Below are 57,338 nucleotides of genomic sequence, written 5' to 3'. Positions count from 1 at the left end.
ATGAATTCGGATACCGCATGCAATTCGGCGTGGGCGGCGACTTTTTCCTTGAGGAAGTACTCCACCGCCTTGACGTCATGATTGGTGGTGCGCTCGATATCCTTGATGCGCTGAGCCTCGTTGACCGAGAAGTCGGCCACCAGCCGGTCGAGGAACGCCTTGGCATCGCTTGAAAGGGCGGGGACTTCCTGAATGCCGGTATGTGACGCCAGGCACTCGAGCCAGCGCACTTCCACGGTCACTCGGGCACGAATCAGGCCGAATTCACTGAAATGCTCGCGTAGCGCCTCGGTCTTGTTGCCGTAACGTCCATCGACAGGGGAAAGGGCGGTAAGCGAAGAGAGCTTCATGAGGATTTTCCGATAAGTCGGACGTCATCGACACTGGCGTCCAAGAGGTCAATGGTCGAATCGAATCAAAGCAGTCGATCCAGGGATTTCTTCATCGCGCTGCGCTGAAACAGAAGCTTCCAGCGTCGGCCACCTTGCTGATGCCAGAGCAGGGCAAAGCGAATACCCGACAGCAGTATGGCGCGTACCCGTTCCGGCATCATGCGCTGTTGCAGTAACGCGGGATCGCCCTGCACCACGATGCGCTGACGGAAGGTGGAAATGGTGTTCTGGTAGAGTTCACCCAGGCTGGCAATGACGTTTTCGTGAGTCTCGCCGAAGTGCTCTGCCTGATCCTGAACACGGGCGAGTCGTTCGCCCAGGGTATCCAGCATGGCAGGCTGCTTGCGCAGCTTCTGCATCAGCATCATGAGCGAGAAGCCATAGCGCAGCACGCTGGGGTCGGTGCGCTCGCGGCCCACTACCGCATTGAGGATCTCGAGCCCCTGGCGAAGGTTGTTATGATGGCCGCCGTAAATGGCCTCGAAGCTTTCCGGGTTGGTTTCCACCGTGGCCTTGATCAGCGTTTGCCAGGCACGCTCATCACAATGGCCGGTGCGCGCCAGCTGATCGACCAGCGCTGCCGCCTGAAAGACACCGGCCAGGGCAATGGCCTGACGCGCCGTGGGATCGTCGGGGGCTGTCTGAAAGGGAACGACACTCATGCGGCACACGCCTCTTGCGGCCAAGCCGAACGAATCACACCGCCGCCTAGGCACACCTCTCCGTCGTAGAGCACCAACGACTGTCCTGGTGTCACGGCCCATTGAGGCTCATCGAATGTCACTTCGACGCTGCCGTCCTCGTGCACGCTTACGCTGCAAGCCTCATCCGCCTGGCGATAGCGGGTCTTGGCGGTCAGTCTGAGCATGCCACTGGACGGCGGCGTGCCGGCGATCCACTCCATCGCCTCGGTGTTCAACCTATCGGTGTAAAGCAAGGGATGATGCTTGCCCTGCACCGCGATCAGCACGTTGCGCTCGAGATTCTTGGCAGCCACGTACCAGGGTGCGTCGGGATAGTCGGCCAGGCCGCCGATACCCAACCCCTGGCGTTGGCCCAAGGTGTAATACATGAGTCCCAGGTGCTTGCCGATAACATCGCCATCCGGTGTCTCGATATGCCCGGGTTGGGCCGGTAGATACTGTTTGAGGAAATCACGAAAACGTCGCTCGCCGATGAAGCAGATGCCGGTGGAATCCTTCTTTCTGGCAGTGGCAAGCGCATGACGCTCGGCCAGCTCTCGCACCCGGGGCTTTTCCAGTTCGCCCACCGGAAACAGGGTGCGGGCGATCGCCGACTCCGGCACGGCATGCAAGAAGTAGCTCTGGTCCTTGTTTACATCGAGACCCTTGAGCAGCCGCGGCCGGCTGGCGCGTTCGCCGCGACGCACATAGTGGCCGGTGGCGATCTTGTCGGCCCCGAGCATTTCGGCGTATTCCAGGAACACCTTGAACTTGATTTCGCGGTTGCACAGGATATCGGGGTTGGGTGTCCGCCCGGCGCGGTACTCGGCGAGGAAGTGTTCGAAGACGTTGTCCCAGTACTCGGCGGCGAAGTTGGCGGTATGCAGCTTGATGCCGAGTTTGTCACAGACGGCTTGAGCATCCGCCAGGTCCGCCTTGGCGGTGCAGTATTCGGTGCCGTCGTCCTCGTCCCAGTTCTTCATGAACAGCCCTTCGACCTGGTAGCCCTGCTCGAGCAGCAGCAATGCGGACACGGAGGAGTCGACGCCGCCGGACATGCCGACGATGACCTTGCCGGCGTCAGCTCCCGTTGCCGCTGAGCTCGTGGTTTGAGATCCCGTGACTTGAGACATGAACGCTCTCGGATGGCTCTCTAATGAGATATGTGAAGAATTCGATTGCGCGAGAGTATACCTGAAATCGACCAGACCCTTCGAGGGTCACCGCTCGTGGATGATGTCGAGGGGATAAAGCCGCCCGCCGCGCAGATCCCGCAGACGTTGCATGACCAGCGGACTACGCAGACGACCGGCGCGATTTAGGTCGTCGATTTCATCCAGGGTCAACCAATGCGCGGCGACGACCCCCTTGTCCAGGGTGGTGCCGAGCCGGGCCAAGGGCAGGCCGACAAAGGCGTGGCTATGAAAGACCAGTCCGTCCTTGGCGGTGAAGATGTAAAGCCCGAGATAATCCGTGATGGCCACCTGCCAAGCCGCTTCCTCGCCGGTTTCACGAACCGCCGCTTCGGTCAGGCGCTCGCCGGGCTCGAGATGACCGGCGGGCTGATTGAACAGGCTGAAAGGCCCGCCACGATCTTCTTCGACCATCAGATAGCGCCCACTGCGTTCGATGACCGAGGCGACAGCGACTCGGGGTGACCAGCGTTTCATGAGCGTCTCCTTGCGGCTCGAGGTGATGAGGGGCGACGCTTCAAGGGGGCGTGCAATGTTTCACAGCGCCATTGGCCGGGGGCCAGACCCTCCAGTCGCCAGGCTCCGATGGCCACTCGAATCAGACGTAGGGTGGGATGATCGATGTGCGCTGTCATGCGCCGCACCTGACGATTGCGTCCCTCGTTTATGGTGATCTCCAGCCAGCTCACACGATCGCCGGCACGCTGGCGAATCGGCGGTTCTCGGGGGGTGACCGCGGGTGCAGTCAGGCGCCGGACCTGGGCCGGTCGCGTCATGCCGTCTTTCAGCATTACTCCCTTGCGCAGGGCGTTGATGGCTGTGTCATTGGGCTCGCCTTCGATCTGAACCCAATAGGTCTTGGGCTGTTTGTGCTTTGGGTCGCTGATGCGATGAATCAGCTGACCGTCGTCCGTGAGCAGCAATAACCCTTCGGATTCATAATCGAGCCGGCCCGCGGCATAGATGCCGGGTTTGTCGATCACTTCTTTCAATGTGGCTCGTCCCTGATCGTCGCTGAATTGGGAGAGCATCCGATAAGGCTTGTGCAGCAGATAGAGGGTACTCACTGGTCTTGGCGATCTCCGCCTAAAGATTGTCGACATCCGTAAGGGCAAAGCCTACTCCGGGTCCGTGGGGCGATGCTATACTGCCGGTTCTACTGATTACAGCACAGGGAGTCATCAATGGGATTCCAGAAAATCGTCGTTCCTGAAGGCGGCGAAAAGATTACCGTCAACGCCGACGATACCCTGAACGTGCCTAACGAGCCGATCATCCCGTTCATCGAAGGGGATGGGATTGGTGCCGACGTCACGCCGGCCATGAAGATCGCTATCGATGCGGCCGTCCAGAAAGCCTACAACGGTGAGCGCAAGATTCACTGGATGGAAGTCTATGCCGGCGAGAAGGCCACCCAAGTCTATGATGCGGACACTTGGCTTCCCGAGGAAACCCTGGAGGCGGTCAAGGAGTACGTGGTGTCCATCAAGGGCCCATTGACCACACCCGTGGGTGGCGGTATTCGCTCGCTGAACGTGGCGCTGCGTCAGAAACTCGATCTGTACGTCTGTCTGCGTCCGGTGCGCTGGTTCGAAGGTGTGCCCAGTCCGGTCAAGGGCCCCCAGGACGTGGATATGGTCATCTTTCGCGAGAACTCCGAAGATATCTATGCCGGTATCGAGTGGCAGGCGGGTTCCGCGGAAGCCGAGAAGGTGATCAAGTTTCTGCGCGAAGAGATGGGTGTCACCAACATTCGCTTCCCCGAGCAGTGCGGCATCGGCGTCAAGCCGGTTTCCGAGGAAGGGACCAAGCGTCTGGTGCGTCAGGCCTTGCAGTACACCGTTGACAACGATCGTGATTCGCTGACCTTCGTGCACAAGGGCAATATCATGAAGTTCACCGAGGGGGCCTTCAAGGATTGGGGCTACCAGGTGGCGAAGGAAGAGTTCGGTGCCGAGCCTCTAGATGGCGGCCCCTGGATGACCTTCAAAAACCCCAACAGCGGGAAAGAGGTCGTGGTCAAGGATGTCATCGCCGACGCGATGCTGCAGCAGATTCTGCTGCGCCCGGCGGAATACGACGTTATCGCCACGCTGAATCTCAACGGTGACTATCTTTCCGACGCCCTGGCGGCGGAAGTCGGTGGCATCGGCATCGCCCCGGGGGCCAACCTGTCCGATGCGGTGGCGATGTTCGAAGCGACTCACGGCACCGCGCCCAAGTATGCTGGCCAGGACAAGGTCAATCCCGGCTCGCTGATTCTCTCCGCCGAGATGATGTTGCGTCACATGGGCTGGGTCGAGGCTGCGGATCTGGTGCTCAAGGGTATGGAAAAGGCCATTGCCAAAGGCGAGGTCACCTATGACTTTCACCGTGTGATGGAGAAGGCCGTATTGCTCAAGTGCTCTGAATTTGGCCAGGCGGTTGCCGATAACATGTAATATTGACGCTGAAACGCGACCCCCGTTCGTACCGCGTTCGGGGGTTTTTTCGTTTTTCCCTTGCAAGGTCGCCCCTCGGGACGCATCTTTCAAGTGAACCCTGAGTGTTTCTCCACGTCTAATTGACAGCGTTGAGTGCACTTCGGCTTGTAATGATGGATTCAGCCTCTTATGTTCAATAAAGATGAGAGATTATCAATGACCGCCGAGGTAATGCCTTTCTGGGGAGGGATGACGCGTCCTCCCGGTACGCAAGAGGATACCGAGGGTGATGTTTCGGTCAGACCGGCGGACCCGGAACTGGAAGAACCACCGCGTTTCAAGGTGATCTTGCATAACGACGATTTCACGCCCATGGAGTTTGTCGTAGAGGTCTTGCAAACGTTCTTCTACATGAATAGCGAGAAGGCCGTACAGGTTATGCTGGCGGTGCATACTCAAGGCAAAGCGACTTGTGGCATCTTCACCCGCGATATTGCCGAGACCAAGAGTCATCTGGTCAACGATTACGCGCGAGAATGCCAACATCCATTGCTGTGCGATATCGACAGGGCCGACTGACGCCTGGCAACGCGACAGTCAGGGGTTGCCAAAAGCCCCGATGTGCCCGATTGTGAAAGTGCCGACGATGCCCGACGCGGCGAAAAGGGGACTGCCATGCTGAGCAAAGAACTTGAATTAACCCTTAATACGGCCTTCACGGTGGCGCGCTCCAAGCGTCATGAATTCATGACCGTTGAGCATCTGCTGTTGGCCCTATTGGATAACGCCTCCGCGGCGGATGTGCTGCGTGCCTGCGGAGCCAACCTGGATAAGTTGCGCTCGGACCTGCAGGACTTCATCAACTCCACCACGCCGCTGATTCCCGAGGGTCAGGAGGATCGTGAGACCCAGCCGACCCTGGGGTTCCAGCGTGTCCTCCAGCGCGCTGTCTTCCATGTGCAATCCTCCGGCAAGAGTGAAGTGACCGGCGCCAACGTGCTGGTGGCGATCTTCTCCGAGCAGGAGAGCCAGGCGGTCTACTTCCTCAAGCAGCAGAACGTGGCCCGCGTGGATGCCGTCAACTACATCGCGCATGGTATCTCCAAGGTGGCGGGGCATGGTCAGCCCTCCTCGCCCTCCCAGGATGCCGAGGAGGGTGAAGAAGGTATGAGCGAAGGCAATACGCACCCACTGACCGGCTATGCGACCAACCTCAACGAGCAAGCCCGTCTGGGCAAGATCGATCCCTTGATCGGACGCGATCACGAGCTCGAGCGCACGGTGCAGATCCTGGCGCGCCGGCGCAAGAACAACCCGTTGCTGGTAGGTGAGGCCGGGGTCGGCAAGACCGCCATCGCCGAGGGGCTGGCCAAGCGCATCGTCGAGGAGGATGTGCCGGATGTGATCAGCGACGCCGTGGTCTATTCCCTGGACATGGGTGCGCTGCTGGCCGGCACCAAGTATCGCGGCGACTTCGAGAAGCGCCTGAAGAGCCTGTTGGCGGAGCTCAAGAAGCAGCCCAACTCGATCCTGTTCATCGATGAGATCCACACGGTGATTGGTGCCGGTGCGGCCTCCGGAGGGGTGATGGACGCCTCGAACCTGCTCAAGCCGCTGCTCTCATCCGGTGAGTTGCGCTGTATTGGCTCGACCACCTTCCAGGAGTTCCGCGGCATCTTCGAAAAGGATCGGGCGCTGGCACGGCGTTTCCAGAAGGTCGATGTGGTGGAGCCTTCCGTCGAAGACACCATACGCATTCTCAAGGGGTTGCGTGGGCGCTTCGAGGAACACCATCAGCTCAAGTACACCGATTCCGCGCTGGATAGCGCTGTGCGTCTGGCGGATCGTTACATCAACGATCGCCACTTGCCGGACAAGGCTATCGACGTGATCGATGAGGCGGGTGCTCATCAGCGGTTATTGCCGATCGAGATGCGGGTACCCACCATCGATGTCGAGCAGGTCGAGGCGATCGTCGCATCGATTGCGCGCATTCCGCCGAAGAGCGTGTCCAGCTCCGATCGCAAGCTGCTGTCGAATCTGGAGCGGGATCTCAAGATGCTGGTGTTCGGTCAGGACGAAGCCATCCAGAGCCTGTCTGCAGCCATCAAGCTGTCTCGGGCCGGGCTCAAGTCTCCCGACAAACCGGTGGGTAGCTTCCTGTTCGCCGGGCCGACCGGGGTGGGTAAGACTGAGGTGGCGCGTCAGCTTGCACTGCTGATGGGCATTGAGCTGGTGCGTTTCGACATGTCCGAGTACATGGAGCGGCACACCGTTTCACGCTTGATCGGTGCGCCCCCGGGCTATGTCGGCTACGACCAGGGTGGTCTGTTGACCGAGGCGATCACCAAACAGCCGCACTGCGTGTTGTTGCTCGACGAGATCGAGAAGGCGCATCCCGAGGTCTTCAACCTGCTGCTGCAGGTCATGGATCATGGCCGCTTGACCGACAACAACGGGCGTGAGGCGGATTTCCGTCATGTCATCGTGATCATGACCTCGAATGCCGGGGCGGAACAGATTTCACGTCGTTCCATCGGCTTCCAGTCTCAGGATCACTCTAGCGATGGCATGGAGATCATCCGCAAGACCTTCACTCCGGAATTCCGTAACCGTCTGGATGGCATCATTCAGTTCCACGGCCTCGCACCCTCCATTGTGCGCAACGTCGTCGACAAGTTCCTGGTCGAGCTACAGGCGCAACTCGACGAGAAACGGGTTCAACTCGATGTCGACGAGCAGGCTCGGGCCTGGTTGGCGGAAAAGGGCTACGATCCAGAGATGGGCGCACGCCCCATGGCACGGGTGCTTCAGGAAAAACTGAAGAAGCCGCTGGCGGAGATGATCCTGTTCGGAGAACTGGCGGAAAACGGAGGGGTGGTTCACGTCACGGTGGATGGCGATGAGCTGCATCTGGCCACGGAGGCGGAACTGGCCTGATCCAGAATCCTTGCAAGAGCTAAGTGGCCTGTGCGGTATGAATCGCCGTACAGGTCACTCAAGCCGAGTGTTTCATCAACAAGTTCGTCAATGACAAGACGCTCTATCGACGATAGGGCGTTTTTCTATGGCGCTGCAATGAAATTGTGTCGAGAGTCGTGTTCGTAAAGATACGTTAACGCGAGCGGTAAACAATACGCCCTTTCGATAGATCGTAGGGTGTCAATTCCACCTTGACCTTGTCCCCTGTCAAGATGCGAATGTAGTTCTTGCGCATCTTGCCCGAAATATGAGCCGTTACTACGTGACCGTTCTCTAATTCGACGCGAAACATGGTGTTGGGCAGAGTGTCGACGACGACACCTTCCATTTCGATATGATCTTCTCTCGCCATCTAGGCTTTTCCTCAGGTGGTTGTCAGATAGTCTTGGTGATGCGATTCGCTAGAACAGCTCATAATCATGCCGTCTTTGCTGTTCAAGATAGCCTGATATTGTGCCGCATGCTGGGCGTCATGGCAAAAAACCGCTGATCATACGGGGATCGTCCGCCGCCAGTGACGTCCATTGAGAAATTCGAGGGGCTTGAAAGCACGTTTATAGTTCATCTTGGGTGCTTCACGTATCCAGTAGCCGAGATAGACGTGAGGCAGCCCGCGTGCCTGAGCCAATTTGACCTGGCTGAGTACGGCAAAGGTACCTAGCGAGCGCCGTTCATGGACGACACTCGGATCGAAAAAGGTGTAAATGGCGGAAAGGCCATGGCTAAGCAGATCGATGGCGGTAACGGCGAGCAACTTTTCCTCGAGACGAAACTCGAGCAAGCGGGCATAGGGGTGTTCGAGAGTGAGGAAGGTCCGGTATTGCTCATGGCTTGGCGGGTACATGTCTCCATCCGCATGGCGGGCACGAATATAGCGTGCATACAAGGCATAATGCTCGGCATCAAAGACCGCTGGGCGCTCAAGTATCTCAAGATCCGCATTGCGACGCATCAGCTTACGCTGAGTACGGCTGGGCACGAAATCATCCACGGGGATGCGCACCGAAATACAAGCGCTACAGCCCTCGCAGTGAGGCCGATACAGGTGTCGTCCGCTGCGTCGGAAACCCAGTAATCCCAACGCATCGTAGACCCCCTGGCCAGGCGATTCCTGGGGATCGAGAAACAGCGTGGTCGCCTCGCGACCGGGCAAGTAACTGCATTCATGCGGGACGGTCAGAAAGAAGCGCAGATCCCGCGTCGGCTGCGGTGGAGCGCTACTGCTCACGGTGATGTCCTCCTGTGATTCTCGACGAAGCGGCCAATTCCCAGGGGATTGCCGGTTGGGCCGTATACTGCTCAAGATAGTCGATGAATTCGTTGCGAGCGATGTCGCGGGCGCCCAGGCTGACCAAATGTGATGTATGCATCTGACAATCGATCAGGCCGCCCCCTTGTGCCTCGAGATGGCGTGCCAGATGCACCAGGGCGACCTTGGAGGCATCGCGTTCATGACTGAACATCGATTCACCGAAGAACATGCGACCCAGGGCAACACCATAAAGACCACCCGCTAGCCGACAGTTTTGCCAGACCTCGATGGAGTGAGCATGGCCCAAGCGGTGTAGACGACAATAGGCATCTATCATGTCCGAGCCGATCCAGGTGCCTTCGGCATCGGCTCTGACGGCGGCGCAGGCGTTGATGACCGCCTCGAAATCCTGATCGAAGGTGATCGTGAAGCCTGCATTGCGCAGACGTTTGGCCAGACTGCGGCGGATGCGGATTTCTTCGGGAAACAGGACCAAACGTGGGTCCGGGCTCCACCACAGAATGGGCTGATCCTGCGAATACCAGGGAAAGATGCCGCGGCGGTAGGCAGCTATCAGCCACTGCGGGGAGAGCTCGCCCCCTGCAGCGAGCAAGCCATTGGGCTCGTCGAGAGCACGACGCGGGTCCGGAAATCCAACGGAGTGAGGCGCAAGCCAAGGGAGCATGGGGGTTCATATTGCTGTACGTTTTGGCTAGTCTGCCGCGCTCGGGCAGTGATCTCAACGTCATTGCAAGACTAGCGTTATTTTACAGTCTGTTCTCCCCCTGTGCTGCATCGCCCAGTCTCGGTATGATATCGGCCTTGGAAAATTAATGTTCCTGCGCGTGAGAGGGGTGGTTCTTCCCCGTAAAGGCAATATCCCCAGAAAGGTGATAGCAGGCGTGCAGGTTGAAGAGGGGCATCATTTGAGTGTCAAGAAGAAACCCGTGAATCGTCGGCAGTCCACGGCACAGGCCAAGGAAAAAGCGCGTCGTTTCGGTCTGCGCCTGCAAGGCTCGACCCGGGAAGGCGTCGTCATTCTGCTATTGGCGGCCTGTGTGTTCCTGCTGCTGGCGCTGTTCAGTTACACGCCTGGGGACCCCGGCTGGTCACATAGTGGTCCTGAGCAGGCGGTTGCCAATTGGATGGGGCGTATCGGTGCCTGGTTGGCGGATGTTCTGTACTCGCTGTTTGGCGCCAGTGCCCTGTGGTGGCCGGGCATGCTGGGTTTTGCCGCCTGGCGACTGATGCGGCGTCGGGAAGTACGTCTGGAGTGGGATTCCACCGCGCTGGCGGTCAGGGCTGGCGGATTCATGCTGCTACTGCTGGCGACCACGACGCTGGGAGCGCTGCATTTCTACAATTCGGCGAGCGAGCTTCCCTACTCCGCCGGCGGCATCTTGGGAGAGGGGCTTCGTGATGCGCTGGTACCACTGGTCGGCCTGCGCGGGGCGACATTGTTGGCGCTAGCCTCTTTTCTATGTGGTTTTCCGCTTTTCAGTGGCTTGTCATGGCTGACGGTCATGGATGAGTTGGGAATGCGCGCGCAGCGCCTTTTGGGCTGGCTACGGAGCCAGTTCGGCGGTGCCCGGGAACAGCTGGCTCGCCACCGCGAACCGCGGCAAGAGCGCGCTGTCCGGCATTCCGCCTTGGACGACGAGGCGATGCAGGATCAGGATGAGATGCCGTCCTGGTGGAAACGGTGGTTTCGGCGTGGTCGTGACAAAGGGCAGGGGCCACGTTTGGATCATTGGCAGGCTGAACCGGCGCTGGCCGGTGGTAGACGCCTGGAGCCACGATTAGATACCGAACAAGAAGAGCCATCCTTTGCCGGGGGCGGCATGTCTCTGCGTGCCGAGCGTGACACCGGCACGTCCATTCCCTGGGATGTACCGGCGCAGACGCCCTCCGCCAAGCAGCCTGGGGCTGCCTATACCACCCAGGAAGCGCGGGTCCGGTCGGCTTTCAGTGCTACGCCCTCACAATCCGATACGCAAACCACGACGCCTCGAACAGAACAGGCCAGGCAACACAGCGACGATACGCCGGAGCCGAGAATTCCGGCCAGCCTGGCGCGGCCAATACAGGCTGACCGGTCTGAACCTTCAATATCATCCCCGTCATCATCAGCGACGCGGCAATCGTCGGCACTTGAGCAATCGACACGGGAGACCCCACCGGGGCGTGCCGATGAGCCGCGCGCGTTTGCGTCATCGGCGTCATCGCCTCACTCAGCGACTCGTCAAGGGTCGCCGGATATCGACTGGAACGAATGGGATGAGCAGGACGATGCGGCGGATGACGAGCCCCGCCTGACCTGGGGTGATGCAACCTCTGCCTCGGGGACGGCGTCAATGGCTGATAATGACACCCAGGCGACGGCCTCCTGGTCTGACGAGGATACCGGCGATACGCAGGCACAGGAAGCCGATCGTACAGTTGGGCAGGTCGCCACTGCCGAGCAGGCACGGCAAGCCACCGCCGATCCGCAAGGGCCAGCCCTGTGGACGGTGGAGCATCTACAGAATCAGCGTCCAACGATGGGAGATCCCTCCGCCGAGCCCGATGGTGATCTGCCGTCGATGCGTCTGCTGACACCGCCGGACCCGGCGAAACCCAACTACACACCGCAGCAACTTGCAGACATGGCGGAACTGCTGGAAACGCGGCTGCGGGAGTACGGCGTCAAGGCCGAGGTGGTGGAGACCTGGCCCGGGCCGGTCATTACGCGCTTCGAGATCAAACCGGCCGCCGGGGTCAAGGTCTCCAAGATCAGCAATCTGGCCAAGGATCTGGCCCGTTCGCTGATGGTCAAGAGCGTGCGGGTGGTCGAGGTGATTCCCGGTCGCCCCACGGTGGGCATCGAGATTCCCAACCCCAATCGGGCGATGATTCGCCTGCGCGAGGTCACTGATTCGGATGCCTTCCAGCAGCCCGGCTCGGCGTTGACCCTGGCTCTGGGTCACGACATCGGTGGTGGACCGGTAGTGGCCAACCTGGGCAAGATGCCGCACCTGCTGGTGGCCGGTACTACCGGCTCGGGCAAGTCCGTGGGTGTCAACGCCATGCTCATTTCAATGCTGCTCAAGGCGACGCCGGACGAGGTGCGCATGATCATGGTCGACCCCAAGATGCTCGAGTTGTCGGTTTACGACGGCATTCCGCATCTGCTCGCGCCGGTGGTCACCGACATGAAGGAGGCCGCCAACAGCCTGCGCTGGTGCGTGGCGGAGATGGAGCGCCGCTACAAGCTGATGGCGGCGATGGGCGTGCGCAACATCGCCGGCTTCAATGCCAAGCTCGATGAGGCCGAGCGGGCGGGGGCGCAGGTGGCCGACCCGCTATGGGAGCCTCAACCCTGGCAAATGCATGAGCAGCCGCCGATACTCGAGAAACTGCCCTATATCGTCGTGGTGATCGACGAGTTCGCCGACATGTTCATGATTGTCGGCAAGAAGGTCGAAGAGTTGATCGCACGGCTGGCGCAGAAGGCGCGGGCCGCGGGCATTCACCTCATTCTTGCCACCCAGCGTCCGTCCGTGGATGTGGTCACCGGGCTGATCAAGGCCAACATCCCGACCCGCATGGCGTTCCAGGTCTCCTCCAAGGTCGATTCGCGCACGATTCTCGACCAGGGCGGGGCCGAGGCGCTGCTGGGCCATGGCGACATGCTCTATCTGCCGGCGGGCTCCGGCATGCCAACGCGGGTACACGGCGCCTTCGTCGATGACGACGAAGTCCATCGGGTCGTCGAGGACTGGAAGCGTCGTGGTGAGCCGGAGTACATCGAGGAAATTCTCACCGGCGGCGTGAACGCCGATGCCCTGACCGGACTCGAGGCCGAGGGCGGTGGCGATGGCGAGGATGCGGAACAGGATGCCCTCTATGACGAGGCGGTGATGTTCGTTACCGAATCGCGGCGCGCGTCGATTTCCGCGGTACAGCGGCGCTTCAAGATCGGCTACAACCGTGCCGCACGGCTCGTCGAGTCGATGGAATCCGCCGGTGTCGTCTCTTCGATGGGCAGTAATGGGAGTCGGGAGGTATTGGCACCACCGCCGGTAGGCGATTGAATAAATGCCTGCGCGAGCGCAATCATGCAATCAATGAGAAAACAGTGATTTCGTGACAGTCATCGTCTCGATAGAGCGGTCAATGAAGCGATACGGCAATCAACAGCCATAGGTCAGATGTCGAACAAAGGAGCAGGCATGAAGGTGTCAAACAGACTGGCAGCAATGGGAATGGCACTGATGATGCCACTGGCCGCGAGTGCCGACGAGCAGGCTGCCTCGCGGTTGACGACGCTGCTCGAGCCGCTTGAAACCTATTCCGCTGAGTTCGAGCAGCAGATCCTCGATAGTTCCGGTTCCCGATTGCAGAGCGCCGAGGGCACCATGTGGCTATCGCGTCCCGGCAAGTTCCGCTGGGAAGTCGATGAGCCGTACCAGCAGGTGGTGGTCTCCGATGGCGAAGAGGTCTATCTGTACGACCCGGACCTGGCTCAGGTGACGGTTCAGCCGTTGGATACCCGGGTGACCCACACACCGGCACTGCTACTTTCGGGTAGCGCCGATGCCCTGGGTAAGGATTACGAGGTGGAACGTCAGCAGCAGGGGGCCACCGAGACCTTCACCTTGGTACCCAAGAGCCCCGATACGCTGTTCGAGCAACTCAAGCTCGTCTTCCATTCCGAACAATTGAGAGGATTGCGCATGAGTGACAGTACCGGACAGCAGACAACCATCAGCTTTCAGGACCCTCAGCACAATCAGTCCATCGACCCAGCCAAGTTCGAGTTCAAGATCCCCGAAAATGCGGATGTAATTCGCGAGTCGCGCTGAGGATCGCTTTTACAGCAGCCAATCGATGGGCAACAAAGCGAAGAACCTGACAGACAGGCGTTTCCACCAGGAGGTATTGGGTTCGGTGTCGTAGCGTTTGTTCTGACCGTCCTCCTGGTCAAGCCAATATAGATCGCTCCTCTCGTCAAGCCGGGCTCGGTAGGCGCGGGTGGGGATCTCCTGCTCGAAGGTGCGGTGCAAGGCCTGGGCGATGCCCGGGTCCTCGATCAGAAAACCCAGTTCGGTGTTGAAGGTCGCCGAGCGCGGATCGAAATTGAACGAACCGATGAACAGTGTCTCGCCATCCAGGCCGAAGGTCTTGGCATGCAGGCTGGAACTGGAGCTGCTCAAGGGGCCGGGGCTGGCGCTGGGAGGCGCGTTTTTTTCGCCGGCATGCATCTCGTACAGTGCAACCCCTGCGTCGAGTAGCGGCTTGCGCCATTTGGCATAGCCCGCGTGCACCATTGCGACGTCCGTGGCGGCCAGAGAGTTGGTGAGCACGTTGATGTTCACACCCTGGTCGGCCAGATCGGTCAGCAATCGTGTACCACGCTTGGTGGGCACGAAATAGGCGGACACGATATCAAGCGAGCGTTCGCTGCTCAGGATGATGTCGTATAGCTGATCGATCAGATGGCCTTGCTTGGGCGCCCTGCCGAGTCCCTTGGCGGGATCGTCGCTTAGGAGTCTTGTAGGAGCCCAGACGAGATCGAGCTCGCCGCTGAGCAGTTGAGTGACGGTGCGGTTTTCTTCGAGTGCCTTGATGTAGGTCTGGGCATTTTGCTGCTGCTTGATGCGTGCCGTTTTTGACGATAGCTCATCCAATACGCCGGGAGAGGCGGTGGGCAACAGTCGGTCTACCGGATAGGCCGAGCCGCTGGCCCAGTAACGATCGAAATCCTCGGATACCTCCTGTACCACCGGCCCCACGGCCAATACATCGAGATCGGAAAATAGCGTGCCATCGGTGGCGCCGAAATACTCATCGCCGATATTGCGTCCACCGACGATGGTGGCCTGGTTGTCTGCGGTGAAGGACTTGTTGTGCATGCGCCGATTGGTTCTGGAAAAGTCCGTGACGAAGCCAATCCATGGAAGGCTGCGATGCTTGAAGGGGTTGAACAGACGCACCTGTACATTGGGGTGCTCAGCCAGGGCCGCCAGAGTGGTATCCGCAAGGCCGTTGCCGAGATCGTCCAGCAGCAGGCGCACTCGAACCCCGCGCTGGGCGGCATCGTACAGCGCCTGCAATAGCAGTGTTCCCGTCAGGTCGTTTTCCCAGATGTAGTACTGCACGTCCAGGGAGCGCTCGGCGGCTTGGGCAAGCAGGGCCCTGGCGGCGAAGGCGCCGCGAGGATCGTCGAGCAGATAGAGGCCGCTGACGCCGTCATACTCTTCCGTACGTTCGCTGACCGACTGGCCGAGTTGCGTCTCCCTGGCCTCTTCGATGGGCAGGAAGGAGGATTGTGGTCGGTCCTCGAGTTCGGGTAATGACGTGCATCCGCTCAACAGCGATAGGCTGAGCAAGGATGCAGTGACGCCGAAGGCCGGCGTGTATGTCGAGGGCATGAGAATGTCCTTTTCTTTTTGAGTCCTGGCTGGATTTCAGCGCTGATCGGTTTAGCGATTCTTGTCGGCCTGCTCGTCCAATTGCGCGCGATAGTCCTGCATCTGCTTGAAGCGCTTCTCCTGGCCATGTTCGCTGGGTGCGAAGAAGCGTGTTTTCGGCAATTCGGTCGGCCAGCAATCGTGGGCGCTGCCTGCGGGGTAACCATCAGGCTCCCTGTGGGCGTAGCGATAGCCTTCACCATGCCCCAGGGAGGCCATCAGTTTGGTCGGGGCGTTGCGTAGATAGATGGGGACTTCCAGATCCGGATGTTCGGCGGCGAATTTCTTGGCACCCTGCCAGGCACGTTCGATGGCATTGCTCTTGGGCGCCACCGCCAGATGAATGGCGGCGTGGGCGATGGCCCGCTGGCCTTCATAGTCACCCAGGCGTAGATAGGCGTCCCAGGCGGCGATGACCAGAGGAAGGGCGCGCGGCTCGGCGTTGCCGACATCCTCGGAGGCGATGGCGGACAGTCGGCGGACGACATCCAGTGGATCGCCGCCACCCTGCATGAACTGCGCCATGTACAGCAGTGCCGCATCAGGCCGGGACGAACGGATCGATTTATGGATTGCCGAGAGCAGGTCGTAATAGTGATCGCCCTGTTTATCAAAGGCGCTGGCCTGATGGCCGATCACTTCCTGCAGTGCATCCTTGTTCAGTCGCTCATGCTCTCCCTCGGGATGGGTGAAATCACACGCGGTTTCCAGCAGGCCGAGGGCGCGCCGGGCATCGCCACCACTGGCGCGAACGAGCATCGTCAGCACCTCCTCCTCAGCCTGAATATGGCGCTTGCCTAGCCCGCGCTCCTCGTCCACGAGAGCATGGCGCAGCACCTTGAGCAACTCGCTCTCGTCGAGTCTCTTCAGCACATAGACGCGTGCTCGCGACAATAGCGCCGAGTTGACCTCGAAAGAGGGATTCTCCGTCGTCGCACCGATCAGTGTCAGCAAACCGGATTCCACATGGGGCAGCAAGGCGTCCTGTTGACTCTTGTTGAGGCGATGAATCTCATCGAGAAACAGCACGGTAGGGCGCTGTTGGCTCTGGGCGGCCCGTGCACGCTCAACGGCGGCGCGAATCTCCTTGACTCCCGCCATGACGGCCGACATATGCTCGAGTTGAGCGCCAGAGGCTTCGGCCAGTATCTCCGCCAAGGTGGTCTTGCCCACGCCCGGCGGACCCCATAAGATCATCGAGCGCAGTACGCCACTTTCTGCCATGCGCCGCAAGGGTTTATCGGGGCCGACCAATGCCTGCTGGCCGGCGTAGTCGTCAAGGCTTCGGGGGCGCATGCGAAAAGCTAATGGGGCGCTGTCGTGCTGGGCGTGCTGACTGAACAGATCCATGTGCATGACTCGTGATGAAGAGATCAAAGTGGCCAATCCTAACTGATCAGAATCGGTGATAGAGGCTTTGTAACAATTTAAACGAGCGTAATATGCTAGTAACGACTAGGGTAAACATTCGAGTCGAGAACGCGCACTTTACGTCGCTATCTGATTGACCCTGTTGTCTGGCCCTTCAGGCCTAAGTAAAGGAGATTCCACCATGCCTATGCTGACTCAGTTGCGGCGGGATCATGCCAACATGGCGAGGTTACTGCATGTGCTGTCCCTCAAGCACAAGACACTGGACCATGGCGATCGGCCTGATTTTCATCTGGTGCGAGAAGTGGTGGACTACATTCTCGATTACATGAATACCTTTACCATACCGTTGGAGCGGCTCTACAGCGAACACCTGCTGGCCAAGGCGCCGGAGGCCGACGAGTTGAGCCGCCGCTTGGCCAACGATTATCAGGCGCTGCACAAGCGTCTCAATCAGCTATCCGATAACCTCGACATGATCCTGATGGACGCCGTGGTGCCAATGGATCGTTTCGCCAATGACCTCAAGGCGTATCTCGACGCGCATCGGGCCTATCTGCGAGCGGAGCGCGAACAGCTATTTCCGCTCTTTCGTGAATATCTGACCGATGAGGATCAGTTGCGTCTGCTCAAGATGCTGCCCTCGGGAGCGGAGGCCAGCCTTGCACGTCTGCAGGAGGACTATCCTCAACTGTATGCCGAGTTCAAGGAGGCGCCATCACCTTTTGCCCGGGAGTAAAGGCTGGACGATGGCCGTCGGCATCAGCCCGCCCGCACGCTGGGTAGTTCGTCCCAGCGTGTCGTGTAACGCGCGGAACGATGACGGCTATTCATGCGCCACGCGCTCTGCTGGTGCTGTACTCCCAAGGTCAATGCCTCGCGCCCGTAGCGGTGACGAATGGCGTCCCAGGCCTGCATCAATGCTTCCTGACGTCTCGGCTCGGCGCCATCGAGCAGCGACGCCTGACTATAGCGGCGCGGGCTCAGTTCCACCAGCATGACCCCCAGCTTCTGATAGGCATGACCCGGGCGCCACAAATGATCGAGCAAGCGTTGGGCCTGGCGATTGAGTCTCAGGGTGTCGGCACTGGGAAACGGCAACGCCGTCCATAGCGGGTGGTGTTGTTGCGGGCCTGACCGATGGCGACTGGTGCGCAGGAAGACACCGATGGCACCGGCCAGCATATCGTCGCGGCGCAGCTTTTCACCGGCGCGCTGGCAATGATGGCGAAGGGCCTCGCTAAGTTGCTCGCGATCGTTCAGCAGGCGACCGAAGGAACGGGAACACAGGATGCTACGCCGTGGCGTATCCAGATCCTGGGCGTCCAGGCAGGGCGTTCCCTTGAGCTCACTAGCCGTTCGCGCCACCACCACATTGAAACGCTTGCGCAGCCAGGACTCGGGTGCATCACGCAGGGCCGCTGCGTTGCCGATGTTCAGATCCGTCAGTTGCAATGCCAGCCGTGCACCGATGCCCCATACGGCCTTGACGGGCAGCTGGCGCAAACGGTGATCGAGTTCGGATGCGGCGGCATCGGGCCAGACACAGACCTGGGGCCGGCTCGACATGCGTTTGGCCTGATGATTGGCCAGCTTGGCCAAGGTGCGGGTCGGGGCAATACCCAGCGACACGGGCAAACCCACATGACGCTCCACGGTTCGTACCAGGTCGTGCCCCAGTGTCTCAAGATCACCACTCAGACCGCGCAGATCAAGAAAGCACTCGTCGATGGAATAGGGTTCCAGGGCCGGCACGCACTGGGACAGGACACGCTGCACCCGCCCCGAAAGATCGCCATAAAGCGCATAGTTGGACGACTTGAGTACAAGTCTTTTGCGCTGGGCAGGGGGAATCTGGTGCGCCGGCATGCCCATGGCCACCCCCAGTGTCTTGAGTTCTTCGGAGCGGGCGATCACGCAGCCATCGTTGTTCGACAGCACACCAACCGGCATGCCTTCCAGTCGGGGGTCGAACAGTCGCTCACAGCTGACGAAGAAGTTGTTGCAATCGATGAGGGCGTACATGCTCAGCCTGTCCTACTGCAATCATGGATGACATGGCAGACCAGCCCCCACAGTCGGCAGTCGTTGTGGTCTTCCAGTGGCAGGCGCGCCTGTCGGTTATCGCCGCCGCGCAACCACCAGCGCGACCCCTGACCCTCCAGCTGATACAGCGCCAGCTCGCCATCGATGACGGCCACCACCCAATGACCGGCCGCGGCGGTGCAGGAACGGTCGACGATCAGCAGGTCGCCGTCGTGAAAGCCGACACTTTTCAGGTTATTGCCCGTTATTCGCATGAAAAAGGTCGAGGCGGGATGAGGGATCAAGTGCTGATTGAGGTCCAGCGGGGCTTCCTGGTAATCGTCCGCCGGTGAGGGAAAGCCGCTGGCGCCTCGACGTTCTACGGATTGCGAGAGAGGCATTGCTGTATGGGACAAGGTGTCGGCGAAATGGCTGATGCCCATATGATTCTCCAAGGGTAACAAGTGTCGGCGAATGTATACTGTAAAAATAACCAGTATTTGTTCTGTCGGCAAGCTCCATGGGTATTATCGGGTGCATACGAGCGAGTTCAGTGGTGAATCAGGTTCCTTCAAGGCGCCGTGAGCGACGGTAGGGCTGAGCATTTTTAGGAGTTGAGCAATGCCGCCCAGCGAGATCTGGTATGCCAGTGGGGAGATCGTTTTATAGCCGTATGCAACTCAATATCGGGCCCCGGGCTTTCCAGGGATTCATGAACGATCTTTACCCTCGTGATACGTTAGAATACGCGCTATCTGCTTGAAGGAAGCGAAGGGCAGTAGGCAAACGTTTTCAGAAAGAGTGCTCGATGAGCGGTCCGATTCTTGTCTTCGATTCCGGCGTCGGCGGCCTGTCGGTCGCCGCCGCCCTGCGTCAACGGCTGCCTCGGGCGGCGCTGGCCTATGTCTGCGACAACGCCATGCTGCCCTATGGCACCAAGCCGGATGCCTGGCTGGTGGCACGCATCGCAGATGTCTGCTGCGCCGCGGTAGCGGCGAGTGGCGCCAGTGCCCTGGTGGTCGCCTGTAACACCGCCAGTACTCTGGCACTGCGCGAGCTGCGTGCCCGTCTGAGCATTCCCGTGATCGGTACGGTACCGGCCATCAAGCCCGCGGCGAGGGCGACACGTAGCGCTACCTTCGGTTTGCTCGCGACCTCGGCGACGGTTCGTCGGCCCTATACCGATACCCTGATACGTGATTTCGCCGCACACTGTCGCATCATCCGGGTGGCTGCGGATACCTTGGTGGTTCAAGCCGAGCGCAAGCTTCGCGGCGAAAGAGTGGACATCGTCGAGATAGACCGCGAGTTGGCACCGTTCTGGGTCGTTGGCGAGCTCGATACCGTGGTGCTGGGCTGTACCCATTTTCCGCTGTTGCGTGACGAATTGAATGCCTGTGCCCCACGTCCGATCACCTGGATCGATTCGGGAGATGCAATTGCTCGACGTGTCGAAAGTGTCGTGACCTCGATCGAGCATGCCAGTGAAACCGGGCCGGCCTGGGCCAGCGCCCCGGGGCCGGCGCTGACCAAGGCACTAAAGGCTCATGGCTTTGACTCACCGCAGATTTTACAGGCATTGTCGGCGCCTTTGCCTCTGGAGTGACGTCATCATTTGTCATTTTGTCGAGGAGACCTCGTGGCCATCCCCGTTGTCGAACCTGAACACTACCCCCAGCAGTTGAAAGCCAAGCGTGACACCATCACGCGGCGTTTCGCTCATCTCCATCCGCCGCCGCTGGAGGTCTTTGCCTCGCCGCCCAGCCACTTTCGCCAGCGCTGTGAATTTCGTCTGTGGCATGAGGGCGACGATCTGTTCTACGCCATGTTCGAGGTCGATCCTGCCGACCTGGGCAGTAAAAAGATTGTTCGACTCGACCAGTATCCCGTCGCGAGCCGGCGCATCAATGAGCTGATGCCGCAGCTGATCGAGGCGTTGCGAGGCGATACCGTGCTGCGACGCAAGCTGTTTCAGGTAGAGTTTCTGACCACCCTGGCCGGTGAAGCGCTCATCACCCTGATCTATCACCGTCCCCTGGATGATACCTGGGAGCAAAAGGCGCGGGCCCTGCAAGAGCGCTTGAACGTCATGATCATCGGTCGTGCCCGCAAACAGCGACGCGTGCTCGAACGCGACCATGTCTGGGAACGACTGGCGTTGGATGATGATCGCGAGTTCGTCTATCAACAGGTGGAAAACAGTTTCACCCAACCCAATGCAGAGGTCGGTCGCAAGATGCTGTCCTGGGCACGAGAGGTGACCCGAGGCAGTCAGCAAGGCGATCTGGTGGAGCTTTACTGCGGCAATGGTAATTTCACCGTGGCTCTGGCGGAGAATTTTCGCCGGGTGTTGGCCACCGAAATCTCGCGTACCGCGGTGGCGTCGGCCCAGGTCAATCTCGCGGCTAACGGCATCGACAATGCAGTGGTGGCACGGATGTCCGCCGAGGAATTCGCCCAGGCCTTGGCCGATAAAAAGGCGGGGGAGAAGGGTGGCAGACGGGTAAGTGCCATGGCACTGGAGGACTACGCGTTCACCACGGTGCTGGTCGATCCTCCTCGAGCCGGACTCGACGAGAGCAGTTGCGAACAACTGCGTGATTATTCTCGTATCGTCTATATCTCCTGCAACCCCGATACGTTGCTCATCAATCTCGAACAGCTCAAGGACACTCATGCCATCGCGCGTATGGCGCTGTTCGATCAGTTTCCCTGGACCGATCATTGTGAATGCGGGGTGCTGCTCGAACGACGCACGGTTTGAGGGCAATGCACGTCCGGCATGCGCCATGAAGAAGCGGGCATGTCGATAGGGTCGGCCAGTTAAGCTAGAGTAAACTCACACGCATGCACAGCGGCGCAGCCGATCTGGCTGTACCGATGAATATTCACCGGTCGCAAATGGCGCCCGGATGTAGCCGAGGTGATTGATGCAACACGTCGCAATCGATGACAAAAAAGAATTCCTGGCACAACTGCGGGAACAGCTCAAGAAGCGTCTGCCGCAGGACAAGGTGAAGACGATCGCGGCCTTCGCCGAGGATTTCTACGCCAATGCCCCCTTCGAGGATCTGGCCGAACGCCATCTCGATGACGTCTATGGGGCGACACTGTCCGTCTGGCATTTCATTCAGCAACACGATCCCCAAACCCCGAAGGTGGGTGTCTACAACCCGGATTTCGAGAAACATGGCTGGCAGTCCTCCCACACGGTCGTGGGTGTATTGCACGAGGACATGCCGTTTCTGGTCGATTCGGTGCGTATCGAGCTCAATCGTCGGGGCATCACGGTACATGCCATCCATAACGCGGTATTGGCGGTGGAGCGCGACAAGCAGCACCAGTTGACCCGAGTCACTTCGGTAGGGGCCAAGAACGCGCCGGAAAACCGCGAATCCGTCATCGTGATCGAAATCGATCGTCACTCGGATCCAAAGGTACTCGAGGATATCGAGTCCAGCCTGGAAGATGTCCTGGTGGATGTTCGCACCGCCGTCCAGGACTTCGATGCGATGCGTGATGAAGTGTGTGCCGCCATCGAGGAGCTCAAGGGGTCGCGACCCGATCAGATCGACGCGGCGGATCACAAGGAAACCATCGCCTTCCTTGAGTGGCTGATCGATGATCATTTCACCTTCCTCGGCTACGACGAGCACAAGCTGACCGGCAAGAAAGGCCAGACCGATCTGAAGCATGTCGAGGGCAGCGATCTCGGGGTCTTCAAGCTCGACCAGCCACGTTACCGGGAACACGTTCGTGGCGAAAAGCTTGTCTCCGACGAGAACGCCCAGAGTACCGAATTGCTCTCCTTTGCCAAGAGCGCTTATCACTCCAGGGTGCATCGTCCCGCCTATCCGGATTACATCGCCATCGATCGTTACGATGACAAAGGCAACGTCATCGGCGAGCGCCGCTTCATGGGGCTCTACGCGGCATCGGTGTACAACGATTCGCCCCGCAACGTCCCGGTGTTGCGCAAGAAGATTCAAGCCGTGATGAAGGCCTCGGGATTCAATCCCAGTGGTCACAACGGCAAGCAGTTGATGAACATCCTCGAGGTCTATCCACGGGACGACCTGTTCCAGATCGATACGCAGGAACTCACCCAAACCGCGCTGGGCATTCTCAACATTCGCGAACGCCGCCGGGTGCGGCTGTTCGTGCGCGAGGACCGCTTCGGACGCTTCTACTCCTGCATGGTCTTCGTGCCGCGGGATGTGTTCTCCACCGATCTGCGCGTGCGCATACAGACGCTATTGTGCGAGGAGCTCGATGCGGAGTTCGGCGATTTCAACACCTATCTTTCCGAATCGGTGCTGGCACGTATCCAGTACATCCTGCGCTTCAATGGCGAGTCGCCGGTCGAATACGACCTGCGTCGGCTCGAGAAGAAGATCGCTGGCATAGCGCGCAGCTGGAAAGACGACTTGCACAATGCCCTGATCGAAGGTTTCGGCGAAGAACAGGCCAATATACTGCTCGGCCACTACCGTGACGCCTTCCCGTCCAGCTATCAGGAAGACTTCACGGCGCGCACGGCGGTCTATGATCTACATCACATCGGGGAGCTCGAAGAGGGTGCACCGGTGTCCTTGAGCCTTTATCGTCTAATGGAAGAAGACGAAGAGGACATCAATCTCAAGCTATTCCATGCCGACCGTCCCATTCCCTTGTCCGATGTATTGCCAGTGATGGAGAATTTGGGCCTGCGGGTGATGGGAGAGCGGCCCTACGGCATTCATGGCGATGAGCGTTCCTTCTGGATTCACGACTTCACCCTGGAGCATCACGCCAGCGACATCGTCAATCTTCAGGAGATGCGTGACGTCTTCGTCGATGCCTTCCAGCGCATCTGGACCGGTGAGGCGGAGAACGACTCCTTCAACCGTCTGGTGATCGGTGCCAACCTGACCTGGCGTGAAGTCGCCATGTTGCGTGGCTACGCGCGCTATCTCAAGCAGCTGCGTTTCAGCCTGTCCCAGCGCTACATTGCCAACACCCTGGCCAATTATCCCGAGATCACTCGCGAGCTGGTCACCCTGTTCGAGCTGCGTCTTGATCCGGAACAGAAGGAGCGCGACAAGGAGACCGATGCGTGCCTGGAGCGACTCAATGAGCTGCTCGATACGGTGGGCAGTCTCAACGACGATCTGCTGTTGCGGCGCTACATCGAGCTGATTCAGGCGACACTGCGCACCAACTACTATCAGAGGGATGAGAGCGGCGGATTCAAGAGCTATATCTCCTACAAGCTCGAGCCGACCAAGATTCCCGACATGCCCAAGCCGCGGCCAGTCTATGAGATATTCGTCTATTCGCCGCGAGTCGAAGGGGTGCATCTACGCGGTGGCAAGGTCGCCCGGGGCGGGCTGCGCTGGTCGGATCGCCACGAGGACTTCCGTACCGAAATTCTCGGGCTGGTGAAGGCTCAGCAGGTCAAGAATGCGGTGATCGTCCCGGTCGGCGCCAAGGGAGGCTTCGTGTGCAAGCGCATGCCGGCGAACGCCGATCGCGACACGGTGCAAAAGGAAGGGATCGCCTGTTATCAGCTGTTCATTCGTGCCCTGCTCGATGTCACCGACAATCTTGACGGGGGGGAAATCGTGCCGCCTCAGGCGGTGGTACGCCATGATGAGGACGACCCCTATCTCGTGGTGGCCGCCGACAAGGGCACGGCATCGTTTTCGGACATCGCCAACGAGATATCCTTCGAGTACGGTCACTGGCTAGGCGATGCCTTTGCTTCGGGGGGTGCCAACGGCTACGACCACAAGAAGATGGCGATCACCGCACGCGGTGCCTGGGAATCGGTGAAGCGTCACTTCCGCGAACTCGGCGTCAACACTCAACAGGACGAGTTCAGCGTGGTGGGTATCGGCGACATGGCGGGTGACGTCTTCGGCAACGGCATGCTGCTGTCCGACAAGATACGTCTGGTCGGTGCCTTCAACCATCTGCATATCTTCATCGACCCCGACCCGGATGCCGCCAAGACCTTCAATGAGCGCAAGCGTCTGTTCGAGCTACCGCGCTCGAGTTGGGAGGACTACGACAGCTCGCTGATCTCGGAAGGCGGCGGTGTCTTCAAGCGCAGCGCCAAGTCGATCACCATTACCCCGCAAATGAAGAGTGTCTTCGGTATCAAGGCGGACAAGCTATCACCTAATGACCTGATCAGCGCGATGCTCAAGTCGAAGGTCGATCTGATCTGGAACGGCGGTATCGGCACCTATATCAAGTCCAGCGCAGAGTCGCATGCGGACGTAGGCGACAAGGCCAACGATAGCCTGCGTATCGATGGCCGCGAGGTCAACTGTCGAGTCATCGGTGAGGGCGGTAACCTGGGTATGACGCAGCGTGGGCGCATGGAAGCAGCCTGGCGTGGGGTGCAGGTCAACACCGACTTCATCGACAACGCCGGCGGCGTGACCTGCTCGGACCAGGAGGTCAACATCAAGATCCTGCTCGACGACATCGTCAAGCAGGGAGACATGACCGACAAGCAGCGCAACCAGTTGCTGGCGGACATGACCGAGGATGTCGCCAGGCTGGTGCTATTAAGCAACTATCGGCAGGCCCAGGCGCTTTCCCTGTCGGTAATTCTAGCCAAGCAGAACATGGAGCCTTACCGGCGCTTCATCAACGAGCTCGAAGCCAGCGGACATCTCGATCGCGAGCTGGAGTTCCTGCCGGACGATGAAACGCTCATCGAGCGCTCCAACGCAGGCGAAGGCCTGACGCTGCCGGAGCTGTCGGTGTTGATTTCCTACTCCAAGAGTACCCTGAAGGACGACCTGATCGCCTCCGAGGTGCCGGACGATCCCTATATTCAATCCTACCTGGAGTCCGCCTTTCCGGAAGTGCTGGTCAAGCGCTTCAGCAAGCAGATATACGATCATCGCCTCAAGCGCGAGATCGTCGCTACGCTGATCGCCAACGATCTGGTGAATCACATGGGGATCGTCTTCGTCAGGCGGTTGCTGGACACTACCGGGGCGGGGCGTGCCGAGATTGCCCGGGCGTACATCATTGCCCGAGACAGCTTTAACCTGGGAAGTCTGTGGCAACAGATCGAAGCGCTGGATAACAAGGTCGATTGTCAGGTGCAGTATCGCATGATGCTCGAGTTGAGAAGCCTGATCTATCACATGGCTCGCTGGTTCCTGCGTCAGCGCTCCAGCCTATCGGCCCAGGAGAACATCGACTATTTCGCGCCGCGCTTGACGCAACTCCAGGAGAGCATCGGCAAACGGCTAGGAGGCGACGATCTCAAGGCCTGGAAAAAGCGTCGCGACGACCTGGACAAGGCCGGGGTGCCCAAGGCGCTGGCGGACATCATTGCCGCGACCCACAACCTCTACGCCGGGCTCGGCATCGTCGGAGCGGCACGCCAGACTGACGAGAAGATCCATCGCGTCGCCGATGTCTACTACGAACTAGGTCAGCGCCTGGAACTGCCGTGGATGACCGAGCAGGTCAACGCCCTGGAGGTTCGCGACAGCTGGCAGACCCAGGCTCGGGAGGCGTTCCGCGACGATCTCGATCGCCAGCAGTTGGCCCTCACGGTCAATGTGCTGAATCTGGAGGACGCACCGAAGGATGCTAAACCGCGAGTGGAAGAGTGGCTCAAGCGCCATGAGGACCTGCATGAGCGCTGGTGCAAGCTGATCACCGAGATGAACGCCGGGGTGCAGACGAGCTTTGCCTTGTTCGCCGTGGCGATTCGCAAGCTGGTCGATCTTTCTGAGAGCAACAGCGAAAGCTGAAAAAGTGAATAGGAAGGGTTGACCAGAAAACATCAAGCGCCATAGAAGGCCTCTGTTCGACATGGCTCGGGCAGAGGCCTTGTGCTTTCTCCTCATCGCACTGCGTGAAGCGCATTTATCGGCAGAGCGATGCGTATTGCGCTCTCTCTGGTATGCTGTGCCACGACCCGGTCAGCGATTCCCCTAATGTCATTGTAGAGAGGCCCTATGAAATATCGTGCACTCCCTGTCGTCGTGGCGCTGGGACTGTCCAGTGTGGCGTTACCCACTTTAGCGGATAGTGCGGCACTACAACGTGCCGAAAAGGCCGCCGCCAAGGTCGATCTCAGCCGTTTCTTTACCTCGCGTACCGATGCCCGGAGCCAAAGCTTCGGTTTCGGCGGCACTCACGAACATCCTTTTACCGTTGAAAAAGCGGGGCGCTACGCCTTTACCAGTAGCACCTTCGTCGGTGATTCCGTCGATTATCGTATCGAAGCGGCGTTGCTGGATGCTCGAGGCAATGTTCTGGCAAGCGGTAAGGGGCTTGGCCAGAATGGCGGGCTGCGACTGGTCGAGGAACTCGAGCCGGGCGATTATGTGTTACGCGTCTCGGCCAACAAGTTCGGTAGTGAATCCACCGGCGGTAACAGCTATACCGTTGCAGTCGCCGGCCTCGATGCCAGTGGCGAGCGTCTGGACACCGACGCCAGCGGAATCGATGGCGGATCGGGTATCCAGTTCGGTGGCGCCGGACGTGATGGCCGCACCACGGCGTTCGTCAATAGTGACGATGAAGTGGCCGCCATTGCGGCGCCCAAGGCTAGTCGCTCTGCCGGAACGTCGGGAAGCATGCCGACGAATGACCCCTCACCCTCCTTGTCCTCGCAGCAGCAAAGTGCTCTCGATGTGCCGTCGCCGCAGAACGCCACGGCAGGCTCCGAAAGCGAAGCAGCCGCTGATGAGGTTACCCGAGGTGGCAATGCGTCCGAGCAGGTGATGCCGGATGCCTTCGACGAAATCGTGGCGGATATCGATATTCGCACCAAGGGCGAAGTGTTGAGCTTTGACGTAGTCGAGGCCGGCACCGTTTCCATCACCAGTTCCACCTTCGTCGGCAGCGAGACCAGCTATCGCCTTGAAGCCCGGGTGCTGGATGAGAACGGTAACGTCGTCGCCAGTGACAAGGCCAAGGGGTTCGAGGGCGATTTCGACATTGAAACTCGGCTGACGCCAGGGCGATATACCGTTTGGGTCAATGGCCAGAAATTCGGTAGCGCCAATAGCGGCGTCAATAACTACACCCTACGAGTGCAGCAACTCGATACTCAATAGAGAAGCATGATGTACAGTCTTGCCCGCGCATTGCTCTTTCGTCTCGATCCCGAGACGGCCCACGAGCTTTCACTCAGGAGCCTGGATGTAGTGCATCGCACCGGCGCTCTTGGTGTTTGGCACAAGCGCGATACCGGTAACGACCCTGTCGAACTGATGGGGTTGCGCTTTGCCAATCGGGTGGGGCTCGCGGCGGGCTTGGACAAGAATGCCGATCACCTGGACGCTCTTGGGGCACTGGGGTTCGGCTTCGTCGAAGTGGGAACGGTGACACCCAAGCCCCAGCCAGGTAATCCGCGTCCGCGTATGTTCCGCGTGCCGCAGCGGCACGCCATCATCAATCGCATGGGGTTCAACAATGCCGGCGTCGATCACCTCATCGCCAACGTGCGCAAGAGCCGTTATGACGGCGTGATCGGCATCAATATCGGCAAGAACTTGACCACACCGGTGGAAAGCGCCGTCGATGATTATGTGACCTGTCTGACGCGGATACATGCTCACGCTCACTACATCACGGTCAATATCTCCTCGCCCAATACACCGGGGCTGCGTAACTTGCAGTTTGGCGAGCAGCTTGATGCATTGCTTGGCGCACTGCGCGAAGAGTGTACGCGTCTCGATCGGCAAAAGGGCAAGCCGGTACCACTGGCGGTCAAGATCGCTCCGGATATGGAGCATGACGAAATAATGCTCGTTGCCCGAGCCCTCGAGGGCAATGCCATCGACGCGGTCATTGCCACCAATACCACGGTATCCCGGGAGGCGGTAAGCGGCTTGCCTCACGCCGACGAGCAAGGGGGGTTGTCCGGCGGCCCGGTATTCGAGGTATCCAACCGCGTGATACAAGAGCTGCGCCGCTGTCTGCCGAGCTTGCCGATCATCGGTGTCGGCGGCATCGACAGTGGTGAGAGGGCGGTGGCCAAGCGAGAGGCGGGCGCCGATCTGGTTCAGCTCTACACCGGATTTATCTATCAAGGCCCTGGTTTGGTCGGTGAATGTGTTCGGGCCTTGCAGAGCGTAGAAAAACAGGAAGGCCCGCGACATAGACACGGGCCTTGAAGGGTCTCTTTAGCCGATCAGCGGATCGGAAAAGCTATACTTGAATCAAGTCACCATGGGGTTTTTATGGATACCGGAAACACCTGTCATTCCCGACCATTGATCCCCGCGACCTTCACGCCAACCGCTCATCCAGTATTCGCGAATATTGATATCCTGACTGGGGCAGTCATCTCGGGAGCGACCTCCCATGCCAGCCTTATACCCATGAACATAAGCACGCTGGAAGCGATCACGTTTCTGTCGTTTCATCGGATGACCTCACTGAAAAGACCAAGTTTGGACTCAAGAAATATTTGCCAGGAAAGCAAAAAATACCCTTGCAAATTCCCCGGGTCCGGACAAGAAACGCATGCGTTTTTTCAGTAGCTACTAGACTTAATGTTTAGACCAATTCGACTAGTGTTGTCGAGCATCAAATTGTTGCCAAAATGTTACTAGTTAAAGAAAAGAGGATTAAAGCGCACCATGCCGGGATTCTCATTCCATGTCTGAGCATCAAAAAAAAGACGCGATGATTCTTTTCGCTACCTGTCCCAAGGGTAATGAAGAGCTTCTGGCCGCCGAAATCGGTAGTCTGGGCGGACAGGCGACCAAGAGCACCGTGGCCGGCGTCTACTTCCAGGCAGCACTCGAAGTGGCCTACCGCGCCTGCCTATGGTCGCGGCTGGCCAATCGCATCGTATTGTGTCTTGCGCGAGAAGAGGGGGTCGAGCGCCCGGAAGCGCTGCAGGCAGTGGCAAGACGCATCGACTGGACACAACATCTGGCACCCGGGACGACCCTGGCGGTGGATTTTCACGGTCAGTCAGAGCATATCCGCCATACCCGTTTCGGCGCTCAGACGGTCAAGGACGGAGTGGTGGATGCGCTACGCGAAGCGGGTCAAGAGCGTCCGCGAGTGGAGCTGCGTCAGCCGGATATGCGCTTGTACGTGCATCTGCATCGCGGTCGATTGACTCTGGGCATCGATCTGGCCGGCACCAGCCTGCATCAGCGAGGATATCGCCGCGACCCCGGCCATGCACCCCTCAAAGAGAACCTGGCGGCGGCACTATTGGTGCGGGCAGACTGGCCGGCGCGGGCCAAACGTGGCGAGCCGCTCATTGATCCGCTGTGCGGATCCGGCACCCTGGTCATCGAAGCAGGGCTGATGGCGGCGGATATCGCGCCGAACCTCAATCGGGAACGCTTTGGCTTCCATGGCTGGGCAGGGCACGATAACGTGCTATGGCGCGAACTCAAGCGCGAAGCCGAGGCACGGGCAAGCATAGGGCGACGGCGAATCAAATCAAAGCTCTACGGCGTCGATCAAAGCCCTCAGGCGTTGTCTGCTGCCAAGAGCAACGCCATGCGCGCCGGCATTCCCGCGCTGATCGACTTTCGAGGCGGCGCTGTAGCTCGACTACGTCGGCCAGAAGATTGCGATGAGCCGGGGCTGATGATCACCAACCCCCCTTACGGCGAGCGTATTGGCGAGCTGCCGGAGCTGGTGCCCCTGTATGCGGACCTGGGCGAACGGGCGCGCCGTGAATTCCCTGGCTGGACCCTGGCCCTGTTCACCGGCAACCCGGAGCTTGGCCATCGTACCGGGCTGCGGGCGCGCAAGCAGTACGTCTTCAAGAACGGCGCCCTGGACTGCAAGCTACTGTTGATCGATGTACCTGCGAACGACGTGTCTGAGAGCAGTGCGTCGGGGACCCTCGAGCAAGCACCGTCAAAGCCCGAGTCCGCATCCCGGCACTCGGAAGGCGCGCAGATGTTCGCCAACCGCCTTGAGAAGAATCGCAAGCGCCTCAAGAAGTGGCTCAAGCAGAGTGGCGAGAGCTGTTATCGCCTCTACGACGCGGACATGCCGGAATATGCCCTGGCGGTGGATGTCTATGGTGATCGGGTGCATGTTCAGGAATACGCACCACCGAAATCCGTCGATGCCGCTCAGGCCCAGCGTCGACTCATGGATGCCTTGGGCGTGATCCCCGAGGTGCTGGAGGTGCGCCCCGATCGTATCTACCTCAAGCAGCGCGAGCGACAGACGGGCAAGGCCCAGTACCAGAAGCGCGACAGCAGCGGTGAGCGTTTCCAGGTGCGGGAAGGCAGTGCGCTGCTATGGGTCAATCTGCGCGATTATCTGGATACGGGACTCTTTCTCGATCATCGCCCGGTACGGCGCAGGATCGCCGAAATGGCCGCCGGCAAGCGTTTTCTCAACCTGTTCTGCTACACCGGTGCCGCCACGGTGCAGGCTGCATTGGGAAATGAAAAGGGCGGCGCCAGCGACAGCGTGAGCGTGGATCTTTCCAACACCTATCTGGAGTGGGCCCGGGACAACCTGGCGCTCAATCGTATCGATCCCAGTCGCCATCGCGTTGTGCGGGAGGATTGTTTTCACTGGCTGGAGACCGCCGGCAGCGAGTTCGATCTGATCTTTCTCGATCCCCCGACCTTCTCCAACTCCAAGAAGATGGAGGAGAGCCTGGATATCCAGCGCGATCATGGCCGCCTTGTGGATCTAGCCATGGCCCGCCTGGCCCCGGAAGGGACGCTGATCTTCTCGAACAATCAGCGGCGTTTCAAGCTCGACGACGGCGTGCGCGAACGCTATGCGGTGGAGGACATCTCGGCTCAGACCTTCGATCCGGATTTTCAGCGCCGTCCTAACCTGCATCACTGTTTCCTGATTCGTCATCGCGAGGACGCATGAGCCAACTGAGGCTTTATACCACTCTGGGCTGCCATCTCTGCGAGCAGCTCGAGACCGAACTGGCTCGTATCGGAGTCGGACACATCGTCCTCGAGCGGGTCGAGATCGCCGAGGACGACGCCCTGATCGAGCATTATGGCATGCGGATTCCGGTACTGGTGGACGAGCAAGGTGATGAGCTGGAGCGTGGGTTCGAGCCGAATCTATTGGCGGCCTGGCTCGAAGCTCGCGGATTGCTGGCAACGGTCGCAGATGCGCGGGGTCAAGAGGCGCCAACGCCACCAGGCGGTGCGCGAAGGGTTAATGGACGACGCTTTCTCGGCTAGCGTCTCAAATGCCCAGCAGTGATAACTGCCGGACGGCATCGCGTCCCTCGGGGCTGTCATCGTTGGCTTCGAGCACCTTTTGAAAGCCTCGCGATCCTTGGATGTGGGCGACGTCGTCCAGCCACATCAAGGCCTGATCGTGACTCCCCGCCACCTGATGTTTGAGACCCCCGAACTGGGTGCCGATCTGGCCCCAGGCATGGCTGAATATCCAGTCGCCGAACATGTCTTGATGAACATGCACGAGCACGTAGTCATGGTTGCTTTCCCAGCGGACGATCACGCGGTCTCCTGTGGCGGGCGGCTTTATCCTTGTGGCGCTCGAAGGCGCGGCCTAAGATGGCGTGCAATATTGTAACCGCCTCCAGCCTGCGAACAAGAAGCGAGACAACCCATGCGCATACTAGTGGATCAGAACGTTCCCTTGGCGGACGAATTCTTCGGTGAGCTGGGCGAGATCGTCCGGTTGCCGGGGCGTGAGATCGATAACGCTGCCGTGCACGACAAGGATATTCTGGTGGTGCGTTCCATCACCCGAGTCGATGCCGCACTGTTAGAAGGCTCCCGGGTACGCTTCGTGGGTACCTGCACCATCGGGACCGATCACGTGGATATCGACTATCTGCGGGACAAGCAGATCGGCTTTGCCAGCGCTCCGGGCAGCAATGCCGAGTCCGTGGTCGATTATGTGCTTTCCAGCCTGCTGATGCTGGCGGAAGAGCAGGACTTCGTGCTGGCGGAGCGTACCGTTGGCATCGTCGGTGCCGGCAATGTGGGTGATCGCCTGCGCCAACGGCTCGAGGCGCTCGATGTCACCTGTCTGATCTGCGATCCACCTCGAGCCGAAACGGAAAATCGTGACGATTTCATCGATATCGATACGCTGATCGAGCGCGCCGACATCGTCAGCATGCACACGCCCTTGACCAACGAAGGGGAGCATCCCACCCGTCACCTACTGGACGCGACACGTATTGCAGCGCTGAAACCCGGAACGCTGTTGATCAATACTGGTCGGGGCACCTGCATAGATACCATGGCTCTGCGTCAGCGCCTCGAGGAGCGGGCGGATCTGAGCACCGTGCTCGACGTATGGAAAAACGAGCCCGCCATCGACCAAGTCCTCTATGATCTGGTGGATATCGCCACGCCACACATTGCCGGCTATAGCCTGGATGGCAAGATGCTGGGTACCGAACGGGTCTATCAAGCCATGATGCGCCATTTCGGCTTGCCGGCGCGGCGCAAGCTCGGCCAGATCAAACCCGAAAACTGGCTGCGCAAGATCGTGCTGTCGGGTTCAGCGCCGCCCATGGAGGCCTTGTCGTTATGTGTCCGGGCCTGCTATGACGTGCGTCGCGACATGCTCGGGTTTGATCGTTATCGCAGACGGCTGGGCCTGACCCAGGCCTTCGATCGTTATCGTGCCGAATATCCGGTGCGCCGCGAGTTTTCGACCCTGAGAGTGGAATTGAAGAAAAACAGCGGTGATCTACGCGATGCCATCGAAGGCTTTGGCTTCAAGCCCAAGCTCGCCAGCAAGTGATGGCGCGTTATAACCTTGAAGATCGTCATCCATGAGCAGGAAAGCGTCCAATGCCCTCCAATAGGTTGCACCTGTCAGCTCTCTATCGCTATCCGATCAAATCCACTGCCGGTGAGTCGCTGGAGCGTACCGCCGTGGATGAAGAGGGGCTTGAGGGTGATCGACGCTTCATGCTGGCAAGACCCGACGGCGTTTTTCTCACCGCCCGCTCTCATCCGCAGCTGGTGACGATTCGTGGAGAGTTGAACGATGCAGGGATCGTGCTGTATCACCCGGCCCTTAAGCCCCTGGCGCTCGCCTTCGACGCCTTCGAAAAAGCGTCCTTTGCGACTCAAGTATGGAATGACAGTTTCCGGGCATTGACCACCACACCCGAAGCGGATCGCTGGTGCGAGCAGGCGATCGGCGAGCCGGCGCGTTTCCTATGGCTGGGCGAGCGTTCGCCGCGTTATCGCCAGGCGATCGGTAAACGACTCAGTTTCGCCGATGGCTTTCCCTTGATGATGATCGGTGAAGCCTCTCTCGAGGATCTTAATCAACGTGCCCCGGGCGATCACGTCATGGCCCAGTTCCGACCCAATTTGGTGGTGTCCGGTGATCTACCCTTTGCCGAAGATCAGTGGCATCTGCTGCGCATCGGCGAGACGGAACTCGCGGTGCGCAAACCCTGTACCCGCTGCGCCATGATCACCGTCGATCCGCAGACCGGTACCTTCATCGATCAACGCGAGCCCCTGCGCACCCTGGCAGGGTACCGGCGTGGTCTGACCGGACAAGTCGAATTCGGTCAGAATCTGGTCGTGCTGACCGGTGGGGAACTGGAGGTGGGCATGCCGGTCGAGGTGCTTGGTTAAGAAGTCGTTTGTTCGCGTATTTACCCTTGTTTGCAGACCGGCCAGCGATATTGCTGGCCGGTCATGAAATAGGCTCACAGCCGATCCAGTGCCAGCAAGGCATTATCCCCAAGCCATACCCGGCGAAACTCGCGCTCTGTCTGCCTGGCGGAGGCGTCGCCGGCTTGTTGCTGCGCCTGCAGTAGTCCCCATAGCGCCCAGCCGTTTTTCGGCTGTTTCGTCAGCGCCTGGTGGAAGGTCGAGATCGCTTCTTGGGCGCGGCCGTTCTGAAGCTGAACCGCCGCGAGAGTCTGGCGGATGGGGTAGTACCAGTAGGGCGGTTCCATGTAGGCAATCGTATCTTCCAGGGCAATCGCTTCCTGCAGGTGGTGCTCGGCAGCCGAGTAGTCTTGCCGGGCCTGTTCGACTCGCGCTTCCACCACGTGCTTGGCGATCTCGAGCAGGGTGCGCGCCGGGACGTACTGTGCCTCTAATCCGTCCAGATCCGCGTTGGTGTATAGCTCGTTCAGTGCCCTCGCTTCCGCCAAAGCCTCGTCGATCCGGTCTAGCCGGGCGAAGGCTACGCCACGGGCATAGTGCCAATAGCCCTTGACGAAGGGGAAGCGGTCGCCGGGGTCAGCCAGCGCCAGGATGGCTTCCGGTTCCGCGAACTGGGCGTGGGCGGAATAGGGCGCGGTCTTGATCGCCTGCGCCCAGCCGAGCTCGGCGGAAACCTCATCCGAGGTGATGGCGTCGAGCTTCTCGGCGGATGCCAGCACGTCCTCCTTGGCCCCGGACAGTTGGGCGGCCACCATCAGGAAATGCACGTTATGCGGATAATAGCCGAAGCGGTAGAGCGGGCTAGCGGCATCGCCCATCGCCTCCAGCATTCGCTCGTCTGCGGCGATGGCGTCCCGGTTGACGGCCAGCGAATCCTTGTAGCGACCGACCCGGCTATAGATATGCGCCGGCATGTGCGTCAGATGACCGGCTCCCGGCATCGTGCCGCGCAGGGCGTCCGCATGAGACTCCGCGCGTTCCGGGGTCGCGGAGGCTTCCACGGCGTGAATATAGAGGTGCGCCGCCGCCGGATGCCCCGGCGCGGTGACAAGCGCACGCTCCAGGGTGGCGACGATATCCGCCGCATACCCCTTGGGGGTGACGCCGTCCGCTTCCCAGTAATCCCAGGGTTGCAGGTTCATCATGGCGTCGGCGTAGAGCACCTGGATATCCGCATCCTGCGGATAGCGCTGGGCGACCGTCCGGATGGCGTCCGCCCACGCCTGATCCAACGCCACGCGATCCGCGTTTGAGTCCGCAGCGTAGCGCTTGGCCAGGGCCTCGATCAGTGCCCGCTCCCTGGAAGTCGCAGTGCTCTTTAATGCCATCGCCTGGCTGATCGCCTCGAAGGCCGGGGCGATGGCCTCATCGTGCATGGCATCGTTGATATTGGAACCTAGCACGAAGGCCTCGCCCCAGAAGCACATGGCACAGCTCGGATCGAGCCGCTGGGCCTCGCGGAAGGCGCGGCGCGCCTCGGCGTGGTTAAAGCCCCAGGCGAGCTTCAAGCCTTGATCGAAATATGCCTGGGCTCGTGGGCTACGGGTGGTGATCTTGTAGCTGCGGCTGCCGAGCCCGGTATACAGCGGCACCCGAGCGGCAGGATTCGCCGTCGGCTCGGCGCGCTCGCCGGCGAAGCCGACGCCGGGCTTGAACAGCTCCGTCTTGCGCGCGTCATCGTGGGCGAGGGAAGCGCTACTGATCGCGGTGACGAGCACTGCCGCGGCAGTCAGGGTGAATGTCTTCATTTTCATGATTAAGTCTCCTGTCGTCGTGTGGTCGTTGTCGGCCAGTTCCAGGTTGTTGGCCGGCTTAGCTCGCCATGGCGTCGTCCGAGTTGAAGGCATTGACGATCGCACTGACATGGCGCAGGTCCGTGCCGCAGCAGCCGCCGAGCACGTTGATCCAGGGCATCCTGGCGACCAGTGCGCGATAGAGGGACGCCAGCTCCCGGGGGTTGCCCGCATCGAGTTCCTCCGCAGCATCCAGTTCGGCGTGGCTGCAGCGCGAGGCGTTGCAGCGCAACCCCTTGATGCGGCGCGTCCAGCTTTCGTCGGTGATGGCATCGAGGAAATGCTCCGGATGCGCGCAGTTGATCATGAAGTAGGACGCGGCCTGCCGGGTCGCTGCATCTACCTCCTGGATGGCCTCGCCCAGGGGCTGACCAGTGGGCAGTCGGCCATCGGTCTCCACAGTGAAGGAGACGACGATGGGCAGATCGGCCTTGTGCGCCGCCTTGACGATGCCGGTGGCCTCCTCGGCCTGGGTGAAGGTGAGCGCCGAGACCATCTCCACTTCGCTGTCGACCAGCCAACCGATCTGCTGGGCGTGATACTCCTCGGCCTCGGCGGCGTTCAGCAGGGTTTCCGGTGCGTAGGCGTCGCCCTTGGGGCCGATGACCGCATTGAGCACGACGGGCCCTTTGTTGCCGACAAACTCATCTCGCAACGTCGCGATGAAGTTCACGGCTTCAAGATTCGCCGCGTGCAGCTCGCTTTCCGAGGCGCCGAGATCCTGCGCCCAGTGGCCATGAGCCTTCCAGGTCGGAGCGTCGAGGATAAAGCCGGTCCCGCATTCTCGGGCGAGGGACAGGAATCCGCGAAAATACTCGGCCAAGGCATGGCGGCCCGCTGCGCTGGAAAGCAGGGTGTGGGCGGCGAATTCGCGAATCTCGACGCCGCGGTTGAAGATCAGATCCGTCTCCAGGCCGCCATCGGTCAGAAACAATTCGCCGGAGGCCTGGGGTAGAACTTTTGTACGATAGGTCATGCTGGTGTACCTCTTTTGGCCACGGCCCTGTGCCGAGCCTTGCCACATGAAATTTATGTGCCTGTCGTGGTAGCCAGCGTTGTAACCAGCGTGGAATTTTCGCAAAAAGCCGTCGAAACTGTAGGTGATGAAGCCACTTCGTGGGCGCGCAACGATGCCTAAGCTGGCGATTCGAACCCTGGGAGAACTGACGGTAAGCCAGGATGGCGTGACTATGCCTTTGCCGGCGTCGAAGAAGACCCGTGCCCTGTTGGCCTATCTCGCTTTGACCGCGCGTCCCCAGCGTCGCGATCGGCTATGTGAGATGTTCTGGGACATACCCGACGATCCACGCGCCGCCTTGCGCTGGTCCTTGAGCAAGCTGCGCTCGGTGGTCAACGATGCCGCCACCGAACGGCTGGTAGCGGATCGCGAACGGGTGACCTTCGCACCACATCAGGCCGAGATCGATATCCGCCGCCTGGCAACAGGGCTCGAGCAGGAGGGGCTTACAGTCGTACCATTGCGCGAGATGGCGGATCGCTTGGCCGAACCGCTGCTCGAAGGTCTCGATCTGCCCAACCAGGAGTCCTTTCAGCGCTGGCTGACCGCCGAGCGTCAGGAGGTACAGCGCCTACAGGTGTGCGTACTGCAACGGCTGGCCACTCATAGTAATTTGACTCCCGATCAAGCGCTGCCCTGGAGCAAGGCTTGGCTGGAAGCGGATCCGTTCAACCGAGAGGCGGCCTCACGTCTCTTGGTTTGCCTTCGTCAAGTGGCGCTTTCCCAGGAAGCCGAATCCTTGTCCCGCGAGTTGGAGCGGCGTTTTCGCGGCGCCGGACTAGAATGGCCGCTAGAACCGCTCTCGGAGCAGCCTATCGTCAAGTCGGATAGCGAACATCCTCGCCAGTTGTTGGCGCGCCAGAAGATTCACTTCTGCACCGCGAAGGATGGAGTGCGCATCGCCTATGCCTGTGTCGGCGAGGGTCCGCCCTTGGTCAAGGCCGCCAACTGGCTGACCCATCTGGAGCTCGACTGGGACGCGCCAATCTGGAGCCCGCTGTTTCGCGAACTCGCCAGCGAGCATTTGCTGGTACGCTACGACGAGCGTGGCAACGGGCTCTCGGACTGGGACATCGGCGAGATTTCTTTCGATGTTTTCATCACGGATCTCGAGACGGTGATCGATGCGCTCGGCCTCGAGCGCTTCGCGCTGCTGGGCATCTCTCAAGGCGCCGCGGTGTCGATCGAGTACGCGGTGCGCCACCCCGAGCGGGTATCGCAGCTTATTCTATTCGGCGCCTATGCCGCCGGTTGGCGAATCGATGCCTCGCCGCAAATGCTCAAGGAGCGCGAGGCTATTCTCACCTTGACGAAAGCCGGCTGGGGGCAGGACAACCCGGCGTATCGACAGATCTTTTCCTCGACCTTCATGCCCAGCGCCACCCATGAGGAACTTACTTGGTTCAATGAATTCCAGCGGCGCACCACCTCGCCGGAGAACGCGGCGCGCTTTCTTTCGGCCTTCGGAGATATCGACGTGCGTCACCGGCTCGGCCTGGTGCGCGCACCCACCCTGGTCATTCACTCGCTGCGCGATGGCCGCATTCCGATCGATTCAGGGCGCGAGATCGCTGCCTCAATTCCCAACGCGGAGTTCACGAGTCTTGATAGCGATGGCCACCTGCTGCTGGGCCGCGAGCCGGCGGCACAGGAATTCATCGATGCGGTGAGGCGATTCGTGGCAGGGTAGGGCGACAACTTCTGCAGCTCAGGCTTGCACAATCATCTCGAAATCGCCATAAACCCATCGACGTAATTCATCATCGTTGTCCCTCTATGAAATTTGATGGACCTATCAACAGCTAGTCGTTTGATGGTGCCAAGAATCAACAACACGGAGAAAACCCTTTCTCGTGTAGTGCAACGCAATCGTGTTGTGGAGGCGTCAGCGTCACCGACAAGCCTTTCCCCGACGAACTCCCTAGCGTTGATGTTGTAATCCTGGCTTCGCTGTGCTGTATCCGGGCTATGCACTACATTTATCTGATTGAGTTACGTCGATTCCGTGATGCGTCATTCGACGAGTCCATGTAGTCCTCGTTAACCGAGGTTTTCAGATGCAATGCTGAAAAAACTGCTCTTCGCCGCCATCGGCGTGGCTATTGTGGTCGGTGCTCTCGTCTATGCCAAGTTCGGTCAATTCGGGGCGATGGGTGAGGCTGCCAAAAACATGGTGCAACCGCCCGAGACCGTCACTGCCATGACCGTTGACAAGGCAACCTGGGAGCAGGCCATCGCTGCCACGGCCACCGTGTCCGCCGTACAGGGTGTGACGGTGAGCGCCGAGGCCAATGGCCGTGTGGAGCGGATCGCCTTTGAGTCCGGCGCCGTCGTTGAAAAGGGTGACATGCTGGTGCAGCTCGATACAGCGAGCGAAAACGCCCAGCTCGCCTCGGCGGAGGCAACCGCCGCGTTGGCTAGGGCGGATGTCACACGGGCACGCGAGTTGGGCAAGAAAAACATGGTCTCGCGAGAGGCCGTCGATAGCGCCGAGGCCAAGTTCAAGGAGACCGCTGCCCAGGTCGACAACATGCGCGCGCTGATCGCGAAGAAGACGGTGCGCGCGCCGTTTGCTGGCCATCTGGGGCTGCGTCTGGTCAATCTCGGCCAGATTCTGCGCGAAGGCGACCCCATCGTCTCGCTACAAACGCTGGATCCGATTCATGTGGATTTCTCGGTGCCTCAGCAGCAGATCCTGCAACTGAAGCCGGGCATGAGCGTGCGCGTAACCACCGACGCCGCACCGGGGGATATCTTTTCCGGTGAGGTCATCGCGGTGAATCCAGAGGTCGACCCGGTAACGCGCAACGTGCGAGTGCGGGCACTGGTTGTTAATCCCGAGGAGAAACTGCGTTCAGGCATGTTTGCCCAGGTCGAGGTGCTGCAGCCGGACAGGCAATCAGTGTTGCCGGTGGTCGCGACCGCAGTGCTGTACGCGCCCTTCGGCGACTCGGTGTTCGTGGTTGAAAAACACCAGGATGAGAAAACCGGGGAAAGCGAGCAACTGCTGCGTCAGCAATTCGTCCAACTGGGACGGGCGCGCGGTGATTTCGTCGACGTAGTCGATGGCCTGAAAGCCGGCGAAACCGTGGTGACTAGCGGTGTGTTCAAATTGCGCTCCGGTATGCAGGTGGTCGTCGATAATACGCTGGCACCCAACGCCAGTCTCGACCCCCATCCGCCGGAATCCTGAGGCATCGCTCCGTGCAGAACTTTACCGATATCTTCATTCGTCGCCCAGTGCTGGCGATCGTGGTCAATCTCATCATCCTTATCGCCGGCCTCAGTGCCTGGCATTCGCTGAGTGTGCGCCAGTATCCCCTGAGTGAAAATGCATCGGTGCAGATCTCGACAGTGTATGTCGGCGCCAGCGCGGAATTGGTGCGTGGCTTCATCACTACGCCGTTGGAGCGTGCCATCGGGGCGGCGGAAGGCATCGATTACATCGAATCGAAGAGCCTGCAGGGCATCTCGATCATCACCGCCCGGCTCAAGCTCAACTACGACTCGACCAAGGCACTGGCCGACATCTCGTCGAAGGTCGATCAGGTACGCAGCGACCTGCCCGCCGAGGCCCAGGTGCCAGCCATCAGCGTGCAATCGGCGGACTCGGAGTTCGCCGCGGCCTATCTGAGCTTTTCTTCCAACATCCTGACGCCGGAGCAGATCACCGATTATCTGACCCGGGTGGTGCAGCCGCGCCTCTCGTCGGTCACCGGCGTGCAGCGGATCGAGATCTTCGGCGCACGTACCTTCGCCATGCGCGTCTGGCTCAAGCCCGAGCGCATGGCGGCGCTGCATATCAGTCCCTTGCAGGTACGCGAGGCGCTGGCAGCCAACAACTATCTGGCCGCCATCGGTAATACCAAGGGTGCGCTGGTGCAGACCAAGCTCGCGGCGAACACCGATCTGCACAGCCCGGAGGACTTTCGCCGCCTGGTCATCTATCAGCAGGACGACACCATCGTGCGTCTGGAGGACATCGCCGATGTGGAGCTGGGTGCCGAGGATTATGACACCCTGGTGCGCTATTCGGGACAGACGGCGGTGTTTGCCGGCGTGTTCCCACAGCCCAACGCCAACATCATCGAGGTGATCGACGGCGTGCGCGCGGAGCTCGAGCGGATCAAGGAGGATATGCCAGCCGGGTTGGAGGCCAGCATCGGCTATGACGCCTCGGAGTATGTCAGTAACGCCATCGACGAGGTGACCGGCACGCTCACCGACACCCTGTTGATCGTGATCGCGGTGATCTTTCTGTTCCTCGGCTCGGTGCGTTCGGTACTGGTACCGGTGATGGCGATTCCGGTATCGCTGATCGGCGGCATCTTTCTGATGCAGTTGTTCGGCTTCACCCTCAACTTGTTGACGCTGCTTGCCATCGTGCTCTCGGTCGGCCTGGTGGTCGATGATGCCATCGTGGTGGTGGAGAACGTGGAGCGGCATTTGCGCGAGGGACGCACCCCGCGTGAAGCCGCCTTGCTCGGCGCTCGGGAGCTGGTCGCACCGATCATCGCCATGACCGTCACCTTGGTCGCTGTGTATATACCGATCGGCCTGCAGGGCGGCTTGACCGGTGCGCTGTTCCGAGAGTTCGCCTTCACCCTGGCGGGTGCGGTAGCGATTTCCGGCGTGGTCGCGCTGACGCTTTCGCCGACCATGGCCGCGACGCTGCTGCGCAGTGCCAAGGACGAAGAGCGCGGTCTGAGCGGTTGGCTCAATCATCGTTTCGATCGCCTGCGCGAGGCCTATGGCCGCACGCTCGGCGCCACGCTCAAGGCGAGGCCTGCGGTCTATCTGGTATGGATTCTGGTAAGTCTGTGCACTATCCCGATGTTCCTGTTCTCGCCCAAGGAGTTGGCGCCGACCGAGGATCAGAGCGTGCTGTTCGGCATCATCAATACCGCCGCCAACGCGACCACCGACCAGAACGCGGTCTACGCCAAGGCAGCCGAACAAGTCATGCTGGACGTTCCGGAGGCCGCGTTGACCTTTCAATTGCTGTTTCCACCTTCGATCGGTGCGACGATTGGCGCGGACGGCTTCAGTGGCGTGGTGGTGAAGCCCTGGGGCGAGCGTACCCGAACGGTGACCCAGATCCTGCCGGAGGTGCAGGCCGAGGTGTCGAAGATACCGGGGATTCAGGTGTTCATGACCACGCCGCCGGCGCTGCCCGGCGGCAGCAACTTCCCGGTGGAGTTTCTCATCACCTCCACCGCCGATGCCGAGCGTCTGTTCGAGTTTGCCCAGGAGTTGCAGAGGAGGGCGATGCAGAGCGGACTGTTTTTCTTTCCCCCCGACATCGATATGAAGCTCGATCAGCCCCAGGCGACGCTAGTGTTCGACCGCGACAAGGTGGCGACGCTGGGGTTGCGACTATCCCAGGTTGGTGCAGACCTCGCAGTGGCCACCGGCGGCGATTTCGTCAACCGCTTCAATATGGATGGCCGCAGCTATAAGGTGATCCCGCAGATTCGACGCAATGATCGCCTCAACAGCGAGCAACTGCGTAATATCTATATCACTGGCCCTGATGATCAGATGGTGCCGCTGTCCACGGTCGCCCATATCGAGCACTCGGTCGTGGCTCGCTCGCTCAACCGTTTTCAGCAGCTCAACGCGGTAAAGCTCTCCGGCGTGAGCGCCCGCACCCTGGACGAGGCCCTCGGCTTTCTTGAAGATACTGCTCGCGAGATCCTGCCACCGGGCTACAGCTTCGACTACACCGGCGAGTCGCGCCAGTTGCGCACCGAGGGCAACAAGTTCCTGCCGGCGTTCTCGCTGGCCGTGCTGATGATCTTTCTGGTGCTGGCGGTTCAGTTCAATTCGTTCCGCGACCCCTTAGTGATCCTCGCCGGCTCGGTGCCGCTGGCGATGTTCGGTGCGCTGATCTTCACCGTGCTGAAGATGCCCGATCCCAACATGCCGTACTGGACCAACGGTTGGACCACGACCATGAACATCTATGCCCAGGTCGGCATGGTCACCCTGGTCGGATTGATCGCCAAGAACGGTATCCTCATCGTCGAATTCGCCAATAAGCTGCAGCAACAGGGCGCCAGCAAACTCGACGCCGTACACGAGGCGGCAATGATCCGCCTGCGCCCGGTACTGATGACCAGCATCGCCACCATCGCCGGCCACTTTCCGCTGGTGCTGGTGACCGGCGCCGGGGCTGCGGCACGCAACTCCATCGGCCTGGTGCTGGTGGGTGGCATGGCGATCGGCACATTGTTCACCCTGTTCGTGGTGCCCTCGCTGTATGTGCTGATCGCGAAGAATCGGCATAAGGATGAAGCCAAGATTTCCACTTCCATGCCGTCAGAGGGGGCATCCGGTCATTTGGGTCAGGGGCAACCACGCTGAAACCGGTAGATCACCATCGGCAACTGGGCCGGCGTTTTCTCCCATCGGTCTCTAATCGATCGAAGCCTGCCTACCCATTCCGGTCAACCCGTCCATCAGTCGGCGATGCAAGGCGGCATCGGCGGTCACGCAATAGATCGCCTCGTTTTCGGCACGTGGGTCCGCCGGGCGCTCCGCCGTGCCTCCTACCTGAAGGGCCACGGGATCGTAGAACCAGACATTGCTCAGCCGTTCATCCTTGCCGACCCAGGCATCGGCTGCGGCGCAATCGAAGAGATACGAATCGAGGGCATAAGCCGCAGCCAGAAGATCGAATGGATGGAAGCCGTCCTGGCCGATCTCTTCCTGCCAGAACTCGAGCCAGCCCTGGGCGCGGGATGAGATCCATGCTCCGGTCACTCCTGAGCGCGCGATCTGGTCAAGATCGGGGCCCGTCAAGCTGACCTCGCGTGCCACATCATAAGGAATCAAGGATAGAGGCAGCCCCATGGCAAGCACCTTTGTGGCGGCCTCCCGATCCTTGTCGAAATTCAGGTCGCGAAAAATGGGGCCATGGCCGAAAAGCACGCCCTCGCCATTGCCTTCGGAGGGATGAAAGATATGCCCCGGTCTGCGGCCCATGACGGCCACGATTCGCACGACGTTCGCCTGCAGGTCAGGCCGCCCTTCAAGCGCGGCGGCGATGTTCGTTAGCGGTCCGAGGGCAATGAGGGTCAGGGGGCCATCGGCAAGCGCGCGCCTCAGCGCGTCCTGCGCCGGTGCCGACGAAGCACTCGGCGCATCGGCTCCGCGCCGCACCGCCGGTACTCGGGCGCCGTCCTCACGCAGTTTGCTTGCTAGCCTGCGAGTCGTCCGGTCTGTCATATCGAGCTCGGCATTCCCGAATACGGTGGAGATGCCTACGATCTCGATATCCGGCGTGCGGGCCAACAGCATGAGTGCGAGGCAGTCGTCGGGGTCCGCACGACGCGCGATACCGCAGGCCGCGTCGGTATCGATCCAGATGCGTTCCGGCGCTTCGATCTTCGGCCCGTTCTCGACAACCGGGAGGGGCGGCGCCGGAAGCCGCCCGGTGCGCCAGGCAGGCACCGGCAGGGCCAGCGAAACCGCAAATAGAACCGAAATCGCCGCCGCAACAACGGCGAGCCATATGAGCGCTTTACCGGTCCTCGACACGGGTCGCCTCTCAATGCCAATGTTTCCAGGCAAGATAGCTGATCATCACGAAGGCTATGGCGAAGATGGTGAGCACTTCCGGTTCCATAAGCTACCTTGTGTTCATTCAATGCGGTATCCGGGCCGGGTCAGATTGAATCCGAAAAGGCCCCGGCTTACCCGTGACCGTTCGCGAGCCATATTGCGATGATCGAACATAGGGTGGAGATCAGAGTCGCGATCGAACGCAGGTGATTCCAGCGCACCCAGGTCACGAGATATATCGCCCATGCCGCCGAGCCTTCCTCGCTGTCGGGATCAGCTGAGGCGAGGCGATCGTTCAGGGGCACGTTGAAGGCCAGGGTGACGCCGATACCGCCGATCAGATAGGCCGCACCGCCGGCGATCGCCCAGGCGAGCGAGGCGGAGTCGAGTTGCCGCCATCCGAGGAGGACGGCCAGTGCGAAGGCGACGCCGGTACCGAAGAATGCGACGAGAAACGCCGGATTCACGATGGCCCGGTTGATTGCCTGCATGGCGGCGATGCCGGTCGGTGTCGGAATCCACGCCAGAGCCCGCATCATGAAGTTCGAGAAGACACAGAACAGCCCGGCGATCAGGCCGCTGCCGAGTGTGGCCAAGAGGAGGAGGGAGGGCACAAGGGCTGTCATGGCGTCTGAATCCTCCTTTGGTGGAGGCAGCCAGGGGGCGATGCGCCGCTATCGAGAGTCCGTGCTAGGCGCTCGATGACCTTATCTAATCGCGCAGGCTCCTCGAAGGGCGGATTGTGCGCCGAGTGCTCGAACCAAATCAGTCGCTTTTCTGGTGCCTCGAGCACCTTGAAGTAATGCGCGGCGATGGCCGAGCCCGCATGATGATCGTAGCGCCCGAGAAGAAAGAACACTGGCACCGCGATTCGCGGCACTGAACGCGTGAGATCGAGAGTGAGGAGTTCGGGGGTCATCGCGTCTAGCGATACCCGGTTGGCGCGGAGGAAGCGCGGAATCTCCCAAGGCGTCACGAGCCTGCGGAACACGCCGGCCACCAGTACCCAGAAGCGGTTGGGCTGGCGGTGAAAGACGGCGCCGTACCGGCCCGCCAGCGACTCTATTGCCAGCACCTGGTCCGCCGTTTCATAGGGCGGTGGCCCGATCTCGCACAGGCGTGCCAGAACGGCCTCGTCCTGTCGCCGTGTCGCCTCGCCGAGGATGAATGCGTGTTCCTGCCGCTGGGATTCAAGTGGCGCGATCAGCGGCGCCACCGCAATAAGGGCGGCCACCTTCTCGGGATGGCGTTGAGCATAGAGGAGGCCGAGCATGCTGCCCCAGGAATGGCCGACGAGGATGATCTTGTCGCGGCCAAACTGGTAGCGCAGATGATCGACGACGACATCCAGGTCGGTGAGATGGCGCGCTACGGTCAAGCGCCGCGGATCGGCCTGCAGATCGAAGGAGCGGCCCGCGCCGCGCTGATCCCAGTAGGCGACCACTAAGTGCTTTTCCAGATCACCGTTATAGTAACGAAACAGCGGGCGCTCCGCGCCGCCTGGCCCACCATGCAGCCACAGTAGGATCGGTCTGCGTCGATCCTCGCCACGGATCATGAGGAAGAGTCCGGCGCCATCCACGGTCAAGTACTCGGCGCGATGGATTGAAGCGAGCCGCGCCGCAGTCTCGGTCGAGGATGCGGCTGGCCCATTCGAGCATCCAGCGAGCAAGGCCAATATCCCGATTAGCATTGCCCGGTAAAACCCGCGAAGCGGATTTGCTTCGGTTGCGGGCCGCAGGTTGTCAACCGGAAGGTTCACTGTCGCCCTTTAGCAATTGTGTATAGCGGCGCTGCATCTCGTCGTTGTGGACATCCTCGATGTGATGGCCAATCAACCAACGATGACCGAAGGGGTCTCGAACGACGCCGGAGCGCTCGCCGAAGAACTGATCTTCGGGGGCGCGCTCAAGGACTGCTCCGGCCTGGACCGCATGTGCTATCACGGCATCGGCATCGTCCACATGCAGATGGATCGTGACGGGTGTATCACCGATGGTCGAAGCCGAGTGGATGTCGTATCCGGGAAACTCGTCGGAGAGCATTAGCGTCATGGGGCCGAACGCCAGCTCGGCATGGCCGATGCGTCCAGTCGGTTCGGTGAGGCGGCTGGTTTCGGTCACATCGAACGCGCGCTGGTAGAAATCGATGGCGGCAGCTGCGTTTGTGACGCAAAGGTAGGGAAACACCTCTTCGATTTTCATCAGACTTTCTCCTTTGAGTGCCTGACAGTTAGGGTCGTCGCCGTTTTACCGTACACGCCGCCGCCCGCGCCAACAGCAGGGCCCGTTCCCGGCCATTGCGGGTGAGGGTGGCGGCGCGTTCGAACTCTGCGCGGGCCTCGGGGATGCGGTCGAGTCTGGCGAGTAGGTCGCCGCGCACGCTGGGCAGTAGATGGTAGTGTGCCAGTGTTGGCTCCGCGAGCAGGCCATCGACAAGCTCCAGCCCGGCCGCCGGGCCGAAGGCCATGCCGACGGCGACGGCACGGTTGAGTGTGATGACCGGGGATGGGGCGATTACAGCGAGTGCGTCGTAGAGCGCCGTGATGCGCGGCCAGTCGGTATCTTCAAGGGTCGCGGCACGCGCGTGGCAGGCGGCAATCGCTGCTTGCAGCGTGTAGGGACCAAACGCGCCGGGCAGTGCTTCGGCGCGGGCGAGTGCGGCCAGGCCACGGCGGATCAGTAGATGATCCCAATGACTTCGGTCCTGGTCCGGCAGCAGGATAGGATCGCCGTTTGCATCGACTCGAGCGGGCAGGCGCGAGGCTTGTATCTCCATCAATGCCGCCAGGCCGTGAACCTCAGACGCCTGCGGCATGAGTTCGGCCAGCGCCCGGCCCAGGCGCAGTGCCTCGTCACATAGCGTCGGTCGCATCCAGTCATCGCCGGCGGTGGCCGCATAGCCTTCGTTGAAGATCAGGTAGATGATCTGGAGCACCGAGGCGAGTCGCGGTGTGAGCGCCGCGCCGCGCGGCACCTCGAAAGGCACGTGCGCCTCGGTCAGGGTGCGCTTGGCGCGCACGATGCGTTGCGCGATGGTTGGTTCAGACTTGAGATAGGCCCGGGCGATCTCCTCCGTGGTGAGGCCGCCGACCACCTTCAGCGTCAGGGCGGCGCGTGCATCGGGTGAGAGAACCGGATGGCAGGCGGTAAAGAGCAAGCGCAAGACGTCGTCGTCGATGTCGCCATCGAGGGTGGCATCAATCCGCTCGGTCAAAGCCTGTTCGAACAAGGCGTGGCGGGCATCCAACTCCCGGGCGAGTTCCACATGCTTGGATGCGGCCATGCTCTGGTGGCGCAGGCGATCGAGGGCGCGGCGCTTGGCTGTAGCCATCAACCAGGCGCCGGGATTATCGGGGATGCCCGTGCTGGGCCAAGTCTCCAGTGCGGCGACCAGGGCGTCCTGGGCAAAGTCCTCCGCCAGGCCTAGGTCGTGAGTCAGGCGCGCGAGGCCGGCAACGACTCTTGCCGATTCGATGCGCCAGATCGCCTCGATGGTTGCGACAAGCTCCTGGTTCGTCACGCCGTGCTCCCGGGTGCTCCCGTCATGTGCACCAGCTCCCAGATATGACCGTCGAGATCCTGGAAGCCGTAGCCATACATGAAACCGTGATCCTGAGGTTCATTATAGGTCGCACCGCCGGCGGCGAGCGCCTCGCGCACCATGGCATCCACCGCCTCGCGGCTCTCCAGCGCGAGCGCCACCAGCACCTCGGTGACCGCGTGGGCATCGCTCACCGGCAGCGGGGTGAACTCGGCGAAGCGCTCGCGGGTGAGCAGCATCACGAAGATATTGTCGCCGACGATCATGCAGGTGGCCGTATCGTCGGTGAATTCGGGGTTGAAGGTGAATCCCAGCCGAGTGAAGAAGGCGATCGACGCCTCGAGATCGGCGACCGGTAGGTTGACGAAGATCTGGCTAACCATGGCGGTCTCCTCATGCTTCGGGGCAAGCATTTTTCATAGCGGCCTGGATCTCTTCCGAGCTGAGGTCGCGGAGGTGGGTGGCCACCGACCACTCGTGGCCGAAGGGGTCGACGAGCTTGCCGTAGCGGTCACCCCAGAACATGTCTTCGGCGGGCATGGTGACGCGTGCGCCGGCGGCCACCGCCTGGGCGATCGTTGCATCGACATCCTCCACGTACAGATGCACGGTGACCGGCGAACCGTCCAGCGACAGCGGGCTCGACATGCCCCAGTCCGGATTCTCGTCGACCAGCATCAGCGCCGAATCGCCGATACGCAGCATGCCGTGCATCAGTTTGTCGTCGGGCCCTGGCAGGCGACCCTCGTCCGTGGCGCCGAAAGCCTGAATATAAAAGTCCATCGCCGCATTGGCACCGCGGCAGACGAGGTGCGGGGTGAGACTGTGCATGCCTTCGGGGATGGGTTTGACGTGAGTGCTCATGGTTAACTCCTCGAATGTCGGGTTCGTCGCTTGGGTGGGCTCGTCTCGACGACGAACGACGTGAGGCGAAATCGACATCCGAGCCAGACGTCAGGCCGATTTCTTGCTGCCGCTGATGGCGATATCGAAGTGCAGGACATCTTCGCGCTTTCCCAGCTTCGTGTATAACGCGATGGTAGGCGCGTTCTCGACGCCGGTATCGGCCTGCACGAATATGACATGGGCGCCGCGCTCCTGCTCGAACTTCCTGAGTTGGTAGGCCGCGATATCGCCAGTCACCGCGCTGCCCTTCAAGGCAGCCAACGCAATGAAGGAATCGCCACCAAGCAAGCGCCGTAGGTAAGTCTCGCTGGGGCGATGTGCGGTATAGATGGCATGTCGTCGAAGGCCTCACCAAAGGTCGTCAATAACGTTTCCATCAGCGGGGCGTCATTTGACGTGAGGTGGTGAGTAGTTACCGACATGAGCTGTCCTCGCTCAACCGACATAGCAGGGCGCGCATTCACGCACCTCGACTGTGGCGAAACGCGCGGCCGGGCATTGCTCGGCGATCGCAATGGCCTCATCTTGATCGGCGCAGTCTATCAGGAAGAAGCCGCCGATCATTTCCTTCGACTCGGCGAAGGGGCCGTCCAGCAGCGTCGGTTTGCCACCGGCTTGTTGAAGCCGCACGCCATGCTTGTCCGGACGCAGCGAGCGGCTGGCCAACAGCTTGCCGCGAGTGGCGAGATCTTCACCAAAGCGCACCATCTCGTCATACAGCGCCCGGCCTTCATCTTCACTGCGGGTCTCTCGATCCCCGCGCGCCTCGACGATCAGCAGTAGATACTCCATGGTGTTCTCCGTAGCGATGATTGATCAACGCATCGAATGCAGACCGATCATGTTGCCTTCGGTATCGATGACCAGGGCGATATGTCCATACTCCTCGATGGAACACTTTTCGCGTTGCAGCTGGCCGCCCGCCTCGACGACACGCGCCGCTTCCACGGCGCAATCCTCGCAGTCGAAATATACCAGTGTGCTGTTGCCGCCAGGCGCCATGCCTTCCATTTTTACCAACGCGCCACCGGCACCGACCGATTGCTGATCCATGGGAAACGCCCAGAGCTCAAGCTCGGGTAAGGGGGAGTCGAGGCGCTCGAGCGTTTGTTCAAGCACGGTTTCGTAAAAGCGTTTCGCCCGCGCCATATCGGCCACGTATATTTCGAACCAGACGACAGGATTTGTCATTTGTATTTCCTTCAATCGAATCAAGAACAGTTCAAGAGGTAGGGTCAGGACTACGACTCGTTGCGATTATCTAGCGTTTGAAAGCGGTCGACCGCCTCAGACTCACCGAAATCCTCAAGTTCGAACAGGCGGCGCACCTCGATCTCCGCCTCGCCACCGTCAATCGCTGGATTTGGAAAGCGCCGCACCCACTCTGCCGCCTCTTCGCGGCTCCTGACCTGGATGAGCGTATAGCCGGTGATCAGTTCCATGCTTTCGGTGAACGGCCCGTCGATCAACGTGCGCTTGTCGCCGTCATAACGCACCCGCCAACCGGTCGAGCTGGGAAGCAGACCCGATCCATCCAGTAATACGCCGGCCTTGGCCAATTCTTCATGATAGGCGGCCATGCGAGCGAGCAAGTCCTCGCCGGGCATCACGCCGGCCTCGGAATCCTGAGTGGCCTTGACGATAATCATGTAGCGCATGCCTTTCTCCTCGAATCGGGCCGGCGTCTAAACCCCGGCGTCACGATGACGACGAACGACACGGCCACAAATCGACCAGGCACTTGGCGTCGGCTAAGCAGGTCGGAGGCGCTCCACCGAAAAGCAGAAAGCCGCTGGAGGCGATCGCATAGGCGCTCGCGACCGATTGCAGCGTCTGGGCGGAATAGCCGAGGTCTCGGGCGATCTGCGGAAGCGTGACGACGATATACTGATCGAGCGATGCTATCAGCATGCAAAAGAGAGCAGAAACAGAATCGCCTCGCGACGCTCGTCTCCGTGTTTGGCTTTAAGTGCCGCGTAACTCGCTCTCAAATCGAAGCCTCCTTGGACTCAAAGGAACGACGAACGGCCAGGCGCGAGATCGGCAGGCGCCCATGGCGAAGGGCTTACGTTTCGCCGTTGCGTCAATCACATCCATCGTCGCTCAGTCCTTGTCATACTCATCGTGGCGGCGCCACCAGACACCTTTCTCGTTGCGACCCTTGGGAGCGCGGTCGAGCCACTGGTACATGCCCCAGAGACCGTCCAGCCCGCGCGCATAGGTGGAGTAGTTGTGATAGACGATGCCGTCCTCGAGCACGAAGGCGCTCATGCCCGGTCGCTCGCGCGTGTAGGTAGCCACGTCCGTTCCGCTCATGGCAGCGCCGATAGCGTCCCCGTCGGGTATCCCGCGCGACGGTATTTCGGCGAGAGGCTCCTCGCGCCGGTAGTTATATTCAATACCTCCCTCGTGCTGTTGAGATTCGCTGAACGCGACGCTGAAGTCGGCGTTGAAGTCGCCGCCCAGCGAGGACGCCCAAGGGAAGGTCCAGCCCATTCGCCGCTTGTACGCCCGCAGCTTTGCGAGCGGCGCCCGAGAGATCGCCCAGAGCATGACGTCGTGGTGGGCCAGATGGGCGACGACGCCGTCGAAGCCGTCGGCAATCGCCGAGCAGGAAGGGCAGCCGGCCGTGTAGTCGGGCCCGAACATGAAGTGATAAACGAGCAGCTGCGAGCGGCCGCGGAAGAGGTCGACCAGCGAGGCGGTGCCGTCGTCGGTTTCGAAGCGATACGCCTTGTCGACTAGCACCCAGGGCAGTGCCTGCCGCTGGCGCGCCAGTTCGTCGCTGCGCCGCGTGAGCGCCTTCTCCTCCTCGAGCAGCGCGAGTCGCGCCGCCAGCCATTCTTCGCGTGTTCCGATCTTGTGCGTGGTCATCGTGCATCCTCCTGAGAGCCAAGGGGCATGAGGTAGACTAGGCGACAGGTATCGCATCCCGGGAGTAACAACTGTGGCGGGATTTGGGTGGGCGGACGCGCTGATCGCGGCCGCGGCACGGGCGCTGGCGGCGGGTGATCCCCTCGGCGCCCTCAACCGGGTCGCCCTGCGCGACGATGCTCCGGGACTGGCGCTGCGCGGCATCGCGATGGCGCAGCTCGGCGACTTCGTGCGTGCGAGGGCCCTGCTGCGTAGTGCCGCGCGTGCATTCGGTCCCAGGGAAGCGGTGGCCCGTGCGCGGTGTATCATCGCCGAGGCCGAGATCGCCCTGGTCTCGCGCGATCTGGGTTGGCCCGCGAAAGCACTAGCCACGGCGCGAGCGACCCTGGAGACATACGGCGATCGGGTGAACGCCGCGCATACGCGCTACCTGCAGGCCCGGCACCTGCTGCTGATCGGCCGCCTCGACGAGGCCGAACATACGCTCGCCGGTCTCGATTTCGCTGTCCTGCGGCCCGCCTCGAGGACTGCCTGCGAGCTGGTGGTCGCGGGGATCGCGATGCGCCGCCTGCGCACGAAGACAGCGCGCGCGGCCCTGGCACGAGCCAAGCAGGCCGCGCACGACGCCGCTATCCCCGCCCTGATGGCGGAAGTCGAGAGCGTCGCTTGCGCCCTGGAAAAGCCTGCGGCGCGTCTAATTGCGCTAGGTGAGGAACGGCCCCTGCGGCTCGAGGAGGTCGAGGCGCTGCTAGCCTCGGAGGCGCTGGTCGTCGATGCCTGCCGTCATGTCGTGCGTGACACCCGCAGGGTGATCGCGCTCGGCCGTCGCCCGGTGCTGTTCACCCTGGCCCGTGCGCTGGGCGAGGCCTGGCCCGACGACGTACCGAGGCACACCCTCATCGCCCGCGCCTTCCGGGCGAAGCGCCCCGATGAATCACATCGCGCGCGATTGCGGGTCGAGATCGGGCGGCTGCGCCATGCGCTCGGTACCCTGGCCGGGGTGAGCGCGACGTCGCGAGGGTTCGTGCTGGCACCCCATGGCCGCCGCGAAGTCGTGGTGCTGGCGCCGCCCGTCGAGGAGGCGCATGCGAGGCTGCTGGCCCTGCTTGCCGACGGCGAGGCCTGGTCGAGTTCGGCCTTGGCGCTGGCGCTCGACACCAGCCAGCGCACCGTGCAGCGAGCCCTCGACGCGCTGGCTGCCGCTGGCAGGGTACAGCCATTCGGTTGCGGGCGGGCGCGGCGTTGGGTGATACCCTCCGTGCCGGGATTCCCGACAACCTTGTTACTCCCCGCTCCCCTGCCAAGTGACTAGGCTTGATGCATGAAGCCACCACATCAGGAGAACATCATGAAGCGATCAACGGCCGAAATCCTCCGTGAGCATGGCCCCTTCCCGGGTGTCGAGGGCGTGCATGGGGTCAGTTATGACGGTCGGCACATCTGGTTCGCCACCGACGGCAAACTCACGGCTCTCGATCCGGCGAGCGGTGAGCTACTGCGTTCGCTCGACGTCGCCGCCGATGCCGGCACGGCCTTCGACGGTCGGCACCTGTTTCAGATAGCCGGGGATCGCATCCAGAAGATCGATCCGGACACCGGCCGTGTGCTGGCCACGCTCCCGGCTCCTCCTGGCGACGGTAACTCGGGGCTCGCCTGGGCCGAAGGGTCGCTGTGGGTCGGCCAGTATCGGGACCGCCGGATCCAGCAGGTCGATCCCGAGACGGGCGCGGTCCTGCGCACCATCGCGTCCGAGCGCTTCGTCACGGGGGTCACCTGGATCGACGGCGAACTCTGGCACGGCACCTGGCAGGACGATCAGAGTGACCTGCGGCGGCTCGATCCGCAGACGGGGGAGCTCCTGGAATGGATCGAGATGCCGCCGGGTGTGGGCGTGTCGGGGCTCGAGTCCGACGGCGGCGATCGCTTCTTCTGCGGCGGCGGCAACAGCGGAGTGGTGAGAGTCATCCGCCGTCCCAGGCGAGGCACCCCAGCTGGTTGAGGCAAGCTTCGGGGCAGGCCATGGCGCAGCCCCAGCTCGACTTGCTGATGCACCGCCGGGTCTCGCCTCGTCTGGGAGCGGAAGAATCGGCCAACCGTTCAGCGATCAACCAGGATCTCGAATCCGCCATAGATCAGGCGTTTGCCATCGAAAGGCATGGGGTTCGTCTCAAGCTGCAGGCGGGGATCGGCCATGACCTTATCCATACCCTGATTCCTGACTTCTCGGGAGGGCCAGGTAATCCACGAGAAAACAACGGTTTCGTTCGGCTTGAGCTTTACCGCCATGGGGAAGGAGGAAACCTCCCCGTCGGGGACCTCGTCTCCCCAGCATTCGATCACCTGTAGAGCGCCGTACTCCTTGAACACCTCCGCCGCCTGTTCGGCATGTTGTCTGAACGCTTCTTTATTCTCGTTGGGCACCGCGGCAACGAATCCGTCGACGTAAGTCATTCTTGTTTCTCCTTCAATGAATTGAGTGAATGATCGCAGCAGGAGCGTTTCCATCACTGGCCGCTTGATGCCATACGGCAGATCAGTTGCGCGTATCTGTGCATTCCTACGACGGATGATCCGGTCATGAATCGACAAGCGTTGCAGAAGTCAGTGTCGATAAATCCGCCGCTCATTCGTCATCAGGATAGGAAGATAAAAAAACTCTGGAGAGAAACGGTGAGAAAGATCCGGATCATCGAACACATCTCGCTGGACGGCGTGATCCAGGCGCCCGGCGGACCGGATCCTTTTCCGATCCGACGAAATGAGCCGACCCCCAAGATTCAGGGAGAATCGCTATGACCAACCTCGTCACCTGCCTGTGGTTCGACCACGGCGAAGCAAGCAAGGCGGCGGCGTTCTACGCCGCCACTTTTCCCCATAGCCATGTCGACCGTGTGAACGCGGCCGCGACCGACTACCCAGGCGGACGGGAAGGCAACGAACTGACCGTCGAGTTCACCGTGCTCGGCCGGCGGTTCCTGGGACTGAATGGTGGCCCCGTCTTCACGCCGAACGAGGCCGTCAGCTTCATGGTGCTGACCGATGACCAAGAGGAGACCGATCGCTACTGGAACGCGATTGTCGGGAACGGCGGCAGGGAGAGCGACTGCGGCTGGTGCAAGGACCGCTGGGATTTCTCCTGGCAGATCACGCCGAAACGGCTGATGGAACTGACGACCAGCTCCGACCGCGACAAGGCCAAACGCGCGATGGAGGCAATGATGACGATGAAGAAGATCGACATCGCAGCACTCGAAGCCGCGGTCAGATCAGCCTGAGAGGGACACGGCCCTCCTCCGAAACGCTCGCCTATCTTCTGCAAGCGTTGTTCACCGCCCCCCGAGCGAATTGGCTATGCTGTCAGCTCGGCGGGCGGTGAACAACACAATAGGCGGTTACAAATCCTCCGCCCTAGGCGGCTCTCCCACGGTGACCTTGTTGATATGCTCACTGGTCAAGCCGCGGTACAGCGCGATCATCATGACGAATGCCAGAATGAAGATCGGTAGGCCAATGACGGTGATCACCTGCTGTAAGGCGAGCAGGCCGGTTTCTCCGGCGAGCACGATCAGCATGGCCGCCAGCACCCCTTCGGAAATCCCCCAGAACAAACGCTGATGCACGGGCCCCGGCTCCGGCGTGCCGGTGCACAGCATATCCACTACCAGGGAGGCCGAGTCCGAGGAAGTGGCAAAGAAGATCGCCACGATGATGACCGCCAACCCCTTGATGATGGTGGCGAAGGGGAAATGCTCGAAGAAGGCGAACATCGCCAGGGGTACGCTTTCCGCCACTGCCGCGGAGAGCGCGCCGGCCTGATCGCCAAGGGCGGCACGAGCGTCTTCCCCGATACCGTCGATCTGCATCGCCGACCAGCCGAAGATCGAGAACCAGATCAGAGTGAAGATCGAAGGCGCAAAGAGAACGCCGAGGACGAACTCGCGAATGGTGCGCCCGCGGGAGATGCGCGCCACGAAGATGCCGATGAACGGCGACCAGGTCACAGTCCAGGCCCAGTAGAAGACGGTCCAGTTGCCTTGCCAGCCCCAGCCGCCTTTCTCGTGGGTGTACTGCGCCAGGGTGTCATTCCAGAAGGCCATGGGCACGATATTGTAGATATAAAGACCAAGGGTCTCGATGGTCGCGCGCAGCAAAAATACCGTGGATCCGGTGAACAGCACGAAGAGCATCAGGCCAACCGCCATGCCGATATTGATGTTGGACAGCAGTTTTACGCCGGAATCCAGCCCGGCAACGATGGAGCTCACGGCAACAGTGGTCAGGACAGCGATGATGATGACCTTGGGGGTGACGGCATTCGGAATGCCGAGAAGCTCGGTAAGACCGGCATTGATCTGCTGGGTGCCCAGACCAATGGATACCGCGACGCCGAACAAGGTGCCGAGAACGGCAAAGACATCCAGCGTCTTGCCCAGCGGCCCGTAGATGCGATCGCCGATCAGCGGATAGAACACCGAGCTGTAGCGCATGGGCAGATCATAGCGATAGATGAAATAGGCGAAGGCCAGCCCAGGCAGGGTGAAGATCGCCCAGGTATGGAGCCCCAGATGGTAGATCGCAAAGCCAATGGCATCGTCGGCGGCTTCCACGGTGAAAGGTTCGACCTCGGGATGCGGAGGGTTGGAGAAGTGGGAGATCGGCTCGGCCACGCCCCAGAACATCAGAACGGTGCCGATGCCGCCGGCGAACAGCATGGTGAACCAGGAAACGTTGCCATAGTCCGGCGTAGCGTTATTGCCACCGAGACGAATCGTGCCATAGCGGCTTATCGCCACCCATAAAAGAAAGATCACCCAGCTGGTGACGCCGAAGATGAAAAACCAACCGAGGTTGGTAACGATCCAGGAGCGTCCGGCGCCAAAGGCCTGCTCGATGGTTTCCGGGATCAGAAGCAAGGTGATAAGAAATACCACCATGATGCCTGCTGAAACGAAGAATATGATTGGATCGGTCTGTAGTCGAAGTTTTCGTGCTAGCTTTTCCATCGACGATTTTCCTTGTGCATTATTATCGTTTCCTTAGTAACCGTAGAAGTAGATAGAGTCGGCGTCGAATGGGATTGCTGCACTAACGCCATATTGCAAGGTTGTTGTTCAACCGCTTTGCTCTCTTTAATTCCTGAATCCGTGATGCCGGCGTCGACACTTCCCCTATCACCGCCAGCGAGCATTTTCTGACCGCCGATTCCGTCTCACCCGCTGAACGCATACCGGGGAGGACCAACCATGGCGACGCT

General features: G+C 60.6%; 51 protein-coding genes and 1 pseudogene (1 of these 52 running past the window's edge). 22 read left to right on the top strand and 30 right to left on the bottom strand.

Annotated features, from left to right (window positions below):
* The 5 genes from purB to ACPF7Z_RS12050 form a co-directional block, all read right to left on the bottom strand.
* Positions 1-350: the 5' end (the start) of an adenylosuccinate lyase gene (purB, locus tag ACPF7Z_RS12070; RefSeq protein ID WP_425193496.1), read on the bottom strand. 1,015 nt of this gene lie to the left of the window's left edge; the window shows 350 of its 1,365 coding nt (coding positions 1-350); the start codon lies at positions 348-350; its stop codon lies beyond the left edge, outside the window.
* A gap of 65 nt (positions 351-415) precedes the next feature.
* Positions 416-1,054, bottom strand: a complete 639-nt coding sequence (gene hflD / locus ACPF7Z_RS12065; RefSeq protein ID WP_425193495.1) for a high frequency lysogenization protein HflD — start codon at positions 1,052-1,054, stop codon at positions 416-418.
* Entirely contained in the window at positions 1,051-2,208 is a 1,158-nt protein-coding gene (gene mnmA, locus ACPF7Z_RS12060) for a tRNA 2-thiouridine(34) synthase MnmA (protein ID WP_425193494.1), read from the bottom strand. The genes hflD and mnmA overlap by 4 nt, the downstream gene beginning before the upstream one ends.
* Positions 2,209-2,295: 87 nt before the next feature.
* Positions 2,296-2,745 (bottom strand): NUDIX domain-containing protein, encoded by a 450-nt coding sequence (locus ACPF7Z_RS12055; protein ID WP_425193493.1) that lies wholly within the window; start codon positions 2,743-2,745, stop codon positions 2,296-2,298.
* A complete protein-coding gene (locus tag ACPF7Z_RS12050) occupies positions 2,742-3,335 on the bottom strand; it encodes a pseudouridine synthase (RefSeq protein ID WP_425193492.1) in 594 nt (197 codons plus the stop codon). The genes ACPF7Z_RS12055 and ACPF7Z_RS12050 overlap by 4 nt, the downstream gene beginning before the upstream one ends.
* Before the next feature lie 117 nt (positions 3,336-3,452).
* On the opposite strand from ACPF7Z_RS12050, the gene icd reads away from it, so the two are divergent.
* The 3 genes from icd to clpA all read left to right on the top strand — a co-directional run bounded on the left by icd (position 3,453) and on the right by clpA (position 7,631).
* Positions 3,453-4,709 (top strand): NADP-dependent isocitrate dehydrogenase, encoded by a 1,257-nt coding sequence (gene icd / locus ACPF7Z_RS12045; RefSeq protein ID WP_425193491.1) that lies wholly within the window; start codon positions 3,453-3,455, stop codon positions 4,707-4,709.
* Between the two features lie 198 nt (positions 4,710-4,907).
* Entirely contained in the window at positions 4,908-5,270 is a 363-nt protein-coding gene (gene clpS, locus ACPF7Z_RS12040; RefSeq protein WP_425193490.1) for an ATP-dependent Clp protease adapter ClpS, read from the top strand.
* A 96-nt stretch (positions 5,271-5,366) separates the two neighbouring features.
* Positions 5,367-7,631, top strand: coding sequence for an ATP-dependent Clp protease ATP-binding subunit ClpA (clpA, locus tag ACPF7Z_RS12035; protein WP_425193489.1), 2,265 nt, complete (start codon positions 5,367-5,369; stop codon positions 7,629-7,631).
* A gap of 175 nt (positions 7,632-7,806) precedes the next feature.
* Here the strand turns inward: clpA and infA are convergent, their stop codons facing one another.
* The 3 genes from infA to aat form a co-directional block, all read right to left on the bottom strand.
* Complete coding sequence (infA, locus tag ACPF7Z_RS12030; RefSeq protein ID WP_013332816.1) at positions 7,807-8,025, bottom strand: translation initiation factor IF-1; 219 nt, start codon at positions 8,023-8,025, stop codon at positions 7,807-7,809.
* A 138-nt stretch (positions 8,026-8,163) separates the two neighbouring features.
* Positions 8,164-8,901 (bottom strand): arginyltransferase, encoded by a 738-nt coding sequence (locus tag ACPF7Z_RS12025; protein ID WP_425193488.1) that lies wholly within the window; start codon positions 8,899-8,901, stop codon positions 8,164-8,166.
* Positions 8,891-9,610, bottom strand: a complete 720-nt coding sequence (aat, locus tag ACPF7Z_RS12020; protein ID WP_425193487.1) for a leucyl/phenylalanyl-tRNA--protein transferase — start codon at positions 9,608-9,610, stop codon at positions 8,891-8,893. The genes ACPF7Z_RS12025 and aat overlap by 11 nt, the downstream gene beginning before the upstream one ends.
* Positions 9,611-9,872: 262 nt before the next feature.
* On the opposite strand from aat, the gene ACPF7Z_RS12015 reads away from it, so the two are divergent.
* Both ACPF7Z_RS12015 and lolA read left to right on the top strand, forming a co-directional pair.
* Positions 9,873-12,998 (top strand): DNA translocase FtsK 4TM domain-containing protein, encoded by a 3,126-nt coding sequence (locus ACPF7Z_RS12015; protein WP_425193486.1) that lies wholly within the window; start codon positions 9,873-9,875, stop codon positions 12,996-12,998.
* Positions 12,999-13,136: 138 nt separating this feature from the next.
* Positions 13,137-13,769 carry an outer membrane lipoprotein chaperone LolA gene (gene lolA, locus ACPF7Z_RS12010; protein ID WP_425193485.1) on the top strand — a complete coding sequence of 211 codons (633 nt, stop codon included), beginning with the start codon at positions 13,137-13,139 and terminating at the stop codon, positions 13,767-13,769.
* Positions 13,770-13,778: 9 nt separating this feature from the next.
* Here the strand turns inward: lolA and ACPF7Z_RS12005 are convergent, their stop codons facing one another.
* Together ACPF7Z_RS12005 and ACPF7Z_RS12000 are read right to left on the bottom strand one after the other, a co-directional pair.
* Positions 13,779-15,338 carry a phospholipase D family protein gene (locus ACPF7Z_RS12005; RefSeq protein ID WP_425193484.1) on the bottom strand — a complete coding sequence of 520 codons (1,560 nt, stop codon included), beginning with the start codon at positions 15,336-15,338 and terminating at the stop codon, positions 13,779-13,781.
* A gap of 51 nt (positions 15,339-15,389) precedes the next feature.
* Positions 15,390-16,727: a replication-associated recombination protein A gene (locus ACPF7Z_RS12000; RefSeq protein ID WP_425193483.1), complete on the bottom strand. Its 1,338-nt coding sequence runs from the start codon at positions 16,725-16,727 to the stop codon at positions 15,390-15,392.
* A gap of 208 nt (positions 16,728-16,935) precedes the next feature.
* Between ACPF7Z_RS12000 and ACPF7Z_RS11995 the strand changes: the two genes are divergently transcribed.
* Complete coding sequence (locus ACPF7Z_RS11995; RefSeq protein WP_425193536.1) at positions 16,936-17,487, top strand: hemerythrin domain-containing protein; 552 nt, start codon at positions 16,936-16,938, stop codon at positions 17,485-17,487.
* Positions 17,488-17,510: 23 nt separating this feature from the next.
* Here the strand turns inward: ACPF7Z_RS11995 and ACPF7Z_RS11990 are convergent, their stop codons facing one another.
* Both ACPF7Z_RS11990 and ACPF7Z_RS11985 read right to left on the bottom strand, forming a co-directional pair.
* A complete protein-coding gene (locus ACPF7Z_RS11990) occupies positions 17,511-18,773 on the bottom strand; it encodes a Y-family DNA polymerase (RefSeq protein WP_425193482.1) in 1,263 nt (420 codons plus the stop codon).
* 2 nt (positions 18,774-18,775) lie between these two features.
* Positions 18,776-19,216, bottom strand: a complete 441-nt coding sequence (locus ACPF7Z_RS11985; RefSeq protein WP_425193481.1) for a LexA family protein — start codon at positions 19,214-19,216, stop codon at positions 18,776-18,778.
* A gap of 365 nt (positions 19,217-19,581) precedes the next feature.
* On the opposite strand from ACPF7Z_RS11985, the gene murI reads away from it, so the two are divergent.
* The 5 genes from murI (at position 19,582) to ACPF7Z_RS11960 (ending at position 28,915) form a co-directional block, all read left to right on the top strand.
* Positions 19,582-20,379, top strand: a complete 798-nt coding sequence (gene murI / locus ACPF7Z_RS11980) for a glutamate racemase (protein ID WP_425193480.1) — start codon at positions 19,582-19,584, stop codon at positions 20,377-20,379.
* Positions 20,380-20,412: 33 nt separating this feature from the next.
* On the top strand, positions 20,413-21,537 hold the full coding sequence (trmA, locus tag ACPF7Z_RS11975) for a tRNA (uridine(54)-C5)-methyltransferase TrmA (protein WP_425193479.1): 1,125 nt from the start codon (positions 20,413-20,415) through the stop codon (positions 21,535-21,537).
* Between the two features lie 166 nt (positions 21,538-21,703).
* Positions 21,704-26,539 (top strand): NAD-glutamate dehydrogenase, encoded by a 4,836-nt coding sequence (locus ACPF7Z_RS11970; RefSeq protein WP_425193478.1) that lies wholly within the window; start codon positions 21,704-21,706, stop codon positions 26,537-26,539.
* A gap of 207 nt (positions 26,540-26,746) precedes the next feature.
* The gene (locus tag ACPF7Z_RS11965; protein ID WP_425193477.1) at positions 26,747-27,853 is read left to right on the top strand and encodes a hypothetical protein; all 1,107 of its coding nucleotides are present in this window, start codon (positions 26,747-26,749) and stop codon (positions 27,851-27,853) included.
* Between the two features lie 9 nt (positions 27,854-27,862).
* Complete coding sequence (locus tag ACPF7Z_RS11960; protein ID WP_425193535.1) at positions 27,863-28,915, top strand: quinone-dependent dihydroorotate dehydrogenase; 1,053 nt, start codon at positions 27,863-27,865, stop codon at positions 28,913-28,915.
* 45 nt (positions 28,916-28,960) lie between these two features.
* On the opposite strand, the gene rmf is transcribed toward ACPF7Z_RS11960, so the two are convergent.
* Positions 28,961-29,167, bottom strand: coding sequence for a ribosome modulation factor (gene rmf, locus ACPF7Z_RS11955; protein ID WP_425193476.1), 207 nt, complete (start codon positions 29,165-29,167; stop codon positions 28,961-28,963).
* Positions 29,168-29,402: 235 nt separating this feature from the next.
* On the opposite strand from rmf, the gene rlmKL reads away from it, so the two are divergent.
* Together rlmKL and ACPF7Z_RS11945 are read left to right on the top strand one after the other, a co-directional pair.
* Positions 29,403-31,619 (top strand): bifunctional 23S rRNA (guanine(2069)-N(7))-methyltransferase RlmK/23S rRNA (guanine(2445)-N(2))-methyltransferase RlmL, encoded by a 2,217-nt coding sequence (gene rlmKL / locus ACPF7Z_RS11950; RefSeq protein ID WP_425193475.1) that lies wholly within the window; start codon positions 29,403-29,405, stop codon positions 31,617-31,619.
* The gene (locus ACPF7Z_RS11945) at positions 31,616-31,945 is read left to right on the top strand and encodes a glutaredoxin family protein (RefSeq protein ID WP_425193474.1); all 330 of its coding nucleotides are present in this window, start codon (positions 31,616-31,618) and stop codon (positions 31,943-31,945) included. The genes rlmKL and ACPF7Z_RS11945 overlap by 4 nt, the downstream gene beginning before the upstream one ends.
* A gap of 4 nt (positions 31,946-31,949) precedes the next feature.
* Here ACPF7Z_RS11945 and ACPF7Z_RS11940 read toward each other — a convergent pair whose 3' ends face one another.
* Entirely contained in the window at positions 31,950-32,228 is a 279-nt protein-coding gene (locus ACPF7Z_RS11940; RefSeq protein ID WP_425193473.1) for a hypothetical protein, read from the bottom strand.
* 111 nt (positions 32,229-32,339) lie between these two features.
* Here ACPF7Z_RS11940 and pdxB point away from each other — a divergent pair, with 111 nt between their 5' ends.
* Together pdxB and ACPF7Z_RS11930 are read left to right on the top strand one after the other, a co-directional pair.
* Positions 32,340-33,491 (top strand): 4-phosphoerythronate dehydrogenase PdxB, encoded by a 1,152-nt coding sequence (gene pdxB, locus ACPF7Z_RS11935; protein ID WP_425193472.1) that lies wholly within the window; start codon positions 32,340-32,342, stop codon positions 33,489-33,491.
* Between the two features lie 50 nt (positions 33,492-33,541).
* Complete coding sequence (locus tag ACPF7Z_RS11930; protein WP_425193471.1) at positions 33,542-34,345, top strand: MOSC domain-containing protein; 804 nt, start codon at positions 33,542-33,544, stop codon at positions 34,343-34,345.
* A 74-nt stretch (positions 34,346-34,419) separates the two neighbouring features.
* Here ACPF7Z_RS11930 and ACPF7Z_RS11925 read toward each other — a convergent pair whose 3' ends face one another.
* Entirely contained in the window at positions 34,420-36,138 is a 1,719-nt protein-coding gene (locus ACPF7Z_RS11925; protein WP_425193470.1) for a tetratricopeptide repeat protein, read from the bottom strand.
* A gap of 58 nt (positions 36,139-36,196) precedes the next feature.
* Entirely contained in the window at positions 36,197-37,153 is a 957-nt protein-coding gene (locus ACPF7Z_RS11920; RefSeq protein ID WP_425193469.1) for a homocysteine S-methyltransferase family protein, read from the bottom strand.
* Positions 37,154-37,307: 154 nt separating this feature from the next.
* Between ACPF7Z_RS11920 and ACPF7Z_RS11915 the strand changes: the two genes are divergently transcribed.
* The 3 genes from ACPF7Z_RS11915 (at position 37,308) to ACPF7Z_RS11905 (ending at position 43,561) form a co-directional block, all read left to right on the top strand.
* Positions 37,308-38,885, top strand: a complete 1,578-nt coding sequence (locus ACPF7Z_RS11915; RefSeq protein ID WP_425193468.1) for an alpha/beta fold hydrolase — start codon at positions 37,308-37,310, stop codon at positions 38,883-38,885.
* A gap of 372 nt (positions 38,886-39,257) precedes the next feature.
* Positions 39,258-40,388: an efflux RND transporter periplasmic adaptor subunit gene (locus tag ACPF7Z_RS11910; protein ID WP_425193467.1), complete on the top strand. Its 1,131-nt coding sequence runs from the start codon at positions 39,258-39,260 to the stop codon at positions 40,386-40,388.
* An 11-nt stretch (positions 40,389-40,399) separates the two neighbouring features.
* Positions 40,400-43,561 (top strand): efflux RND transporter permease subunit, encoded by a 3,162-nt coding sequence (locus ACPF7Z_RS11905; protein ID WP_425193466.1) that lies wholly within the window; start codon positions 40,400-40,402, stop codon positions 43,559-43,561.
* Positions 43,562-43,612: 51 nt separating this feature from the next.
* Here ACPF7Z_RS11905 and ACPF7Z_RS11900 read toward each other — a convergent pair whose 3' ends face one another.
* The 12 genes and pseudogenes from ACPF7Z_RS11900 to ACPF7Z_RS11845 all read right to left on the bottom strand — a co-directional run bounded on the left by ACPF7Z_RS11900 (position 43,613) and on the right by ACPF7Z_RS11845 (position 52,084).
* A complete protein-coding gene (locus ACPF7Z_RS11900) occupies positions 43,613-44,737 on the bottom strand; it encodes a nucleoside hydrolase (protein ID WP_425193465.1) in 1,125 nt (374 codons plus the stop codon).
* 155 nt (positions 44,738-44,892) lie between these two features.
* The gene (locus ACPF7Z_RS11895) at positions 44,893-45,387 is read right to left on the bottom strand and encodes a DUF1772 domain-containing protein (protein ID WP_425193464.1); all 495 of its coding nucleotides are present in this window, start codon (positions 45,385-45,387) and stop codon (positions 44,893-44,895) included.
* Positions 45,384-46,433 (bottom strand): alpha/beta hydrolase, encoded by a 1,050-nt coding sequence (locus tag ACPF7Z_RS11890; RefSeq protein ID WP_425193463.1) that lies wholly within the window; start codon positions 46,431-46,433, stop codon positions 45,384-45,386. Before ACPF7Z_RS11890 ends, ACPF7Z_RS11895 begins: the two co-directional genes overlap by 4 nt.
* 73 nt (positions 46,434-46,506) lie before the next feature.
* A complete protein-coding gene (locus tag ACPF7Z_RS11885) occupies positions 46,507-46,965 on the bottom strand; it encodes a VOC family protein (RefSeq protein WP_425193462.1) in 459 nt (152 codons plus the stop codon).
* Positions 46,966-46,993: 28 nt separating this feature from the next.
* Positions 46,994-48,283, bottom strand: a complete 1,290-nt coding sequence (locus ACPF7Z_RS11880; protein WP_425193461.1) for an RNA polymerase sigma factor — start codon at positions 48,281-48,283, stop codon at positions 46,994-46,996.
* Positions 48,280-48,687, bottom strand: a complete 408-nt coding sequence (locus ACPF7Z_RS11875) for a VOC family protein (RefSeq protein ID WP_425193460.1) — start codon at positions 48,685-48,687, stop codon at positions 48,280-48,282. The genes ACPF7Z_RS11880 and ACPF7Z_RS11875 overlap by 4 nt, the downstream gene beginning before the upstream one ends.
* 10 nt (positions 48,688-48,697) lie before the next feature.
* Positions 48,698-49,168 (bottom strand): VOC family protein, encoded by a 471-nt coding sequence (locus tag ACPF7Z_RS11870; RefSeq protein ID WP_425193459.1) that lies wholly within the window; start codon positions 49,166-49,168, stop codon positions 48,698-48,700.
* A 90-nt stretch (positions 49,169-49,258) separates the two neighbouring features.
* Positions 49,259-49,632 (bottom strand): annotated as a pseudogene (locus ACPF7Z_RS11865) (AAC(3)-I family aminoglycoside 3-N-acetyltransferase).
* A gap of 13 nt (positions 49,633-49,645) precedes the next feature.
* Entirely contained in the window at positions 49,646-50,002 is a 357-nt protein-coding gene (locus ACPF7Z_RS11860) for a YciI family protein (RefSeq protein ID WP_425193458.1), read from the bottom strand.
* Between the two features lie 24 nt (positions 50,003-50,026).
* A complete protein-coding gene (locus ACPF7Z_RS11855; protein ID WP_425193457.1) occupies positions 50,027-50,401 on the bottom strand; it encodes a VOC family protein in 375 nt (124 codons plus the stop codon).
* 50 nt (positions 50,402-50,451) lie between these two features.
* The gene (locus ACPF7Z_RS11850; protein WP_425193456.1) at positions 50,452-50,868 is read right to left on the bottom strand and encodes a YciI family protein; all 417 of its coding nucleotides are present in this window, start codon (positions 50,866-50,868) and stop codon (positions 50,452-50,454) included.
* Positions 50,869-51,313: 445 nt separating this feature from the next.
* Positions 51,314-52,084: a DUF899 domain-containing protein gene (locus tag ACPF7Z_RS11845; RefSeq protein WP_425193455.1), complete on the bottom strand. Its 771-nt coding sequence runs from the start codon at positions 52,082-52,084 to the stop codon at positions 51,314-51,316.
* 73 nt (positions 52,085-52,157) lie between these two features.
* Between ACPF7Z_RS11845 and ACPF7Z_RS11840 the strand changes: the two genes are divergently transcribed.
* Together ACPF7Z_RS11840 and ACPF7Z_RS11835 are read left to right on the top strand one after the other, a co-directional pair.
* Positions 52,158-53,396 (top strand): helix-turn-helix domain-containing protein, encoded by a 1,239-nt coding sequence (locus tag ACPF7Z_RS11840; RefSeq protein ID WP_425193454.1) that lies wholly within the window; start codon positions 52,158-52,160, stop codon positions 53,394-53,396.
* A gap of 36 nt (positions 53,397-53,432) precedes the next feature.
* Entirely contained in the window at positions 53,433-54,083 is a 651-nt protein-coding gene (locus ACPF7Z_RS11835) for a glutamine cyclotransferase (protein ID WP_425193453.1), read from the top strand.
* Positions 54,084-54,181: 98 nt separating this feature from the next.
* Here ACPF7Z_RS11835 and ACPF7Z_RS11830 read toward each other — a convergent pair whose 3' ends face one another.
* Complete coding sequence (locus ACPF7Z_RS11830) at positions 54,182-54,535, bottom strand: DUF1428 domain-containing protein (protein WP_425193452.1); 354 nt, start codon at positions 54,533-54,535, stop codon at positions 54,182-54,184.
* 126 nt (positions 54,536-54,661) lie between these two features.
* Here ACPF7Z_RS11830 and ACPF7Z_RS11825 point away from each other — a divergent pair, with 126 nt between their 5' ends.
* On the top strand, positions 54,662-54,880 hold the full coding sequence (locus ACPF7Z_RS11825) for a hypothetical protein (protein WP_425193451.1): 219 nt from the start codon (positions 54,662-54,664) through the stop codon (positions 54,878-54,880).
* On the top strand, positions 54,877-55,359 hold the full coding sequence (locus tag ACPF7Z_RS11820) for a VOC family protein (RefSeq protein ID WP_425193450.1): 483 nt from the start codon (positions 54,877-54,879) through the stop codon (positions 55,357-55,359). Before ACPF7Z_RS11825 ends, ACPF7Z_RS11820 begins: the two co-directional genes overlap by 4 nt.
* Before the next feature lie 117 nt (positions 55,360-55,476).
* Here the strand turns inward: ACPF7Z_RS11820 and ACPF7Z_RS11815 are convergent, their stop codons facing one another.
* Complete coding sequence (locus tag ACPF7Z_RS11815; protein WP_425193449.1) at positions 55,477-57,087, bottom strand: BCCT family transporter; 1,611 nt, start codon at positions 57,085-57,087, stop codon at positions 55,477-55,479.
* Positions 57,088-57,338: the final 251 nt, after the last annotated feature.

Source organism: Halomonas sp. GXIMD04776 (assembly GCF_049808615.1).
Taxonomy (GTDB): domain Bacteria; phylum Pseudomonadota; class Gammaproteobacteria; order Pseudomonadales; family Halomonadaceae; genus Modicisalibacter.
The sequence above is the reverse complement of the archived record's forward strand: the minus strand, read 5'-3'. Positions and strand labels throughout refer to the sequence as shown.

What these genes read in the sequence shown, in the direction of transcription:
- ACPF7Z_RS11920 (WP_425193469.1), bottom strand. Translation starts at nt 37,153, where the DNA reads ATGACCTATCGTACAAAAGTTCTACCCCAGGCCTCCGGCGAATTGTTT.
- ACPF7Z_RS11985 (WP_425193481.1), bottom strand. Translation starts at nt 19,216, where the DNA reads ATGGGCATCAGCCATTTCGCCGACACCTTGTCCCATACAGCAATGCCT.
- hflD (WP_425193495.1), bottom strand. Translation starts at nt 1,054, where the DNA reads ATGAGTGTCGTTCCCTTTCAGACAGCCCCCGACGATCCCACGGCGCGT.
- ACPF7Z_RS11845 (WP_425193455.1), bottom strand. Translation starts at nt 52,084, where the DNA reads ATGACCACGCACAAGATCGGAACACGCGAAGAATGGCTGGCGGCGCGA.
- ACPF7Z_RS11860 (WP_425193458.1), bottom strand. Translation starts at nt 50,002, where the DNA reads ATGGAGTATCTACTGCTGATCGTCGAGGCGCGCGGGGATCGAGAGACC.
- ACPF7Z_RS12005 (WP_425193484.1), bottom strand. Translation starts at nt 15,338, where the DNA reads ATGCCCTCGACATACACGCCGGCCTTCGGCGTCACTGCATCCTTGCTC.
- murI (WP_425193480.1), top strand. Translation starts at nt 19,582, where the DNA reads ATGAGCGGTCCGATTCTTGTCTTCGATTCCGGCGTCGGCGGCCTGTCG.
- ACPF7Z_RS11960 (WP_425193535.1), top strand. Translation starts at nt 27,863, where the DNA reads ATGTACAGTCTTGCCCGCGCATTGCTCTTTCGTCTCGATCCCGAGACG.
- infA (WP_013332816.1), bottom strand. Translation starts at nt 8,025, where the DNA reads ATGGCGAGAGAAGATCATATCGAAATGGAAGGTGTCGTCGTCGACACT.
- rlmKL (WP_425193475.1), top strand. Translation starts at nt 29,403, where the DNA reads ATGTCTGAGCATCAAAAAAAAGACGCGATGATTCTTTTCGCTACCTGT.
- aat (WP_425193487.1), bottom strand. Translation starts at nt 9,610, where the DNA reads ATGCTCCCTTGGCTTGCGCCTCACTCCGTTGGATTTCCGGACCCGCGT.
- ACPF7Z_RS11830 (WP_425193452.1), bottom strand. Translation starts at nt 54,535, where the DNA reads ATGACTTACGTCGACGGATTCGTTGCCGCGGTGCCCAACGAGAATAAA.
- lolA (WP_425193485.1), top strand. Translation starts at nt 13,137, where the DNA reads ATGAAGGTGTCAAACAGACTGGCAGCAATGGGAATGGCACTGATGATG.
- rmf (WP_425193476.1), bottom strand. Translation starts at nt 29,167, where the DNA reads ATGAAACGACAGAAACGTGATCGCTTCCAGCGTGCTTATGTTCATGGG.
- icd (WP_425193491.1), top strand. Translation starts at nt 3,453, where the DNA reads ATGGGATTCCAGAAAATCGTCGTTCCTGAAGGCGGCGAAAAGATTACC.
- ACPF7Z_RS11850 (WP_425193456.1), bottom strand. Translation starts at nt 50,868, where the DNA reads ATGCGCTACATGATTATCGTCAAGGCCACTCAGGATTCCGAGGCCGGC.
- clpS (WP_425193490.1), top strand. Translation starts at nt 4,908, where the DNA reads ATGACCGCCGAGGTAATGCCTTTCTGGGGAGGGATGACGCGTCCTCCC.
- ACPF7Z_RS11870 (WP_425193459.1), bottom strand. Translation starts at nt 49,168, where the DNA reads ATGAGCACTCACGTCAAACCCATCCCCGAAGGCATGCACAGTCTCACC.
- ACPF7Z_RS11875 (WP_425193460.1), bottom strand. Translation starts at nt 48,687, where the DNA reads ATGGTTAGCCAGATCTTCGTCAACCTACCGGTCGCCGATCTCGAGGCG.
- ACPF7Z_RS11965 (WP_425193477.1), top strand. Translation starts at nt 26,747, where the DNA reads ATGAAATATCGTGCACTCCCTGTCGTCGTGGCGCTGGGACTGTCCAGT.
- ACPF7Z_RS11885 (WP_425193462.1), bottom strand. Translation starts at nt 46,965, where the DNA reads ATGAAAATCGAAGAGGTGTTTCCCTACCTTTGCGTCACAAACGCAGCT.
- ACPF7Z_RS11910 (WP_425193467.1), top strand. Translation starts at nt 39,258, where the DNA reads ATGCTGAAAAAACTGCTCTTCGCCGCCATCGGCGTGGCTATTGTGGTC.
- ACPF7Z_RS11970 (WP_425193478.1), top strand. Translation starts at nt 21,704, where the DNA reads ATGCAACACGTCGCAATCGATGACAAAAAAGAATTCCTGGCACAACTG.
- ACPF7Z_RS11930 (WP_425193471.1), top strand. Translation starts at nt 33,542, where the DNA reads ATGCCCTCCAATAGGTTGCACCTGTCAGCTCTCTATCGCTATCCGATC.
- ACPF7Z_RS11995 (WP_425193536.1), top strand. Translation starts at nt 16,936, where the DNA reads ATGCTGACTCAGTTGCGGCGGGATCATGCCAACATGGCGAGGTTACTG.
- ACPF7Z_RS11925 (WP_425193470.1), bottom strand. Translation starts at nt 36,138, where the DNA reads ATGAAAATGAAGACATTCACCCTGACTGCCGCGGCAGTGCTCGTCACC.
- ACPF7Z_RS11915 (WP_425193468.1), top strand. Translation starts at nt 37,308, where the DNA reads ATGCCTAAGCTGGCGATTCGAACCCTGGGAGAACTGACGGTAAGCCAG.
- ACPF7Z_RS11945 (WP_425193474.1), top strand. Translation starts at nt 31,616, where the DNA reads ATGAGCCAACTGAGGCTTTATACCACTCTGGGCTGCCATCTCTGCGAG.
- ACPF7Z_RS11990 (WP_425193482.1), bottom strand. Translation starts at nt 18,773, where the DNA reads ATGTACGCCCTCATCGATTGCAACAACTTCTTCGTCAGCTGTGAGCGA.
- ACPF7Z_RS12055 (WP_425193493.1), bottom strand. Translation starts at nt 2,745, where the DNA reads ATGAAACGCTGGTCACCCCGAGTCGCTGTCGCCTCGGTCATCGAACGC.
- ACPF7Z_RS11820 (WP_425193450.1), top strand. Translation starts at nt 54,877, where the DNA reads ATGACCAACCTCGTCACCTGCCTGTGGTTCGACCACGGCGAAGCAAGC.
- ACPF7Z_RS11895 (WP_425193464.1), bottom strand. Translation starts at nt 45,387, where the DNA reads ATGACAGCCCTTGTGCCCTCCCTCCTCCTCTTGGCCACACTCGGCAGC.
- ACPF7Z_RS12000 (WP_425193483.1), bottom strand. Translation starts at nt 16,727, where the DNA reads ATGGATCTGTTCAGTCAGCACGCCCAGCACGACAGCGCCCCATTAGCT.
- ACPF7Z_RS11835 (WP_425193453.1), top strand. Translation starts at nt 53,433, where the DNA reads ATGAAGCGATCAACGGCCGAAATCCTCCGTGAGCATGGCCCCTTCCCG.
- ACPF7Z_RS11825 (WP_425193451.1), top strand. Translation starts at nt 54,662, where the DNA reads ATGAATCGACAAGCGTTGCAGAAGTCAGTGTCGATAAATCCGCCGCTC.
- pdxB (WP_425193472.1), top strand. Translation starts at nt 32,340, where the DNA reads ATGCGCATACTAGTGGATCAGAACGTTCCCTTGGCGGACGAATTCTTC.
- clpA (WP_425193489.1), top strand. Translation starts at nt 5,367, where the DNA reads ATGCTGAGCAAAGAACTTGAATTAACCCTTAATACGGCCTTCACGGTG.
- ACPF7Z_RS11815 (WP_425193449.1), bottom strand. Translation starts at nt 57,087, where the DNA reads ATGGAAAAGCTAGCACGAAAACTTCGACTACAGACCGATCCAATCATA.
- mnmA (WP_425193494.1), bottom strand. Translation starts at nt 2,208, where the DNA reads ATGTCTCAAGTCACGGGATCTCAAACCACGAGCTCAGCGGCAACGGGA.
- ACPF7Z_RS11855 (WP_425193457.1), bottom strand. Translation starts at nt 50,401, where the DNA reads ATGACAAATCCTGTCGTCTGGTTCGAAATATACGTGGCCGATATGGCG.